The sequence below is a fragment of the Halorubrum ezzemoulense DSM 17463 genome, assembly GCF_002114285.1.
In the GTDB taxonomy this organism is placed as follows: Archaea; Halobacteriota; Halobacteria; order Halobacteriales; family Haloferacaceae; genus Halorubrum; species Halorubrum ezzemoulense.
In genome coordinates, this window is sequence record NZ_NEDJ01000001.1 from 108,622 (window position 1) to 153,528 (window position 44,907).

50 protein-coding genes (1 of these 50 only partly in view) are annotated in these 44,907 nt (G+C 71.5%); 21 read left to right on the plus strand and 29 right to left on the minus strand.

What is annotated here, in order from left to right; all coding sequences use genetic code 11:
• A protein-coding gene (locus B9H04_RS00570) for a BMP family lipoprotein (RefSeq protein ID WP_049930486.1) crosses the window boundary here: on the minus strand, positions 1–1,144 show its 5' portion. 17 nt of this gene lie to the left of the window's left edge; the window shows 1,144 of its 1,161 coding nt (coding positions 1–1,144); the start codon lies at positions 1,142–1,144; its stop codon lies off the left edge, out of view.
• A gap of 157 nt (positions 1,145–1,301) precedes the next feature.
• Between B9H04_RS00570 and B9H04_RS00575 the strand changes: the two genes are divergently transcribed.
• The gene (locus B9H04_RS00575) at positions 1,302–1,526 is read left to right on the plus strand and encodes a hypothetical protein (protein WP_049930485.1); all 225 of its coding nucleotides are present in this window, start codon (positions 1,302–1,304) and stop codon (positions 1,524–1,526) included.
• 58 nt (positions 1,527–1,584) lie between these two features.
• Entirely contained in the window at positions 1,585–1,758 is a 174-nt protein-coding gene (locus B9H04_RS18510) for a hypothetical protein (RefSeq protein ID WP_167373077.1), read from the plus strand.
• A 32-nt stretch (positions 1,759–1,790) separates the two neighbouring features.
• On the opposite strand, the gene B9H04_RS00580 is transcribed toward B9H04_RS18510, so the two are convergent.
• The 4 genes from B9H04_RS00580 to B9H04_RS00595 form a co-directional block, all read right to left on the minus strand.
• Positions 1,791–2,606: an ABC transporter ATP-binding protein gene (locus B9H04_RS00580; RefSeq protein ID WP_085682347.1), complete on the minus strand. Its 816-nt coding sequence runs from the start codon at positions 2,604–2,606 to the stop codon at positions 1,791–1,793.
• Positions 2,594–3,397 (minus strand): ABC transporter permease, encoded by an 804-nt coding sequence (locus B9H04_RS00585; protein WP_085682348.1) that lies wholly within the window; start codon positions 3,395–3,397, stop codon positions 2,594–2,596. The genes B9H04_RS00580 and B9H04_RS00585 overlap by 13 nt, the downstream gene beginning before the upstream one ends.
• On the minus strand, positions 3,397–4,422 hold the full coding sequence (locus tag B9H04_RS00590; RefSeq protein ID WP_049930480.1) for an ABC transporter substrate-binding protein: 1,026 nt from the start codon (positions 4,420–4,422) through the stop codon (positions 3,397–3,399). The genes B9H04_RS00585 and B9H04_RS00590 overlap by 1 nt, the downstream gene beginning before the upstream one ends.
• Before the next feature lie 212 nt (positions 4,423–4,634).
• The gene (locus tag B9H04_RS00595; RefSeq protein WP_049930479.1) at positions 4,635–4,856 is read right to left on the minus strand and encodes a hypothetical protein; all 222 of its coding nucleotides are present in this window, start codon (positions 4,854–4,856) and stop codon (positions 4,635–4,637) included.
• A gap of 116 nt (positions 4,857–4,972) precedes the next feature.
• On the opposite strand from B9H04_RS00595, the gene B9H04_RS00600 reads away from it, so the two are divergent.
• Positions 4,973–5,776 (plus strand): SDR family NAD(P)-dependent oxidoreductase, encoded by an 804-nt coding sequence (locus B9H04_RS00600; RefSeq protein WP_049930477.1) that lies wholly within the window; start codon positions 4,973–4,975, stop codon positions 5,774–5,776.
• A gap of 36 nt (positions 5,777–5,812) precedes the next feature.
• Here B9H04_RS00600 and B9H04_RS00605 read toward each other — a convergent pair whose 3' ends face one another.
• Positions 5,813–6,418, minus strand: coding sequence for a PadR family transcriptional regulator (locus tag B9H04_RS00605; protein ID WP_049930475.1), 606 nt, complete (start codon positions 6,416–6,418; stop codon positions 5,813–5,815).
• Positions 6,419–6,982: 564 nt separating this feature from the next.
• Between B9H04_RS00605 and B9H04_RS00610 the strand changes: the two genes are divergently transcribed.
• From B9H04_RS00610 to B9H04_RS00625, 4 genes are all read left to right on the plus strand, one after another.
• Complete coding sequence (locus B9H04_RS00610; protein WP_085682349.1) at positions 6,983–8,551, plus strand: heme-binding protein; 1,569 nt, start codon at positions 6,983–6,985, stop codon at positions 8,549–8,551.
• A 120-nt stretch (positions 8,552–8,671) separates the two neighbouring features.
• Positions 8,672–9,136: a universal stress protein gene (locus B9H04_RS00615; RefSeq protein ID WP_049930471.1), complete on the plus strand. Its 465-nt coding sequence runs from the start codon at positions 8,672–8,674 to the stop codon at positions 9,134–9,136.
• A 75-nt stretch (positions 9,137–9,211) separates the two neighbouring features.
• Positions 9,212–10,453: a DHH family phosphoesterase gene (locus tag B9H04_RS00620; RefSeq protein WP_049930470.1), complete on the plus strand. Its 1,242-nt coding sequence runs from the start codon at positions 9,212–9,214 to the stop codon at positions 10,451–10,453.
• 4 nt (positions 10,454–10,457) lie between these two features.
• Positions 10,458–11,480 carry a carbohydrate kinase family protein gene (locus tag B9H04_RS00625; RefSeq protein ID WP_085682350.1) on the plus strand — a complete coding sequence of 341 codons (1,023 nt, stop codon included), beginning with the start codon at positions 10,458–10,460 and terminating at the stop codon, positions 11,478–11,480.
• Between the two features lie 60 nt (positions 11,481–11,540).
• Here B9H04_RS00625 and B9H04_RS00630 read toward each other — a convergent pair whose 3' ends face one another.
• From B9H04_RS00630 to B9H04_RS00645, 4 genes are all read right to left on the minus strand, one after another.
• A complete protein-coding gene (locus B9H04_RS00630; RefSeq protein WP_049930467.1) occupies positions 11,541–12,443 on the minus strand; it encodes a DUF106 domain-containing protein in 903 nt (300 codons plus the stop codon).
• Between the two features lie 120 nt (positions 12,444–12,563).
• On the minus strand, positions 12,564–13,187 hold the full coding sequence (locus B9H04_RS00635; RefSeq protein ID WP_049930465.1) for an adenylate kinase: 624 nt from the start codon (positions 13,185–13,187) through the stop codon (positions 12,564–12,566).
• A gap of 50 nt (positions 13,188–13,237) precedes the next feature.
• Positions 13,238–13,834, minus strand: coding sequence for a GNAT family N-acetyltransferase (locus B9H04_RS00640; protein WP_049930463.1), 597 nt, complete (start codon positions 13,832–13,834; stop codon positions 13,238–13,240).
• Positions 13,831–14,199, minus strand: coding sequence for a universal stress protein (locus B9H04_RS00645; RefSeq protein ID WP_049930461.1), 369 nt, complete (start codon positions 14,197–14,199; stop codon positions 13,831–13,833). The genes B9H04_RS00640 and B9H04_RS00645 overlap by 4 nt, the downstream gene beginning before the upstream one ends.
• Before the next feature lie 90 nt (positions 14,200–14,289).
• Between B9H04_RS00645 and B9H04_RS00650 the strand changes: the two genes are divergently transcribed.
• Both B9H04_RS00650 and B9H04_RS00655 read left to right on the plus strand, forming a co-directional pair.
• On the plus strand, positions 14,290–15,000 hold the full coding sequence (locus B9H04_RS00650; protein ID WP_049930460.1) for a DUF5806 family protein: 711 nt from the start codon (positions 14,290–14,292) through the stop codon (positions 14,998–15,000).
• Complete coding sequence (locus B9H04_RS00655; RefSeq protein ID WP_049930458.1) at positions 14,997–16,712, plus strand: PAS domain-containing sensor histidine kinase; 1,716 nt, start codon at positions 14,997–14,999, stop codon at positions 16,710–16,712. The genes B9H04_RS00650 and B9H04_RS00655 overlap by 4 nt, the downstream gene beginning before the upstream one ends.
• 30 nt (positions 16,713–16,742) lie before the next feature.
• Here B9H04_RS00655 and B9H04_RS00660 read toward each other — a convergent pair whose 3' ends face one another.
• From B9H04_RS00660 to B9H04_RS00675, 4 genes are all read right to left on the minus strand, one after another.
• Positions 16,743–18,464 carry an aldehyde ferredoxin oxidoreductase family protein gene (locus tag B9H04_RS00660; protein ID WP_049930456.1) on the minus strand — a complete coding sequence of 574 codons (1,722 nt, stop codon included), beginning with the start codon at positions 18,462–18,464 and terminating at the stop codon, positions 16,743–16,745.
• A 68-nt stretch (positions 18,465–18,532) separates the two neighbouring features.
• Positions 18,533–19,063 (minus strand): YfcE family phosphodiesterase, encoded by a 531-nt coding sequence (locus tag B9H04_RS00665; protein ID WP_049930454.1) that lies wholly within the window; start codon positions 19,061–19,063, stop codon positions 18,533–18,535.
• Positions 19,064–19,099: 36 nt separating this feature from the next.
• Positions 19,100–20,101: an ornithine cyclodeaminase family protein gene (locus tag B9H04_RS00670; RefSeq protein WP_085682351.1), complete on the minus strand. Its 1,002-nt coding sequence runs from the start codon at positions 20,099–20,101 to the stop codon at positions 19,100–19,102.
• Between the two features lie 89 nt (positions 20,102–20,190).
• Positions 20,191–20,445, minus strand: a complete 255-nt coding sequence (locus B9H04_RS00675; RefSeq protein ID WP_049930451.1) for a hypothetical protein — start codon at positions 20,443–20,445, stop codon at positions 20,191–20,193.
• A 152-nt stretch (positions 20,446–20,597) separates the two neighbouring features.
• Between B9H04_RS00675 and B9H04_RS19375 the strand changes: the two genes are divergently transcribed.
• Complete coding sequence (locus B9H04_RS19375) at positions 20,598–20,723, plus strand: hypothetical protein (protein ID WP_276325168.1); 126 nt, start codon at positions 20,598–20,600, stop codon at positions 20,721–20,723.
• Here B9H04_RS19375 and B9H04_RS00680 read toward each other — a convergent pair whose 3' ends face one another.
• Both B9H04_RS00680 and glyA read right to left on the minus strand, forming a co-directional pair.
• Positions 20,724–21,134, minus strand: coding sequence for a DUF3054 domain-containing protein (locus B9H04_RS00680; RefSeq protein WP_049930450.1), 411 nt, complete (start codon positions 21,132–21,134; stop codon positions 20,724–20,726). It lies immediately after the preceding gene.
• Between the two features lie 93 nt (positions 21,135–21,227).
• Positions 21,228–22,475 (minus strand): serine hydroxymethyltransferase, encoded by a 1,248-nt coding sequence (gene glyA, locus B9H04_RS00685; protein WP_049930449.1) that lies wholly within the window; start codon positions 22,473–22,475, stop codon positions 21,228–21,230.
• 242 nt (positions 22,476–22,717) lie between these two features.
• Between glyA and tbsP the strand changes: the two genes are divergently transcribed.
• The 5 genes from tbsP (at position 22,718) to B9H04_RS00710 (ending at position 28,111) form a co-directional block, all read left to right on the plus strand.
• Positions 22,718–23,539 (plus strand): transcriptional regulator TbsP, encoded by an 822-nt coding sequence (tbsP, locus tag B9H04_RS00690; RefSeq protein ID WP_085682352.1) that lies wholly within the window; start codon positions 22,718–22,720, stop codon positions 23,537–23,539.
• A gap of 103 nt (positions 23,540–23,642) precedes the next feature.
• Positions 23,643–25,334: a YcaO-like family protein gene (locus B9H04_RS00695; protein ID WP_049930446.1), complete on the plus strand. Its 1,692-nt coding sequence runs from the start codon at positions 23,643–23,645 to the stop codon at positions 25,332–25,334.
• A 99-nt stretch (positions 25,335–25,433) separates the two neighbouring features.
• Positions 25,434–25,772 carry a cupin domain-containing protein gene (locus B9H04_RS00700; RefSeq protein ID WP_049930444.1) on the plus strand — a complete coding sequence of 113 codons (339 nt, stop codon included), beginning with the start codon at positions 25,434–25,436 and terminating at the stop codon, positions 25,770–25,772.
• Between the two features lie 185 nt (positions 25,773–25,957).
• On the plus strand, positions 25,958–27,235 hold the full coding sequence (locus tag B9H04_RS00705; RefSeq protein WP_085682353.1) for an aminotransferase class V-fold PLP-dependent enzyme: 1,278 nt from the start codon (positions 25,958–25,960) through the stop codon (positions 27,233–27,235).
• 297 nt (positions 27,236–27,532) lie between these two features.
• Complete coding sequence (locus tag B9H04_RS00710; RefSeq protein WP_085682354.1) at positions 27,533–28,111, plus strand: response regulator; 579 nt, start codon at positions 27,533–27,535, stop codon at positions 28,109–28,111.
• Between the two features lie 57 nt (positions 28,112–28,168).
• Here B9H04_RS00710 and B9H04_RS18515 read toward each other — a convergent pair whose 3' ends face one another.
• Positions 28,169–28,330: a DUF7331 family protein gene (locus B9H04_RS18515; protein ID WP_167373079.1), complete on the minus strand. Its 162-nt coding sequence runs from the start codon at positions 28,328–28,330 to the stop codon at positions 28,169–28,171.
• Positions 28,331–28,443: 113 nt separating this feature from the next.
• Between B9H04_RS18515 and B9H04_RS00715 the strand changes: the two genes are divergently transcribed.
• The 3 genes from B9H04_RS00715 (at position 28,444) to B9H04_RS00725 (ending at position 31,783) form a co-directional block, all read left to right on the plus strand.
• Entirely contained in the window at positions 28,444–29,544 is a 1,101-nt protein-coding gene (locus B9H04_RS00715; RefSeq protein ID WP_049930439.1) for an NADH:flavin oxidoreductase/NADH oxidase, read from the plus strand.
• A gap of 92 nt (positions 29,545–29,636) precedes the next feature.
• Positions 29,637–30,890 carry a GNAT family N-acetyltransferase gene (locus tag B9H04_RS00720; RefSeq protein WP_049930438.1) on the plus strand — a complete coding sequence of 418 codons (1,254 nt, stop codon included), beginning with the start codon at positions 29,637–29,639 and terminating at the stop codon, positions 30,888–30,890.
• Positions 30,891–30,967: 77 nt separating this feature from the next.
• Complete coding sequence (locus B9H04_RS00725; RefSeq protein ID WP_049930437.1) at positions 30,968–31,783, plus strand: DUF7547 family protein; 816 nt, start codon at positions 30,968–30,970, stop codon at positions 31,781–31,783.
• Positions 31,784–31,792: 9 nt separating this feature from the next.
• On the opposite strand, the gene B9H04_RS00730 is transcribed toward B9H04_RS00725, so the two are convergent.
• The 7 genes from B9H04_RS00730 to B9H04_RS00760 all read right to left on the minus strand — a co-directional run bounded on the left by B9H04_RS00730 (position 31,793) and on the right by B9H04_RS00760 (position 38,213).
• The gene (locus tag B9H04_RS00730; RefSeq protein WP_085682355.1) at positions 31,793–32,542 is read right to left on the minus strand and encodes a sugar phosphate isomerase/epimerase family protein; all 750 of its coding nucleotides are present in this window, start codon (positions 32,540–32,542) and stop codon (positions 31,793–31,795) included.
• 45 nt (positions 32,543–32,587) lie between these two features.
• Entirely contained in the window at positions 32,588–33,661 is a 1,074-nt protein-coding gene (locus B9H04_RS00735; protein WP_049930433.1) for a methionine synthase, read from the minus strand.
• A complete protein-coding gene (locus B9H04_RS00740; protein WP_049930431.1) occupies positions 33,661–34,677 on the minus strand; it encodes a 5-methyltetrahydropteroyltriglutamate--homocysteine methyltransferase in 1,017 nt (338 codons plus the stop codon). The genes B9H04_RS00735 and B9H04_RS00740 overlap by 1 nt, the downstream gene beginning before the upstream one ends.
• 81 nt (positions 34,678–34,758) lie before the next feature.
• A complete protein-coding gene (locus B9H04_RS00745; protein ID WP_049930429.1) occupies positions 34,759–35,352 on the minus strand; it encodes a HemK2/MTQ2 family protein methyltransferase in 594 nt (197 codons plus the stop codon).
• Entirely contained in the window at positions 35,349–36,545 is a 1,197-nt protein-coding gene (locus tag B9H04_RS00750) for a mechanosensitive ion channel family protein (RefSeq protein ID WP_049930427.1), read from the minus strand. Before B9H04_RS00750 ends, B9H04_RS00745 begins: the two co-directional genes overlap by 4 nt.
• A gap of 1 nt (position 36,546) precedes the next feature.
• Positions 36,547–37,446, minus strand: a complete 900-nt coding sequence (locus B9H04_RS00755; RefSeq protein ID WP_049930426.1) for a 16S ribosomal RNA methyltransferase A — start codon at positions 37,444–37,446, stop codon at positions 36,547–36,549.
• A gap of 116 nt (positions 37,447–37,562) precedes the next feature.
• Positions 37,563–38,213, minus strand: coding sequence for a DUF655 domain-containing protein (locus B9H04_RS00760; protein ID WP_085682356.1), 651 nt, complete (start codon positions 38,211–38,213; stop codon positions 37,563–37,565).
• 102 nt (positions 38,214–38,315) lie between these two features.
• Between B9H04_RS00760 and B9H04_RS00765 the strand changes: the two genes are divergently transcribed.
• Together B9H04_RS00765 and B9H04_RS00770 are read left to right on the plus strand one after the other, a co-directional pair.
• On the plus strand, positions 38,316–39,119 hold the full coding sequence (locus B9H04_RS00765) for a hypothetical protein (protein ID WP_085682357.1): 804 nt from the start codon (positions 38,316–38,318) through the stop codon (positions 39,117–39,119).
• Positions 39,077–39,817, plus strand: coding sequence for a class I SAM-dependent methyltransferase (locus B9H04_RS00770; protein ID WP_049930684.1), 741 nt, complete (start codon positions 39,077–39,079; stop codon positions 39,815–39,817). Before B9H04_RS00765 ends, B9H04_RS00770 begins: the two co-directional genes overlap by 43 nt.
• Positions 39,818–39,860: 43 nt before the next feature.
• On the opposite strand, the gene B9H04_RS00775 is transcribed toward B9H04_RS00770, so the two are convergent.
• From B9H04_RS00775 to B9H04_RS00785, 3 genes are all read right to left on the minus strand, one after another.
• Positions 39,861–40,295, minus strand: coding sequence for a universal stress protein (locus tag B9H04_RS00775; RefSeq protein WP_085682358.1), 435 nt, complete (start codon positions 40,293–40,295; stop codon positions 39,861–39,863).
• Between the two features lie 74 nt (positions 40,296–40,369).
• Positions 40,370–40,726, minus strand: a complete 357-nt coding sequence (locus B9H04_RS00780; RefSeq protein ID WP_049930421.1) for an RNA polymerase Rpb4 family protein — start codon at positions 40,724–40,726, stop codon at positions 40,370–40,372.
• Position 40,727: 1 nt separating this feature from the next.
• On the minus strand, positions 40,728–41,021 hold the full coding sequence (locus B9H04_RS00785; protein WP_049930420.1) for a 50S ribosomal protein L21e: 294 nt from the start codon (positions 41,019–41,021) through the stop codon (positions 40,728–40,730).
• Between the two features lie 194 nt (positions 41,022–41,215).
• Here B9H04_RS00785 and mptA point away from each other — a divergent pair, with 194 nt between their 5' ends.
• Positions 41,216–42,142, plus strand: coding sequence for a GTP cyclohydrolase MptA (gene mptA, locus B9H04_RS00790; RefSeq protein ID WP_049930419.1), 927 nt, complete (start codon positions 41,216–41,218; stop codon positions 42,140–42,142).
• 40 nt (positions 42,143–42,182) lie between these two features.
• Here the strand turns inward: mptA and B9H04_RS00795 are convergent, their stop codons facing one another.
• Together B9H04_RS00795 and B9H04_RS00800 are read right to left on the minus strand one after the other, a co-directional pair.
• Complete coding sequence (locus tag B9H04_RS00795) at positions 42,183–42,989, minus strand: TrmB family transcriptional regulator (protein WP_049930418.1); 807 nt, start codon at positions 42,987–42,989, stop codon at positions 42,183–42,185.
• Between the two features lie 122 nt (positions 42,990–43,111).
• Entirely contained in the window at positions 43,112–44,770 is a 1,659-nt protein-coding gene (locus B9H04_RS00800; protein ID WP_049930417.1) for a DUF255 domain-containing protein, read from the minus strand.
• Positions 44,771–44,907: the final 137 nt, after the last annotated feature.

The window sequence follows — 44,907 nt, forward strand, 5'->3', positions numbered from 1 at the left end:
GGTCCGTGGGGACCGACAGGTCGCCGGCGACGATCCGCTCGCCGGAGTCGACGATCGCGGCGCGCACGTCGTCGGGGATCACCGGCCCGAGCGTCGTACCGTAGACGAGCGCGACGCCGTCCTCGGCGAGCCCGAGCGCCGTCGTGGAGCCGGTGGCGAGGTCGTCGTCGATCGTCTCCTCGACGGCGTCGTACACCGCGGTGCCGACCCGCTTCACCATCGACGCGAGGATCACGTCGGCGTACCGCGGGTTGCTGCGCGACTGGTCGGAGTCGACGCCGATCGCGTACCGGCCGTACTCCTGGGCCGCCTGAAACACGCCGAGTCCGCTCCCGCCGGCCGCGTGGTACACCACGTCGGCCCCCTGTTCGAACATCTCCGCGGCGGCGGCGTACCCGCCCTCGGGGTCGTCGAACGCGCCGAGGTACGTTGACAGCACCGACACGTCCGCGGTCGCGTGGTCGACGCCGGCGCGGTAGCCGGCCTCGAACTTGCGGACGAGCGGCGAGTCGACGCCGCCGACGTAGCCGACGGTCCGCTCGTCGGGGACGGTCGACCCCGCGCCGACGGACACGTCGCGGTCCGTCACCAGCCCGGCGAGGTGGCCGGCCTGGAACGACCCCTCGTGTTCGCGGAACACGTAGCTCGCCACGTTGTCGCGGTCGACGACCGAGTCGACGATTGCGTACCGCTGGTCGGGGTGCTCGCCCGCGACCGTCGAGAGCGCGTCCGCCTGGAGGAAGCCGATACAGCAGATCAGGTCGTAGGCGGGGTCGGTCGACGACGAGAGGGCGTCCTGCGCGGTCTCGAACTCCGGGATCGAGGTCGGCTCCTCGTTCGCGAACGCCACGTCGTGATCGAGGCGCGCGCGCTGGATACCCCGGTTCGCGGCGTCGTTGAACGACCGGTCGTCTAGCCCGCCGAGCGCGTAGATCATCCCGACCGTCGCGCTGGCGTCCGCCGCGTTCCGGATCGCGTCTCCCCCGTCGGCCTCGTCGTCCGCCGGTTCGTCGTTGCCGGTGTCTATCGACACCGAACCGGGGGCCTCGTCGCCGAGGCACCCGGCCAGCGCGCCCGCCACAGCCCCCCCGAGACCGGCGGCGAGCCGCCGTCGAGAGAGCGTCGTGGGTCCCGTCTGCGTCATGTCGCACCGGTTTCGACCGAGGGCTAAAACGCCTCGGAGCAAATTATCAATGATAATAGTAAACCGCGCTCACAGCCCCGGCGGTCCGGTCACCACCGTTCCCCGAGGCTGAGAATCCAGTCGGACGGATTTATAACCTGAGCGCGTACGAAGGGGTATGAGCCACCAACCGGGATCGCGTGGATTCGACCTCGACGCGGCGTTTAAGGCGTTCGGCGCGGTCGGGATCGCCATCTCCGCCGCGCTCACCGTGGCCGTGCTGGCGCTGACCGACCCGTTCGGCGAGTACGTCACCGCGTCGCCCGCCCTGCTCGGAACGCTGTTGTACGGCGCGCTCGTCGTCGCGGTCGGCTACACGACGTACGCCCTCCGTCGGCGCTGACGGTCGCCGCGCGCTCCCCGCCGGGAGACATAAACCGCTCGCCGGCGGAGCGTGACCCATGACCGACGAGCCGACCGACGCGGCGGTAGAGCGATTTCTCGACCGGGCGACGGCCGCCTTCGACGACTACGACGAGGGGTACGCCGACGCGGACGCGACGCTCGCGATGCTCCGTACCCACGTGGACGAGCTGTCGGCGAGCGTCGAGGATCAGGCGGACGGCGAGGAGTAGGGTGTGAGACGCCGGGCGCGAAGGGGACGGGGCTACGGGTGGGCGCCGATCAGCTCTCGCACGCGGCCGACGTACTCCGCGAACGCGGCGTCGCCGCGGTCGCGCGGGCGCTCGACGTCGACATCGACGACCTCGCGGACGCGGCCGGGATCGGCGGCCATCACGACGACCCGGTCGGCGAGCGTCACCGCCTCCGCGACGTCGTGCGTGACGAAGAGGACGGTTTTCCCCGTCGACTCCCACACGTCGAGTAGCTCCCGCTGGAGCATCTCGCGGGTCTGAGCGTCCACCGCGCCGAACGGCTCGTCCATCAGCAGCAGGTCCGGGTCGACCGCGAGCGACCGGGCGATGGCGACGCGCTGTTTCATCCCGCCCGACAGCGACTTCGGGTAGGCGCCGCGGAACTCGGTCAGCCCGACGAGGTCGAGCATCTCGTCGACGCGCGCCTCGCGCTCGGCGGCCGATCGGTCGCTCCGTTCGAGCCCGAACCCGACGTTCTCCTCGACCGTGAGCCACGGGAACAGGTGGTACTCCTGGAAGACGACGCCCATGTCCGTCGTCGGCCCCGTGACCTCGGTGCCGTCGAGGAGGACGCGGCCGTCGGTCGCCTCGGTCAGCCCGGCCACGACCCGGAACAGCGTCGTCTTCCCGCAGCCGGACGGGCCGACGAGACAGACGAACTCCCCGTCGGCGACCGAGAAAGACACGTCGTCGAGCGCGCCCACCGAGCCGCCCTCGCCGTCGCCGGAGTACGTCTTCCCGACCCCGTCGAGCGCGACGCTGGCCGCCGCGGTGGGGGGGGTCTCTCCGTCGCGTCCGGCCGCGCCGTCTCCGTTCACGCCCGCCACGCTAACGCCCTCCGTTCGACCGCGCGGAACGCGACGTCGACGAGCAGGTACATCAGGCTCAACACGAGGATGTACGCGATCGCCCGGTCGACGCGCAGGTTGTTGCTGGCGCGGATGATCTCGCGGCCGACCCCGGGGACGCCGAATATCTCCGAGGCGACGACGGGCATCCAACACCGTCCCAGTCCGGTCCGGATCCCGGTCATGATTCCCGGCAGCGACGCCGGCAGGACGATCGACCGGACCGCGTCGAGGTCGCCGCGGACGCCGAGGGTCCGCCCCACGTCGAGGAGGTCCTCGCTCACGCCCTCCACGGCGCCGTACGCCGCGTAGAAGTTGATCCAGAACGCGCCGACCGCGATGATGAACGCCGCGCCCCAGTCGTTGATCCCGAACCAGGCGATAGCGAAGCCGATCAGCGCGAGCGGCGGGACGGGGCGCAGGGTGCGGACGAGCGGCGCCGTCAGGTCGTCCAGCAGGCCGCTCCAAGCGAACGCGACGCCGGCGGCCACGCCGAGACCCGTTCCGGCGACGGTGCCGGGGATCCAGTGGCGGACGCTCTGATACAGCGCCGTCGTCATGTCTCCCGACGCGAGCTCGCCGGCGAACGCCCCGGCGACCGCGACCGGCGAGGGGAGGACGAACGGATCCTGGGTGAGCGAGACGGCGTGCCAGACGAGGAGGAACCCGACGACCCCCGCGGCGCCCCGGAGGAGCCGCCGCCCGTCTCCGAGCCCGACGCCGGCGAACGCGCCGTCCTCGTCGACGCGCGATGCGGTTTCGGTCGCCATCAGAGCGAGTCGTACACCCCGAGGTCGAATATCTGGTCGTTCGACAGCTGTTCGTCGGTCTGGCCGTTATCGGCCGCGAACTCGGCGAACACCTGCGTCGCGTCCGTGATCTCGGCGGGGTCGGTGATGAAGTTCGACAGCGGCGAGTCGAGCGCCTTCCGCGCGCGGTCGACTGGCATCCCGATTCCCTCCTCGACGTGGCCCGCGGTCGCGTCGGGGTTCTCCTCGATGAAGTCGGTCGCGCGGACGTGCTGTTCGAGGAACTGCGCCGCGATCGGGGAGTCCCGGACCTCGTCGCTCATCAGGGTGACCGCGGCGGGCTGGCCGGGGAGGACCTCGGCGGCGGTCCGCAGCATCTCCACCGACGACCCCTCCGCCTGCGCGATGGTCGGCACCGGCTCCATGATCGAGGTGCCGTCGATCTCGTCGTTGGCAATCGCCTGCCAGACGGAGCTCGCCCCGCTGATCTCGATGATCTCCACGCTGTCGTTCGCTGCGAGGTCGACGCCGACATCGCGGAGCCAGAAGCGCAACAGCACGTCGGGGACGCTCCCCTGTGGGAACGTGCCGAAGGTGAACGGTTCGCCCTGCTCCTCCTCCCACGCCGCGAACGCGTCGGCGCCCTGCTGTTCGAACGTCTCGTGGAACGAGGACTCGGCCATGATCCCCATCGGCTCCCGGATGTTCGCGGCGGTCACCCGCGCGGCGATACCGCGGTCGATCGCGATCATCGCGGGTACGATCCCGAACATCGCGATGTCGATGTCGCTGCCGCCGAGCGCCTGAACGATGTCGGGGCCGTTGCCGAACTCCTGGCCGGTGACCTCGGCGTCGACCTCGGAGAAGTATCCCTCGCCCTCCATCACGTACCACTGGAGGTCGGGGTAGATCGGCATGTGCGCGACCGTGATCTCGTCGAGCCCGCCGCTCCCGCCGCCGAGGCAGTCGGCGAGGCCGACCGTCGCAGTTCCGCCCGCGGCCGCGAGGAACGACCGCCGCGACGCTGTCCGCGTTGAGTCGTACATACCTACGGAAGCGGCCCCGCGGGCAACACTCTCGCGTCACCAGCAACGGAAGCGCGTTCCGGTGACGGCGGAAGACGACAGAAGTGGCGTTTCGAGGTTTCAAAGCCCCGTATACCGGAGATACGCCGAAAACACTCGTCACCGAACGACGCAAATATTGCTGGCGCGTGCCGCCGAGCGCTCCGGTTCCCGGTGGTCGCTCGCGGCGGCGCTCACGCCCCCTCGGCCGGCTCCTCGTCGAACAGCCCCAAGTCCTCGGCGACGAGGTCGGCGAGCCGGTCTTTGATCGCCGGATCGACCTCCGCGACGGCCTCGCCGCCGTGTTTCTGGTCGTTGTGTTTATCGAGCGCGTCCGCGAGGTCGTCGAGGGGCACGCGGGTTTCCGTCTCGCACTCGTCGCACACGATCGGGACGGACGGCTCGTCGGTGGACATTACGCCGACAATCGCCCGTGGCGGATATATGCCTTCGGGCGGCGGGTCGAGACGGGCGCCCGGAGCCGGCGCCGCGAACCGCCACCGTCTACTGGGGGCGCCGCGCACTGCCCGTCATGGACGTTCTCGTGACGGGGGCCGCGGGCGGGATCGGCGGCGGCGTCGCGCGCTCGCTCGCCGCCGCCGGCCACGACGTGCTCGGCGTCGACCGCGACGCGGACGGGCTCGCCGACCTGCCCGAGGCGGTCGAGACCGCCGTCGTCGACCTCCGCGACGAGGCCGCCGTCCGCGACCTGCTCGCCGACCGTCCCCTGGACACCGTCGTCTCCTGCGTCGGCGGCTACGAGATCGCGGCAGTCGAGGACGCCTCGGCCGAGGCGTTCCGGCGACAGCTAGAGACGAACCTGACCGCGGTCCACGTGACCGTCTCCGCGGCGCTCCCGACGCTCCGCGAGCGCGGCGGACGGGTCGTGGTCGTCGGGTCGATGGTCGGGTCGGTCGCGCTGCCGTACCACGGCGCGTACAGCGCCGCGAAGGCGGGGCTCGACGGCTACGTCGACGCGCTCCGCCGGGAGGTCGCGCCCCGCGGGGTCGACGTGGCGCTCGTCGAGCCCGGTCCCGTCCGGACCGGCTTCAACGAGCGGGCGGCCGCCGCGGTCGAGGCCGCCGACGGCGACGGGCCGTACGCCGCCGCCTACCGCGCGTTCGAGGGGTACTCCCCGGCGGCCACGGACGTCGAGACCGTCGTCGAGCGCGTGGTGACGGCGACGACCGCCGACCGACCGCGAACGCGGTATCGGGTGAGCCGCCGAGCGCGGTGGCTACCGCGGCTCGGTCGCGTCCTCCCCGACCGGCTGTACGACCGGCTCGTCCGCGCCGGGCTCCCCGGCGGACTCCTGTGGCGGCTGCTTCACCGGTGAGTCGCGGGGCGTCGCCGCTCACCGCCGACTAGGGAATCAGTCGTCGGCCGCGCCGGACGCCCCCTCCGACTCCTCCGCGTCGTCCGCGGTCTCGGCCTCGCCGGGGGCACCCCCGGACTCCGACGGCGCGTCCGCATCGTCCGCCCGCGCGTAGAACTCGTCTGGGGAGGCGTCGATCCGCTCGAACTCGCCGAAGTCGCGCTCGTGGTGGCGGATCATCTGTTCGACGATCCACGCGCTGTACCGCTCCGAGAACGCCCAGTCGGCGTCCGCGTCGTCGACCTCGAACCGGCCGTCTGTGGCGAGCGCGGCGTACAGGTGGTAGAATCCGAGGACCACGTCGCCGAAGTCCCGCGCCTCGCCGCCGATCTCGCGGCGCTTCTCGGCGAGTTCCTCGCGGCCCGCGTCGGTGAGCGCGAAGTACTTGCGGTCGGGCTCGTCCGCGCGCTCGACGCGCTCGGCGACGCCCTCCTCCTCGAACTTGTAGAGGATCGGGTAGACGGAGCCGTAGGAGGGCTCCCAGTGGCCGCCGCTGATCTCGGTTATCTCGCCGAGCAGCTCGTACCCGTATCGCGGGCGTTCGTCGAGCAGCTCCAAGACGAGGTACGAGATCAGTCCTTTCGGCGGGCCGCTTTTCCGCATCGTCCCGACTTTTCGGGGTCGCGTCGAAAGGGTTTCGGTCACGGCGACGGCGAGCGGCGCGAGTCGCGACGACCGGAGCGGTTCGCGGGCGTCGGTGACCCGAGCGGACGGGGGCGGGTGTGATGCGCTAATAATATGAATCGCGGTGGCGGGTGCCTGCGAGCGGCCCTTGGCCGCGAGGAGCACGCGCGAGGGGGTCGGGCGCGACGAGGGCGACCGGCGGGAGCCCGAAGACGCGCCCGACGAGGCTGGGGAGGTGTGAGGTGCGGTGGCGGGCGGGACTCGAAGGGGCAGTCGGGAGGCGGCCGCAGGCGACGCGAGCACCGCAGGAACGAACGGAGTGAGTGACGAGGAGCGCGGCGAGCGTGCGGCCGCCTCCCGACTGGGGCTTCGGGATGTTCGTGCCGATCGACCGGTCATAAGAACTCACGTACTGCCGAGCGCCTGGGGCTTCGAAACCACTGGTGCCGGCTTCGACTCGGGCACGACCGGGGACGAGCCGACGGATTACAGCGCGTCGGGACGACCCGCAAACCCCTAAGTCGCGCGGCCCGAACCCGACGTATGGTCGAGGCTCCACAGACCGCCGAAGGGTGGTTCTCGCTGCACGACTTCCGATCGATCGACTGGGACGCCTGGCGCGAGGCACCCGAGTCTGAGCGGCAGCGAGCGATCGAGGAGGGCGAGGCCTTCCTGAAACACCGCGAGCTGGTCGCCGACGCCGAGGACGGCGAGTCGGCGCTGTTCTCGGTGCTGGGACACAAGGCGGACCTCCTCTTCCTCCACTTCCGGCCGTCGCTCGACGACCTCTCCGCGATCGAGCGCCGCTTCGAGGACACCGCGCTCGCGAAGTTCACCGAGCGCGAGACCTCCTACGTCTCCGTCACAGAGGTGTCTGGTTACGTCTCGGACGACTACTTCGAGGAGGGCGCCGACGCCGTCGACGAGGGGCTCAAGCGGTACATCGAGGGGAAGCTGAAGCCCGACATCCCCGACGAGGAGTACGTCAGCTTCTATCCGATGAGCAAGCGCCGCGGCGAGGAACACAACTGGTACGACCTCGACTTCGAGGAGCGCGCCGAGCTGATGGCGGGCCACGGCGAGGTCGGCAAGGAGTACGCGGGCAAGATCAAGCAGGTGATCGCCTCCTCGGTCGGCTTCGACGACCACGAGTGGGGCGTCACGCTGTTCGGCGCGGACCCGACCGACATCAAGGACATCGTCTACGAGATGCGGTTCGACCCGGCCTCCTCCCGCTACGGCGAGTTCGGCGACTTCTACGTCGGCCGGCGGTTCCCGCCGCGCGACCTCGACGCCTTCCTCGGCGGCGAGACGGTCCCGACCGGGCGCGTCCCCGAGCAGGACAGCGCCGGCCACCCGCACGGCGAGGGCGGTCACGGCGACGACGCGCACGGCCACGGTCAGGGCCACGACCATTCGGGTGCGGGCGGCGGCTCCGCGCACGGCGACCATCCCCACGGCGAGGGGGAGGCCGGCGGCGAGGGCGACCATCCCCACGGCGAGGACGAGGGCGACGGCGGGGCCTCGGACGAGGATATCCGCGGCGAGCTCGCCGACCTCGACATCTACGCCGGGAAGCCGCACGGCGAGGACGTGTACGCCACCGTGCTGTACAGCGAGGCCGACGTGGACGAGCTGTTCGACGAGGTCGAGGGGCTCCGCGGCAACTTCGACCACTACGGCACCCACGTCAAGACCGCGGTGTACGAGGGGCGCCACACCGACCGCGCCGCCGTCGTCCCGATCTGGGACACCGCGTCGGCGGCGGAGACCGCGGCGGGGTTCCTCTCGGAGCTGCCCGACATCGTCGCCCGCGCCGGCGAGGAGTCCGGCTTCGGCACGATGGGGATGTTCTACACCGTCAAGCCCGACTACCAGACGGAGTTCGTCGACACCTTCGACGACGTGGGCGACCTGCTCGCCGAGATGGACGGCCACGTCGAGACCGACCTGATGGTGAACACCGAAGACGAGAACGACATGTTCATCGCCAGCCAGTGGAACGCGAAGGAGGACGCGATGGGCTTCTTCCGCTCCGACGAGTTCTCCGAGACCGTCCAGTGGGGCCGCGACGTGCTCGCCGACCGCCCGCGCCACGTCTTCCTGGCGTAGCGGCGCCCGACTGGCGAGGATTTCATACATAGTCGGCGGCGAACCGTCGGCGTGTCCGCCGACCGCGTGCGCTTCCGCCGACCGCCGGGTTTTAGGTGTCGTTGCGGCGAACGGGTGGCCATGTTCGACACCATCGTGGTCGCGACCGACGGCTCCGACAGCGTTCAACGGGCCGTCTCGGTCGCGGTCGACGTGGCGGCGCGGTTCGACGCCGAGGTCCACGCGGTGTACGTCGTCGACGCCGGCGAGGTGGAGTCGTCGCCCGACACGGTCCGGGAGGACCTCCGCGACGCGCTCGACGATCAGGGGAGCGACGCGCTCGACCGCGTCGCGGACGCGGCCCACGACCGCGACGGCGACCTCGACGTGACCATCGAGGTCCGCGAGGGCCGTCCGGCCTCGGAGATCGACGCGTACGCTCGGTCTGCCGACGCGGACCTCGTCGCGATGGGCACCCGCGGCCGCCACGGCGAGAACCGCTTTCTCATCGGCTCCGTCGCCGAGCGCGTCGTCCGGACCTGCCCGGTCCCGGTGCTGACGGTCCGACAGCTGACCGACGAGGACCCTCGGCGGACGACGATCTGAGCGTCGCGAAGGCGACGCGATCGCCGCTCGCCGCGAGAGCGGCGGAGTTTTCCGGCTGCCGCCCGCCTCGACGGTATGGACGACGACCTCATCGAGACGGGGGATGCCCCCCGGTCGCGGTACACGAAGCTGCCGGGGAAGGGCTTCTTTTACCCGGACTCGCTGGACGACGAACGCGCGGAGCGGCGGGCGAGGGAGGCGATCGAGGGCAGCGAGGCGGTCGTGATCGCCGACGGCGACGCCGACGGTCTCGCCTGCGCCGCGATGATCCGCGAGGCGTACGACGCCGCCCTCGACGTCGGACCCTTCGAGGACGCCGTCGCGGCCCGGCTCGAAGGCGAGAGCGGGAGCGACGAGCCGGACGACGAGGGGGAGGGCGACGACGACCCCCTCGGCGACGCCCACGCCGAGTCCCCGGTCGGGCTGGTCTCGGCGGGGCCGTACTCGATCGACACCGCGCTCGAACGCGTCGAAAAGTACGCCGACGACGGGATCGACCTGTTCGTCTGTGACCTCTGCCCCGACGACTACGAGTGGATCGCGGAGCCGTTAACGGAGCTGGCTGACTCGACCGACGCGATCCGGTGGTTCGACCACCACCAGTGGGACGACGAGACCGCCGACGCGGTCCGCGAGGCCGGCGTCGACCTCGTCGTCGGCGAGTCGGACGAGGAGTGTACCGCCGACGTGACGCTCCGGTCGCTCGACTACGCCTTCGACGACCGCTGGGCCGAGCTCGCCGAGGTCACGCGCGACCACGACCTCTGGCTCAAGGAGGACCCTCGCTCCGACGACCTCGCCGACTACTCCTACTGGGCCGGCGCCGAGGAGTACGCGGCCGTCGTCGGCGCGTACGGCGTCGACCTCCCGGAGACGGTGCGGTCGTTCGTCGCGGAGCGCCGGGTCGAGAAGGAGGCGCGCATCGACCTCGCGGTCGACCGCGCGGTCACGCATGAGGTCGGCGACTGGCGCGTCGCGGTCACCTACGGCCGCTGCTCGCAGAACGAGGTCGCGGAGCGCCTCCGCGAGGCGGGGGCCGACGCCGCCGTGATCGTCAAGCCCGCCGGCTCCGCCTCGATCCGGGGGTCGGACGACTTCCGGCACGCCCACGAGGTCGCCGGCCGAGTGAACGGCGGCGGGCACCCGCAGGCGGCGGGCTGTAAGCCCGACATCTACGACGACATGCTGGACTACGCCCACCACTGGAGCACCGAGGGACAGGCGTGTAAGCGCGTCATCCTCGCGGCGTTCGAGGCCGTCGCCGAGGAAGTCGAGGCCGAGGCGAGCGGCGCCGACGAGGCCGCGGCGGCCGAGTAGGACAATGGCCGGCATCTTCGTCGCCGGAGAGACGCTCGTCGACTTCGTGCCCGACTCCGGGGAGACGCTGCGGGAGGTCGACAGCTACGCCCACCGGCCCGGCGGCGCGCCCGCCAACGTCGCGGTCGGGCTCGCGCGGCTCGGCTCGCCGCCGGCGTTCTGGACGCGCCTCGGCGACGACGCGTTCGGCGACTTCCTCGCCGAGACGCTCGCCGCGGCGGAGATTCCGGAGACGCACGTCGAGCGCGTCGAGGGGAAGACGACGCTCGCCGTGGTGTCGCCGCCCGGCGAAGGCGGGCCGCGGTTCTCCTTCTACGGCGACCGCGACGCGACGTTCGGGTTCGACCCGGACGCAGTCCCGACCGAGGCGCTGACGGGCGACGACGGCGCGGCGTCGCCGGGGGGCGCGAGCGCGCCGCCGTGGGTCCACCTCGGCGGCGTGGCGCTGACGCACTTGCGGGGGCGGGCGGCCACCCGCGAGCTCCGCTCGGCGGCGACCGCCGCCGGGTGTCCCGTCTCGTTCGACGTGAACTACCGCTCCGACCTGGTGCCGCCGGAGACGGCGGAGGCGGCGTCGACCGCGGTCCGCGAGACGGTCGCCGAGAGCGGCGTCGTGCTGTGTAGCGACGAGGACGCCGCCGCGGCCGGGCTGTCGACGAGCGAGGGCGGGGAACTGGCCCGCGACCTGCTCGCGCTCGGCCCCCACACCGTCGTCGTCACGCTCGGCCGCGACGGCGCGCTCGCGGTCAGTACCGACGACGCGCCATGGGGGGCCACGACGGTCCGGCACGACGGGTTCCCGGCGGAGGCGGTCGACGCGACCGGCGCCGGCGACGCGTTCACCGCGGGCCTGCTCTCGCGGCTCGCGGGGAGTGCCGAGTCTGAGTCCGGAGCCGACGCGGAGGCGCTCCGCGGGGCGGTCGCGTTCGGCAACGCGACCGCCGCGCTCTCGGTCCGGTCGGTCGGCGGGATGGGGTCGATCCCGTCGCGCGAGGAGGTGGAAGCGCTCCTCGCGGAACGGGAGTGAGAGGGAGAACGGCGGCGTCGAAGGGAAACGGAGGGGGAGCGCCGGAGAGCGCGGCGCTGCCTACGAGGCGGACGGCGACATCTCGATGTTGAGGCTCTTCTGGACGAGCTGGGTGAACGCCATCGAGCAGAGGAAGTACCAGAGGATCCACATTTGGATCGGGCCGACGATCCCCGTGTCCCAGGTGACGGTGCCCGCGAGCGGGACGACGAGCTCCTGGGCGGCGACGGCCGGGTACGCGGCCTCAGACCCGCGGTAGCCGATCACCCAGAACATCCAGAGGAACGCCGGAATGGTGAGGAACATGATCCACACCATCGGGCGGAACTGCTCTTTGAACATGCCGAGCTGGTCGCCCATCGCCTCCATCTGTTCTTCTTGGATCTCGTCGAGCGCCTCGTCGTCGTCGCGCTTCTCGGCCTCCTTCCGGCGCTCCTGGATGTCCTTCATCCGCTCCTGATACGCGCCCATCTTCTCCATGTCCATGAGCCCGGCGCGCAGCAGCGTCGAGTACATCCCCGTGCCGAGCGCGATGACCATGATGACGACGTAGAAGGGGACGACGTTCAGAAGGGGGCCGAGGACGACGTCGATGCCGCCGGCGATCGCGTTCCGGACCGGCGAGACCGCGTAGCCGACGAACGCGCCGAGCGTCGCCAGCCCGGCCAGCTTATCCCACTTCGACCAGGAGGTCGTCTCCGGCGTCTCAACGTCGCCGCCGCCCGAGTCGTCCTCCATCCCGGCCTCGATGTCGTCGCGGTCGGCAAGCGCGAAGCCCTCCTCGCCGTCGACGAGGATCTCCTTCTCGATGAGCCGGCCCCACTGTCCGCTGGTGATCTGGTCGCGGACGTCGACCCAACGCACCTCGCCGCCGCTAGCGTTGTCGAGGACGGTTTCGATGGCGTCCCGCATCTCGCCGTCCTCGCGGACCAGCGAGCGGACTCGCCGTTCGACTTTGCTCATTAGCGGCCGGTTAGCGGTCGACGGTTAAGAACCTTGTAGGATCGTCGCTCGGTCGGCCCCCGGCGCCGGTCGGACTGGCACCCGGCCACGCGGCGGATTGGCTCCCGGCCACGCGGCGGATTAGCTCTCGACGACATCGCGGATCCGAGCGAAGACCTCGTCCGGGGTCGCCTCGCCGTCGACCTCGACGAGGACGCCCTCGTCGCGGAAGTGGTCGATCACGGGCTCGGTGTTGTCGTAGAACACGTCGAGCCGCTCGCGGGCGGTCTCTTCGGTGTCGTCCTCGCGCTGGATCAGCTCGCCGCCGCACTCGTCGCAGACGCCCGGCTCCTCGGGCGGCTGGAAGTCGACGTGGTAGTTCGCGCCGCAGTCGTCGCAGACGCGGCGCCCGGTGAGCCGGTCGACGAGCACTTCCTCGTCGACGTCGAGGAGGATGACGGCGTCGAGGTCGGTGATCTCCGAGAGGTACTCCGCCTGATCGAGGTTGCGCGGGTAGCCGTCGAGGACGAACCCGTCGGCGTCGCCGATCGCGGCCTCGACGATCTCGTTGACGACCGGGTCCGGCACCAGCTCGCCCGCCTCCATGAACGAGCGCGGCGTGCCGTACTCCGTCTCCATGTCCTTGTTCGCGCGGAGCGCGTCACCGGTCGTGACGTGCTCGACGCCGTACGCGTCGGCCAGCTTCGCGCTCTGTGTCCCTTTCCCGGCACCCGGCGCCCCCAGCAGCAGAATTCGGTGACTCATATCGGAGCGGTCGCGGGCCGCCCCTAAAGGCTTGAAGATTCCGGCCAACCCTACTCGTCGGCGTCGGACTCGTCGGGGGTCGCGGACGCGTCTCCCTCCGCGGCCGTCTCCCCGTCGGCGCGCAGCCGCAGCCCCATCTCCAGCTCGAAGCTCTCGGCGTCGGAGGTCTCGAAGCCGATCTTCTTGTACAAGGAGACGGCGGCGCGGTTCCACCGCTCCACCGTGAGCCACACCTTCTCGACGCCGTTCGCCTGCCCGTGGCCGAGCAGTCCGCGGATGAGGTGGGTGCCGATCCCGGCACGCTGGTACTCCTGATGGACGAAGATCGCCAGCTCGTAGGCGTCGCCGTCGGGGACGAGCGTCGCGTGGCCGGCGGCCGCGTCGTCGCACCAGGCGATCACGTTGTAGCAGTCGTCGGCGAGGATAGCGTCGAGCCACTCGCGGATGCGCTCCTCGCCGCCGGGCGGGATCCCCTGCGCGCGGTCCGCCGGGTCGAAGGCGTCGTACATCTCGACGAGCGACTCCCTGGCCGCCGGGTCGCCCTCGTACGGCCGGACCTCGATCCGGCGGTCCTCGCGGTCGGTGAACGCGGTCGGCGGCGGCGGGAACTCGTCCGCCACCGCGTCCGGGTAGCCTCGGTCGCTCATCTGACCAGCGTGACCGATGTCTTGGCGTTCAACAGGACGAACTCCGCGATCGACCCGATCGTGATCTTCCCCATCGGACTCGTGTGTCCGCCGCCCAAGACGATCTCCTCGAACCCCTCCGTCTCGGCGATGTCCACCAGCCGACTCCCGGGGTCGCCCTCGACGCGCCGCACCTCCGCGTCGATCGCCGCCTCCTCGACCGCCGCCTCGGCGCGCTCGACGACCTCGTCGGGGGACACTGAGGAGTCCTCGTTGTCCACCACCGCGATCGTCAGGTCGTCGCTCGCGACCGCCGCGCGCTCGACCGTCCGGTCGAGCGCGCGGAACGAGTCGTCGCTGCCGCCGATCCCGCAGAGCACCTTCATGCCCAACCCCTCCACGCGACGGTACAAAAGTGGATCTCCGAGCGGACCGCCACCGACAAGGCTTTTGTTCGCCCGCGGAGTGTCGCACGTATGAGCGATCCCTCCGGCTCGACGGCCGACTCGGCCGACGGGACCGGCGACGCCGCCACGGACCGGTCACCCTCCGACGACGACGGCGACCCCGATCCGCACGCCGGCGACGAACCGGACGCGGAGACGACCGCCGGGGCGTCGGGGGCGTCCGGAGACGAGGCGGACGCGACCGACGACGTGCCGCGGGATGTCCGCAAGTACGAGCGGTTCAAGAAGATGGACGGCGCGCGCTACGAGCGCGTCAACGAGTTCCTCCGCGACCGGACGTACATCACCGCCCGCGAGTGGGCGATCGCCCGGCTCTGCGCCGACTTCCGGACGGAGACCGGCGTCGAGATGACGAAGATCGGCGAGAACCTCCCGGAGCTCATCCCCTTCATGACCGACACGTACACGCCGCAGGCGGTGAACCAGGCGCGCTACTCTTTCGAGGAGAAGGTGACGAAGGCGGGGGCGACGTTTCTCTACGGCGCGATGTCCGGGTTCTTCACCGCCGAGGACTTAGACGAGATGATGTACGAGGTGACCGAGGTCGCGAAGTTCCTCCTGGAGGTCGAGGGCGTTGACCTCGCCGTCGCCGACGAGTTGGAGGCCGAAGACAGGATCAGCGAGGTGATGCGCGAGGTGCGAGCCTCCTCGGCCGACCTCCGGGGCGAGGAGGTGCGCTGCCCCGAGTGCGGCCACGTCCACGAGCCGGCAGAAGAGTGACCATGGACCACTTTCCGGAAGCGATCAACGCGACGCCCGACCCGACCCTCGTCGTCGACGGCGACGGGGTCGTCCACGCCGGGACGCCGAGCGTTGAGACAGTGTTCGGGCTCGATCCGGACGACCTCTCCGGCCGAGCGATCGGCGACGTCTTCGAGGATCCGACCGAACTGGACTGGGGACGCGTCGCGTCGCCGCCCTCCGTCGCCGACCGAGACGGCGGCGAAGCGGGCGCAGCCGGAGACGCGGAGGGGGTTGCGCCGGGGGGTGCCGAGGGGAGCGCACCCGGAGACGGCGAGGAGAGTGCCCCCCTTGGCGGCGAGGAGGCGAGAGCCGAACGAGACGGGTCTCGACACGACGTGACGGCGCTGATCGAGACGACGCGCGCCGGTGAGGCGCGGTCGATGGCGGACGGGTTCGAACTGGCCGTGCGCCGCGGGGACGGCGTCCTCGTCCCGGTTCGGGTCAGCGTCGGCCCGATCGAGCTCGGTGGCGACCCGTACGCGGTCGTCACGGCGATCGACGTCACGAACGAGCGAACGCGGCGGCTGGCGCTCCAGCGCCGCACGAAGACGCTCGAATCCCTCCACGAGGCGACCAGAGAGCTGCTGAAGACGACCGACAGGGAGACGGCCGCCGAGGCGGCGGTGTCGTACGTCGACGACGTGCTGGGCCACCCGATCGCCGCGATATGGCTGTACGACGAGCGGGAAAACGCGCTCGAACCGATCGTCTGGACGGACACCGCGGACGACGTCGTCGGCGAGCATCCGACGTTCGCGGCCGACGAGCCGAGCATCACCTGGGAGGTCTTCGAGAGCGGCGAGCCGACGTACGTCGCGGACGTCCACGACGACCCCGACCGCCACAGCGACGACGCCACGATCCGGAGCGAGCTCGTCGTCCCGCTCGGGCGGTACGGCGTGTTGAACGTCGGCGCGACGGCCCCGGAGGCCTTCGACGACTCCGACCTCGCGGTGGCGCGCATCTGGGCGGCGACGGTGACGATGGTGCTGGTCCGCATCGAGCGCGAGCGGCAGCTCCGGCGGCGCGAGGCGGAGATCGCGCGCGAGCGCGACCGGTTAGAGGAGTTCGCCAGCCTCGTGTCGCACGACCTCCGAAGTCCGCTCAACGTCGCCACTGGAAACCTCGAGATCGTCACGGAGCGGCTCGCGGAGGAGTCGGTCGACGTGGAGGAGCTGGGCGCGGTCGAGCGCTCGCTCGACCGGATGGACGTGCTCATCGAGGACCTGCTCGCGCTGGCGCGGCAGGGCGCCAGCATCGACGAGACCGAGCCCGTCGCGCTGCCCGACCTCGTCGCGGAGTGCTGGGAGACCGTCGACACCGAGTCGGCGACGATCGCGGTCGAGACGGACGCCGTCGTCGCCGCGGACCGCAGCCGCCTGCGACAGGCCCTCGAGAACCTCATCGCCAACGCGGTCGCCCACGCCGGACCCGACGTGGCGGTCACGGTCGGGGCGCTCGACGACGGCTTCTACCTCGAAGACGACGGCCCCGGCGTCGACCCCGGAGACCGCGGAGAGGTGTTCGAGGCGGGCGTGACGACGGACCACGACGGGACCGGGTTCGGACTGAAGATCGTCGCCGAGGTCGCGGAGGCGCACGGCTGGGCGGTCGAGCTCGCCGAGAGCGAGGCCGGCGGGGCCCGGTTCGAGTTCCGCGGCGTCGACCTCGACCCGGGCGACGGGTAGGCGGGCGGAGGCGCGGGCCGAGCGCGCCCGTCAGTCGTCGGCGGGCGCCGCGCCGGCCGGGTCGAGCCCGTCGCCGTGACCCGGGACGGTGCCGTCGTCGTTCCAGCCGCGGAGCGCGTAGTACTCGGAGAGCGCCGCGTCGAACCCGTCGATGGCGTCGGCGTACGGGAGCGTGTCGTCGCTCCGGTCGAAGCCGCGGGCGTTGTTGAACGCGCGCTCTAACTCGACGACCCGGGCGCCGAGCGACTGGAGGTCGTCGTAGTCGGCGTCGAGCAGCGCCGCGAGCCGGTCGTCGGTCACGGTTCCCCGCGAGAACTTACAGACCACCGCCGAGTCGAGGACCGCGTTGCGGTTCTCCTTCGCGACGAGCTTCGGCGGCTTCCCGTCGAGGCCCTGCGGGTCGAACGCCTCGTCGGGGTCGACGAGCGGGTACTCGTACGGGTAAAACTCCCCGTACATGTGGTCCGCGCCGCGGTTCGCGGTCGCGAACGCGAGTCCCTGCCCGTTGAGCGCGCGGCCGTCGTGGCCGGAGAAGGCCATCCCCTTGACCGTCCAGTCGTCCGCGCCGAACTCCTCGTGTGCGCGGTGGACGCCCTCCGCGAGCTTGTCGCCGACGCCCTCGCGATAGGCGATCTGCTCGACGAGCGAGCAGACGAGGTCCGCGTTGCCGAACTCGTCTTCGCTCTCTAAGAACATGGAGACGACGTCGCCACAGGAGATGGTGTCCATCCCGAGCTCGTCGCACAGCTCGTTGGCGCGCATCACGTCGACCACGTCGTCGACGCCCGCGTTCGAGCCGAACGCCATCACCGTCTCGAACTCCGGCCCCTCCGTCTCGACGCCGGTCGCCTCGTCGCGGGTGGGGAGCTTACAGGCGAACGCGCACTGCGAACAGGTCCCCTTCTCGTACTTCTTCTCCTCGACGCGGTCGCCGGAGATGCCCTCGACGCCCTCGAAGGAGGTCTCCGCGAAGTAGTACGACGGGAGGGCGTCGACCTCGTTCGCCAGCTCCGTCACGCTCGTCGTCCCCTGCCGTTTCATGATCGAGTCGGAGGTGGCCGCCTCGCGGTGGACCTCGGCCGCCTTGTCGGGCCAGTCGACCTCGATTTCGGCGTCCGCGTCGCCGGCGAACGTGAGCGCCTTCACGCCCTTCGCACCGAGGACGGCGCCCAGCCCGCCGCGGCCGAACGCCCGGGTGTCGGAGGTCATGACCGACGCGAAGCGGACCTCGTTCTCGCCCGCGGGCCCGACGCAGGCGACGTGTTCGGGACCGAGGTCGTGCGTCTCGGCGAACCGATCGGAGACCGCCGACACCTCGGCCTGCTCCAGGTCGTCGACCGCCTCGAAGGTCACGTCCGGCTCGCCGTCCGGCCCGACCTCACGGACGTGGACCGCGAGCAGGTCGTCGCTCACGCCCGTGATCTCGACGGCCGCGTACCCCGCGCCGGTGAAGTTTCGCGAGAGGAATCCCCCAGCGTTCGACGAGCAGAGGCCGTTCGTGAGCGGCGAGACGGCCGTGGCGGCCATCCGGCCGGTGTAGGAGGTCGTCGAGTACTGCATCGGACCCGTCGAGAGGAAGAGGCGGTTCTCCGGGCCGAGCGGGTCGGCGTCGAACGGGATCCGGTCGTACGCGAGCGACGTGTTGAGCCCGCGGCCGCCGACGAACGACGCCAGCCGGTCGTCGATCCGGGTCGTCGACGCGGTCCGCTCCGTCAGGTCGATCGTGAGGAGCGGGCCCTGTGCGTGTCTCATGGACGTACGGAGCGAGCGAGCGGCGATAAAACTCGGGGTGCGAGCGGCGCGTCCGTTACCACGGGGCGTCAGCGGTCGAGGACGTGGTGGGTCACGGCGTCGACGCCGGAGGCCGCCGTGTCGAGCGTCGCCACGCGGAACGCGTCGTCCGCGCCGTCGACCGGGATCGGGAGCCCGCCGGGGTTCACCCGGACGGTCCCGCCGCGCGCCTCGGCGCCGTGCGCGTGGGTGTGCCCGTGGAGCACGTAGTCGTAGTCGCCGCAGTCGACGAGCGCGTCGACGACGAGGTCGCTCGTGCCGTGGGTGACCGCGACGTCGACGGCGTCACCCGCTCCGTCTCCGCCGCCGAACGAGAGCGCGGCAGCCTCGCCGTGGTAGGTGCCGAACTCCTCGACGGTCGACTCGACCGCCCACTCGCCGTCGTTGTTCCCGCGGACCGCGTGGAACGCGAAGTCGGCGTCGAACGGGGTCACTGAGAAGGGCGCGACGAAGTCGCCGCAGTGGACGACCGCGTCGACCCCCTCGCGCTCGAACAGCGAGACGGCCGCCTCGACCGCGGCCGAGTCGTCGTGCGTGTCTGAGACGATGCCGATCAGCATACCGGCCGGTCGGCGGCGCGCCACTTCAACCCCCGCCTACTCGCCAGTCAGCGCCTCGCTCGCGGGCGCGAAGTCGATGGTCTGCCCCCGACCCTTCTCGCTCGCGCGCTCGTACAGCATGTGCGCGGCCGCGACCGTCTCGACGCCGGTGCCGCCGGAGTCGAAGACTGTCACCGCGTCGTCGCTCGCCCGGCCGGGGTGGTCGCCCGCGACGACCGCGCCGAGGTCGGCGGCGATCCCCTCGCCCGCCTCGATCAGGCCGGCCTCGACCGCGGCGAGGTACGAGCCGGCGTCCTGCGTCGCGCGCGCCCTCAGGGCGGGGACGTACGTCGCCCGAGCGACGAGCTCGGGCGGGAGCTCGTTCTTCTCCGGGTGGTCCTGGCCCATCGCCGTGACGTGAGTCCCCGGCTCCACGTCGGCGTCGGCGATCACGGGGTCGCTGGCGGTCGTCGCGGTGATGACCACGTCGGCCCCCGCCAGCGCGGCGCTCGCGCTCTCGACCGCGGTCACGTCGGCGGCGAGCCGGTCGCCGAAGTCGGCGGCGAACGCCTGGCGGTTCTCGCGGGTCGGCGAGAAGACGCGGACCGCCTCGAACTCGCGGACCGTGGCGGTCGTCGCGACCTGTCCGCGCGCCTGCGCGCCGCTGCCGATCACGGCGAGCTCGGTCGCGTCGTCGCGGGCGAGCGCGTCGACCGCGACCGCGCCCGCGGCGCCGGTCTTGAACGGGTTCATCGACGCGCCGTCGAGCAGCGCGAGCGGTTCGCCCGACTCGGCGTCGAACAGCGGCGTCATGAACCACGCGTCGCCCGCGCCGAACCCCGCCGAGTAGGTGTACCCGCCCATCGCGCCCGTCTCCGGGAGGAGGGCGGCGTAGGTGGTGAGCATGCCCGGCGGCTCGCGGTTGAGGAGCTTCGTCCGCGGCTCGGCGGGCGCTCCCTCGCCCACCTGTCGGTACGCGTCGCGCACGGCGGCGACGTAGTCGGCCGGGTCCGCCAGGTCGTCGACCTCGGAGCTAGTGAGGAACAGGGTCTCCGTCATAGTCGGCCACTCGTGGCGCGGGGACTAAACGGTACAGGACGCGGCGACCGGGAACGCGACGCCGCGGCGACCGGGAATCACTCCGCGCCTCAGTCGGCGGTGCCCGCCGAGGAACCGCCGCCCGCGGAGCGCTCGCCGGCGTCGCCGTCGAACGGCCGCCGTTCGGGGGCGCCGTCCGCGACTGGATTTCGGACGAACATCGCGTGAGCCATCACCGTGGCCGCGGCGACGGCACCGACCGGGAGCGCCGACGTCAACGACAGTCCGACCAGCGTGAGCGAGGCGGTCACACCGATCAACGCCACCGGGATGAGCCCAAGCACGTAGTCGTAGTATCCAGTCATGCTTCCATTAGCTAGTAGTCGAAAATCTATATTAAATTTTTCCCGCGGTTCGGGAGCAGTTCGTTCGTGAACACGCAGATGTTACTCATAACTTATGGCTTGGTCCGAGGCTCCGTCGACTCGGGATGGGTAGTCGGCGAGAGGAGGGACCAGTGGGAAAAGAGGTCGGGGAGGAGAACGGCCAGCAAGGAGAGCAACACCACAGTCGGCCGGTCGACCGCGTCAGCGAGAAGCGAGGCACCGCGGTCGGGCGCTCGGCGCGCAGAGAGCGCGGGTGACTATCGGAACCGGAAGTAGAGGGCCCGCCAGCCGCCGAGGGCGACGGATCCCAACACGAGCATGACGGCGGCGAACGTGACTTCGGCCCCGCCGCGGAAGACGAACGCGCGCAGCGCGAGTCCGACGACCGCGGCCGGGATCCACGACCGGATCACGAGCGGGACCGAGGACTTCGCGGTCTCGACCGCGCCGGCGGAGTAGGCGCCCACGAGCGGCGCGACCACGACCCAGCCGATCAGGAAGGGAGCGAACACGCCCGCTAAGTACAGCGGGTTCGCGGTGAGGAACTCGACGGTCTGGTGGTTGAGCGTCCCGACGGTCAGTAACAGGATCAACGCGATCACGTCCCCGACGGCGAACGGCGCGGCGCCGCGGTCGAGGCGGGCGGCGAGAAACGGCGGAGCGTCCATACCGACCCCTGCGAGCCGGCCCCACTTTTACGCACGGATTCGTCCGCGCCGGTGCGGTCTCGCGACAGGGCGATCCCGCATCGGAGCGGTCGGTTACTCGTACAGCGGGTGCGCCTCGCAGAGCTCGACGACGCGCTCACCGACCTCGTAGATGACGTCGTCGCTGTCGACGTCGTCGACGACGCGGTAGATCAGGTCGCCGACCTCCTCGATCGCGTCGGCGTCGAAGCCGCGGGTGGTGAGCCCGGCGGTGCCCGCGCGGATCCCCGAGGGGTCGAACGCCGACCGCGTCTCGCCGGGGACCGTGTTCCCGTTGAGGACGATGTTCGCGGCCGCGAGCGCGTCCTCCGCGTCCCCGCCGGAGAGGTCGGGGTGGGAGTCGCGCAGGTCGGCCAACACGAGGTGGTTGTCGGTCCCGCCGGAGACTAAAGAGAGCCCGTGCTCCTGAAGCGTCTCGGCGAGCACCTCCGCGTTGTCGACGACCTGCTGGGCGTACTCCTCGAACTCGGGCTCTAAGGCCTCCTTGAACCCGACCGCCTTGCCGGCGACGTTGTGCATCAGCGGGCCGCCCTGCCCGCCGGGGAAGACGGCCGAGTCGATGTCGTCCGCGAACTCCGCGTCGCACATCACGATCCCGCCGCGGCCGGCGCGGATCGTCTTGTGGGTCGAGCCCGTGACGAAGTCGGCGACGCCGACCGGCGAGGGGTGGACGCCCGCCGCGACGAGCCCGGTGATGTGGGCGATGTCCGCGAGGTGGTAGGCGTCGACCGCGTCGGCCGCCGCCTGGATTTTCTCCCACTCGACGGCGCGCGGGTACGCGGAGTAGCCCGAGACGACGATGTCGGGGTCGAACTCCTCGGCGACCTCCCGGAGCCCCTCGTAGTCGATATACCCCGTCTCGGGGTCGACCTCGTACTGCTCGACCTCGTACAGCTGCCCCGTGAAGTTCGCGGGGTGGCCGTGCGAGAGGTGGCCGCCGTCATTGAGCTTCAGCGACAGGATCTTGTCTCCCGGTTCGAGGACGGAGTAGTACACCGCCTGGTTCGCCTGCGTGCCGGAGTGCGGCTGGACGTTGACGTGGTCGGCGCCCCAAAGCTCCTTCGCGCGCTCGATGGCCAGCTCCTCGACCTCGTCGGCGTACTCGCAGCCGGCGTAGTAGCGCGACCCGGGGTAGCCCTCGGCGTACTTGTTGGTGAGGACGCTCCCCTGCGCCTCCAGCACCGCCTCGCTCACGTGGTTCTCGCTCGCGATCATCGCGAGCGTCTGCTCCTGTCTGTCGCGCTCGCCCGCCAGCGCGTCGGCGACCGCCGGATCGACCTCCCGGACGTGCTCGTGGTCCATGTGCGAACCCGGGCGCGACCGCGCATTAATCCTTCCGTCGCCGGCGCACGTGCGACCCCGCTCGCGTCCGCTGCCCCGAGCGCGCGACCCGCGGCGACCGGACGCGAGGCCGCCTCGCGTCGACTGCGCTTGGGTAACCCCGATCTGCCGAATTTACCCGCCTCAAGCACGCTTATCGGGTTATTCGTTCCATGAACCCCGTTAATATTAAATACGCAACCGGCTTTCATACCGAGAGACAAATGGTGTCGAATTTACTGGCGGCCGACGTCGAGGCCGCGCTCGAAGCGGCCTTCGACGGGGACGACGACGAGCTGCTCGTCGTGGACCCCGCCGCAGAGACGATCGTATCGCTGGTCGAGACGGCCGTCGGGTGGGACGACCTCCCGAAGCTGTCGATGCTCCCCGACGAACGCACCCTGAAGGACGTGCTCGACGACTTCGTCGTCGCGTCCCGGGCCGCGGACCTCGTCGCCGACGGCGACCTGGACATCCGAGTGCTGGACGGGGAGGTCGACAACGCCCTGTTCGTCTCGCCCTCTCGGGTCGTCGCCCTGGTCACCGCGGGGGAGGGCGTCGCCGCGCTCTCGACCGACGACGCGGAGTTCGTCGAGGAGGTGTACGAGACCCAGCGCGCCGCCTTCGACGACGCAGAGGCGTACGCGCTCCGCACGCCGGCGATCGCCCGGGTCCGCGAGACGCTGGAGTCCGAGATCGGTGAGGAGGCCCGGTCGGACTTCGACGCCGTCCTCGACGCGACCGAGCGCGACGACGGGGTGGACCTCGACGAGGTGACCGTCTCGCTGCTCGTCGCGGCGAAGAACGACGTGCTCCTCTACGACATCTCGAAGTGGGGCGAGGACGTCGGTATCGCCTCGAAGGCGACGTTCTCCCGGACGAAGACGCGCCTCGAAGATCAGGGGATCATCGACACGGAGAAGGTCCCGATCGACGTCGGCCGACCGCGGCTCCGCCTGAAGCTCGGCGACGACCGGCTCCGGGACATCGACGCCGCGGAGCTGGCCGCCGAGGCCGCCGAGATGCTGGCGGCGACGCCCGCCTGAGCGCGCCCGCGAGCGCTCTCGGACTCCCTCCGCGGACGCGCCGAACGAGCCGCCGCGCGCCGCGGACCCGCGGCTTTTTTTCGCCGCCTCGCGTCGACCGGGTATGGACATCGGACTTGTCGGCGACGGCCCCGCGGTCGAGGCCGCTGAAGCCGCGCTCGGCGACGTCGACGTGAACGCGATGCCGGTCGAGGCCGACCTCCTCGACGGATTCGACGCCGCGGTCGTCGTCGACACCGCCGGGTCGGCGACGTTCGGGGCCGCGGACGACATGCTCGATCGGTGGGTCGCGGTCGAGGTGGGTGGGCTTGGCGCCGTTCCCCTCGCCGACCTCGACGCCGCCGTGACCGTCTTCGACGACGCCTGCTACGACTGCCTGCGCGCCCGGGTCGAGAGCGGCGGGGCGGAGCCCGCCGACGCGCCGACCGGCCGCCGGTCCGCCGTGCGCTACGCCGGCGCGGTGGCCGGACGCCGGACGATCCGGCTCCTCGCGGGCGACCCGGTGGCGGACACCGTCGTCGAGGTGCCGGGCGGCGAGCGGACCCTCCTCCCGGTACCGGGGTGCGGCTGCGGCGACGGCCCCGGGGACGCGCTCCCGCGCGACCACGCCGACCGCGGCCTCGACGAGGCGATCGACCGGGCGGAGCGCGCCGTCGACCGCCGGATCGGCGCGCTGGCGGAGGTCGGCGAGCAGGAGTCGTTCCCCGTGCCGTACTACGTCGCGCGGGTCGCGGACACCACCCCGTTCTCCGACGCCGACGCGGCGGACTTCGGCGGTGGCGCGGCCGCCGACTGGGACGCCGCGTTCATGAAGGCGCTCGGCGAGGGGCTAGAGCGGTACGCGGCGGGCGTCTACCGCGAGGCGTCGTTCACGCGCGCGCCGGCCGCGAACGTTCCGAACCCGGTCACCCCGGACGCGTTCGTCCGCCCCGACGGCGCCGAGGCGTACGACCGCGACGACCGGCTCCCGTGGGTCCGCGGCGAACGACTCGGGACGGGCGAACCGGCGAGCCTCCCGGCGGAGTTCGTTCACTTCCCGCCGCCGGAGCGGCGGTACCGGCCGCCGATCACGACCGGGCTCGGCCTCGGTAGCTCGGGTCCGGACGCCGCGCTCTCTGGGCTGTACGAGGCGATCGAGCGCGACGCGACGATGACGAGCTGGTACTCCACGACGGAGCCGCTCGGGCTCGACGTCGACGACCCGGGCTTCGCCGAACTGGAGAAGCGAGCGCGGGCGGAGTCGCTGTCGGTGACGCCGCTGCTCGTCACGACCGACGTGGACGTGCCCGTCGTCGCGGTCGGGGTCAGCCGCGAGGGCGACTGGCCGCGGTTCGCCGCGGGATCGGGCGCCGACCTCGACCCGGCCGCGGCGGCGCGGAGCGCGCTCGCCGAGGCGCTCCAGAACTGGACCGAGCTCCGCTCGATGGGGCGGGAGGCGGCCGACGAGCAGGGGGCGGCGATCGGCCACCACGCCGACCTGCCCGGGGAGACGGCCGCGTTCTTCGACCCGGACGCGTCCGTCTCGGCCGAGGGGCTCGGGGAGCCGGAGCTGACGGGCGAGGCCGAGCTGTCGGCCGTCGTCGACCGCGTCGAGGCCGTCGGGCTCGACCTGTACGTCGCCCGGGTGACGACCCGCGACCTCGCTGCGGTGGGCTTCGAGGCCGCGCGGGTGCTCGTGCCGGGCGCACAGCCGCTGTTCACCGGCGACCCGTTCTTCGGCGACCGCGCCCGCGAGGTGCCGCGGTCGATGGGGTTCGAGCCCGCGCTCGACCGGCCGTACCACCCGTTCCCGTGACTGCGGCTGGGTCGGAGACGCCGACGGTGCGGTCCGACCCTCCCGGCGCCGACTGCCCGTGCCCGCGGATTTAGGTGGCTCGGGGTCGCGGGGGACCGTATGGACGTCGCACCCGACGCGGACGCGGAGGCGGTCGAGGCGGTCGACGGCGTGTTCCTCACGCAGGGGGCCGTCGGCGACGACGTGAGCATCCAGCGGTTCGAGATCGAACCGGGCGAGACGGTGCCCGAACACGACCACCCGCACGAGCAGGTCGGCGTGATCACGGCCGGGCGGCTGACGTTCGTCGCGGACGGCGAGGAGCGCGTCGTCGGCCCCGACGACACCTACGTGATCCCCGGCGGCGAGCCGCACGCGGCCGAGAACCGGACGGACGAGCCGGTCGTCGGCTTCGACATCTTCTCGCCGCCGCGGGCGGATCCGGACTGGGGGGAGTAGGCGGCCGCGGGAGTCGTCGGAGCGGGGGCGGATCCGAGGAGGTGCCGGGCGGTCCGAGGCGCAAGTCGCCGCGGGGCGGATCGGGAGGGTACCCCGCCGCGGACCGGCCGATATCGCGCGTCTGCGATACCCGCAAGACGTACCGGACCGAAGGTGTGTTAGTGCTCGGGGCCTGATAACAGGTAATGGGAGTCCACGAACAGTACCCGTTCGATGTGGAGGCGCTCCGCGCCGATTTCCCGATCCTCGATCGGCAGGTCGGCGGCGACCCGGAGACGGCCGGCGAGGGCGCGGGCGACGACACCCCGCTGGTCTACCTCGACAACGCAGCGACCTCGCACACGCCCGACCCGGTCGTCGACGCCATCTCCGACTACTACCGGAGCTACAACGCGAACGTCCACCGGGGGATCCACCAGCTGAGCCAGGAGGCCTCCGTCGCGTACGAGGAGGCCCACGACGCGGTCGCCGACTTCATCGGCGCGGCGGGCCGCGAGGAGATCGTCTTCACCAAGAACACGACCGAGGCGATGAACCTCGTCGCGTACGCCTGGGGGTTGGAGGAGCTCGGCCCCGGCGACAACGTCGTCCTCTCCGAGATGGAACACCACGCCTCGCTCGTCACCTGGCAGCAGATCGGCAAGCGGACGGGCGCCGACGTGCGCTTCATCGACGTCACCGACGAGGGGCGGCTCGACATGGACCACGCGGCGGAGCTCGTCGACGACGACACCGAGATGGTGTCGGTCGTCCACGTCTCGAACACGCTCGGCACCGTGAACCCGATCGGGGAGCTGGCCGACCTGGCCCACGATCACGGCGCGTACGTCTTCGCCGACGCCGCGCAGTCGGTGCCGACGCGCCCGGTCGACGTCGACGAGCTCGATGTCGACTTCCTCGCCTTCTCCGGCCACAAGATGTGCGGCCCGACCGGGATCGGCGTCCTCTACGGTCGCGAGGAGATCCTCGACGAGATGAGCCCGTACCTCTACGGCGGGGACATGATCCGGCGGGTCTCCTTCGAGGACTCCACGTGGGAGGACCTGCCGTGGAAGTTCGAGGCCGGAACCCCATCCATCGCTCAGGGGATCGGCCTCGCGGCCGCGATCGAGTACGTCGAAGCGATCGGTATGGACCGGATCGAGGCCCACGAGGACCTGCTGGCCGAGTACGCCTACGACGAACTCGACGAACTCGGCGGCGTCGAGATATACGGCCCGCCCGGGGACGACCGCGGCGGCCTCGTCGCGTTCAACGTCGACGGCGTCCACGCCCACGACCTCTCCAGCATCCTCAACGCCTACGGCGTCGCGATCCGAGCCGGGGACCACTGTACGCAGCCGCTCCACGACGAGATGGGCGTCGCCGCCTCCGCGCGCGCCTCCTTCTACTTCTACAACACCGTCGAGGAGGTCGACGCCCTGGTCGACGCGGTCCGGGAGGCGCGCGACCTGTTCGCCTGAGGCCTCTCGGCCGGCGGCGTTCGACGCGTAACGGGCCCTTCGGCGACGCTCGATCCCGTCAGCGGGCACTCCGGTGTGAGCCGCGCGCCCACGGCGTCGCGCCGCGTGCGGCCCAGAGAGAGAAATCCTCCGTACGTCCGGGAATTTTCACCTAATACTACCGGATAATCGCGTTTGAGGGGCGTGACAACGGTGATCGCGGAATTATTATACCGTTCCCGCGGCTACTGTTGGTAGAAGGATTACAACCGTCGTAGTAAGTTATTCTTCGACGAGTCGTCGCCAGCGCCACAACCCATGACCGACCAGACACCGCCGTCCGAAACACACGCGGACACGACCGCAGCCACCGACCGAGTCGAAACGACCGTCAGCGAGGAGAACCGCGAAGCGCCGATCGCCGTCCTCCAGATCGAGCCCGACGCCCGCTCCGCGGAGCTCTTCGAGACGTTCGCCGAGCGGATCACGGACCGCGTCCACGTCCGGTCCGTGAAGCGCCTCGCCGACGGGGTCGACGCCGTCGAGACCGGCATCGAGGTCGGCGGCGAGCGGGTCGCGGTCGACTGCGTCGTGACCGAACAGCGGCTCCCGGACGGGCACGGCATCGACCTCACCGAACGGTTGCGCGAGGTCGACCCGGCGCTCCCGGTCGTGTTCCACAGCACGTGTCCGGGCGAGGAGTGCGAGGCGGCGGCGTTCGGCGCCGGCGCGGACGCCTACTTCGAGAAGGGATCCGACCGCGGGGGATACGACGCGATCCTCGACCGGATCCGCGCGCTCGCCGACGCGCAGCGCAGGGAAGAAGGGGGCACGGGAACGGCTGCGACGCCGCGGACCGCCGGTTCGACCGGAGAGACGCTCCGCTCGGAAGAGTGAACACGACGGGCTGGGCGGGAGGAGACGCCGCGCCGGTCGAGCGCCGTTGAGGACGCGTTACCGTTCGAGATCGACGGTGAGGTCGGTCGCGATCCACGCGTCGGTGTTGCCCTGTTCGGCGAAGACGGTCCGCTCCTCCGAGCAGCGGGTCGCGGCGACCGTCGGTCGCTCCTCGGTCGCCGGCTCGGCGTCCGGCTCGATCCGGTCTCCCGTTGTCATTACACCCCGCTCAGGGAGCGGCGGGCATATAGATTTCGGTCGGCCTAAACCAGCGGCGGCGATCCGGGCGGGGGATCGGAGGGCCTTACGTCGCGGCGGTCGTGCGCCGATCCGTGACCGACACGCTGTTCACGCCGCTTTCGCTTCGCGACACCGAGTTCCGGAACCGCATCATGCTGTCGCCGATGTGTCAGTACTCCGCCGACGACGGCCTGGCCACCGACTGGCACCGGGTCCACCTCGGCGCCCGCGCCGCCGGGGGCGCCGGAGTCGTGATGACGGAGGCGACCGCGGTCGAGGCCCGCGGACGGATCACGCCGGACTGCCTCGGGATCTGGTCCGACGAGCACGCCGAGGCGATCGAACCGATCGTCGAGTTCGTCCGGTCGCAGGGTGCGGCGCCGGGGATCCAACTGGCACACGCCGGTCGGAAGGCCTCACACCGGCCGCCGGCCGAGGGGGGCGACCCCATTCCGGGGGACGAGGCGGACGGGTGGGAGACCGTCTCCGCGACCGGCGAGCCCTACCCCCACGCGGAGGTCGGCGAGGACGGACTCGCCGACACCCGCCGGCTGGACGAGGCGGGGATCGACGAGGTGATCGACGCGTTCGCGGCCGCCGCGGAACGCTCGCGCGACGCCGGGTTCGAGGTCGCGGAGGTCCACGCGGCCCACGGCTACCTCCTCCACCAGTTCCTCTCGCCCGTCACCAACGACCGCGACGACGAGTACGGTGGAAGCTTCGAGGACCGCACGCGACTCCTGCGCGAGGTCGTCGCGGCCGTCCGCGACGTCTGGCCGGACGGGAAACCCGTCTTCGTCCGCATCTCCGCGACCGACTGGCTCCCCGACCGCGAGTCGTGGGACGTGGACGACTCGGTGCGGCTGGCCCCCCTCCTCGCCGACGCCGGCGCCGACCTGATAGACGTCTCCGGCGGCGGCATCCACCCGGACCAGGAGCTCCCGAGCGCGGGGCCGGGATACCAGGTGCCGTACGCCGAGGCGATCCGCGAGGGGACCGACGTGCCCGTCGCCGCGGTCGGCGGGATCACGGAGCCGACCCACGCCGACGCCCTCGTGCGGAACGAGCGGGCCGACCTCGTGGCGTTGGGCCGCGAGCTGCTCCGCCATCCGCACTGGCCGTTAGAGGCCGCCCACGAACTCGGCGCGGACGTCGAGTGGCCGGTCCAGTACCGCCGCGGCCGGTTCGACTAAGCCGGCCGCGCGACCGGCCGCGGGCGGCGGTGGCGTGAGAACCACACGCAGGCGCCGGGAACACTTATCAGGCTCCCGGGTGCCGACGGCGTATGGGCGACCTCGACTACCGGCCCTTCCCGGAGAAGCGCGACGACGAGTTCAGCGCGTTCATGCGGTACGCCTTCTCTCCCGAGCAGGGGCCGTACGACCCCGAGGCCGACGACGACGACCGCGAGCACCTCGCCGAGTACCGGGGGCTGTTCGACGGCGAGGAGGCGGTCGCGGTGTGCGGCCACCACGACTTCACGCTCCGGATCCGCGGGCGCGACCGCGACGCCGCCGGCCTCTCCGCGGTCGCCTCCCCGCCGGAACACCGGCGCCAGGGCCACATCGAGCGGCTCCTCCGCGAGTCGCTGACGGAGTACCGGGAAGACGAGATTCGGTACTCCGTGCTGTGGCCGTTCGAACACCCCTTCTACCGCCGGTACGGGTGGGGGACGGTGAGTCGATATCGGTGGGTGAAGACGCCGCCGGAACAGTTGGCGTTCGCGGCCGACGCGACTGACGGAGGTGACGAAACGGGGAAATTCCGGCGGCTCGACGAGGGCGACTACGAGGCGGCGGCAGACCTCCTCGCCGCGACCGCGGACCGGTACGACTTCACGATGGCGCGGACGGCGGCGTGGTGGCGCGAGAACACCCTCCGCGGGTGGCAGACCGATCCCTTCGTCTACGGCCTCGGACGGGACGACGACCTCCGCGCGCTGCTGTCGTACACGTTCACCGAGCGCGACGACGGCGACGGGAAGGCGATGGTCGTCTCCGACGCCGCCGTCGCCGACCCGTCCGCGTGGGACGAGGTGTTCCGCTTCTGTCGGGACCACGACTCGCAGGTCGAGCGCGTCCGGCTCCGCCTCCCCGCGGACGTGAGCCTCCTCGACCGCGTCGACGACCCGCGGGCGGTGACCGAGGAGGTTCGCGCCGGACCGATGTTCCGGCTCGTCGATGTCCCTGCGGCGCTGCGAGAGCTGGCCCCCGACCCGGATCTCGACGCCGAGTTCACGCTCGCGGTCGACGACCCGCTCGTCGGCTGGCACGACCGACCGATCCGGGTGACAGTCGCCGGCGGCGAGGTCGACGCCGAGCGGGTCGACGCCGGCGGAGACCCCGGAAGCCCGGACGACGCCGACGTAGCGGCGGGAATCGGCCCGCTCTCGCAGCTGTACGCCGGGTACCGCGGCGTCGACGACCTCCGGGCGCACGCCGCGCTGGACGTCGGCGACGACGCTTTCGGCGAGGGGCTCGCCGCCGACCTCGGCGCACTCTTCCCGCCGCGGCCGACGTTCCTGCGCGAGGCCTTCTGACCGGCGGCGGTGCGGCCGGTCTGGGCCGGGCGCGACCGCTGCCGGGCTTTTTATCCGCGCGCGCCGTAGCAGGTGGCATGAGTTCCCGCGACCGACGCGACGACGACCTCGAGGAGCGGCTCGACGAGCTCGAGGACGTGCTGGGCGAGCTCCGGGCCGACCTCCGGGAGAGCGAGCGCGACCGCCGGGGTCCCCCGCGGCCGCCGCGGCTCTCGGAGCTAGTGCGGTTCACCGAGCAGTACACCATCCCGACGGTCATCGCGCTGCTGGAGACGACGATCAAGTCGCTCGAACTGCTCCGGGGGACGCTCCGGCTCGCGGACCCGGGGCGGAGCGTCGCCGAGGGCGCAGAGGGGGCGGGCGACCGCCTCGCGGACGTGCGCGACGGCGCGACTGCCGGGCTCTCGCGCTCCCTCTCGGAGCTCCGGACCGCGCTCTCGGAGGCCGACCTCCCCGAGGACGCCGCCTCGCGCTCGATCATCGCCGACGCGCGCGACCTCACCGCGGAGATCGAGTCCCGCATCGACGAGGGGCGCCGCGAGGCGGACGCGGCGCGCGACCGGCGGCTGGGCGGCGACCCCGACGGCGACCGCAACGCGCGGAGCCGAGGGGACGCCGAGGAGCGGTCCGACCGAGGCGGCGGCGCGAACCCCGTCCGGATCGACGTGACCGAACCCGGCGAGAGCGACGACGCGAGCGACGAGGCGCCCGGTGAGGGCGATGCGAGCGGTGACGCCGCCGACGAGCCGCCGGAGGTCGACGTGGAGTCCGAGCTGGAGTCGATCAAACAGCAGGTCGACGGCGACGCGGCCGAGACGAGCGGCGATGCGGCCGACGCGAGCGACGACGCGCCCGGAGCGGACGACGAGGACGCGGCCGGCGGAGCGAACTGAGCCGCGGAGTCAAAAGGACGCGCCGAGGCGGTCGGCGACGCGCTCGGCCGAGTCGAGGAGCAGCGCCGCATCGTCGGTGAACACCTCCAGCGCGACCGTCCCGCTGAAGCCGTCGAGCTCGGACGCGACGAGGTCGTAGTCGACCTCGCCGGCCCCGACCGGGAGGTGGGTGTCGCCGCGGCGGCGCACGTCGTGACAGTGGAGGTGCGAGATCCGGTCGCCGTGGCTGCGGAGGAACCGCCTGATCGCCTTGTTGCCGCCCTCCATGTACGCGTGGCCCACGTCGAAGCAGATCGGCGTGTCGGTCTCGCGGGCGAGGTCGCCGAGGACCGAGAGCTGGAGCCCCGCGTGCTGGTGGCCGACGTTCTCGACGACGACCTCGACGCCCGCCTCGCGCCCGACGTCGGCGACGCGCCGGAGCTGGTCGGCCGCGGTCTCGCGGAACGCCACGTCGTCGCGGTCGGCGGAGGTGGCGTGGAGGACCGCCTTCTCCGCGCCGAGGGCGCCGGCCGCGGTCAGGAGCCGGCGCGGGTAGTCGACGATGGCGTCGTTCACCTCGGGGACGTAGCTGGCCGGTCGCTGGCTGTACGGCAGGTGGACGAGCAGGTCGCGGCCGCCGAGCGCGTCCGTCAGGCGGCCGGGGTCGACCTCGTCCGGCACGAGCGTCGGCTCGCCGACGCCGAGTTCGCAGAAGTCGAACCGCGCCGGCGACGCCGCGAGGCGGTCGAGGTCGTCGCCGACCGTCACCCCGATGTCCATGCCGGACGGTGGGTGCGGCGACTTCTTATAAATAGCGTCGGCGGATCAGTCGTCCGCGAGCGGGTTGTCGAGGTCGATGTCGCCGGCGTCGATCTCCGCTTCGACCTCGCGGACCGCGGTCACCATGTTCTCCGTCTTGCCGTACGCGATGTCGCGCGGGAGGAGCTTCAGCCCGCAGTCGGGCGAGATCGTGAGATTCTCCGGCGGGACGACGCGGAGGCCCTGCCGGATGTTCGCTTTGATCTCCTCGACCGGCTCGACCTCGGCGGTGTGGGCGTCGACGACGCCGAGCGCGAGGTCGGGCTCGAACTCGGGGTCGGTGAACGTCGGGATCTGCTCGAAGTCGCCGTTACACAGCTCCACGTCGAACTCGTCGATCGGGTAGTCGTTGATCTCGGGGTAGATCCGCGAGTAGTCGCCGTAGCAGACGTGGAGGCCGATCCGGACGTCCTCGTCGATGCCCGAGACGATGCGTTCGAGCGCCTCGCCGACGATGGCGTGGTCCTCCGGCGTCGTCGCCAGCGCGGGCTCGTCGATCTGGATGTAGCGCGCGCCCGCCTCGACCAGCTTCTCAACCTCCTCGTTGACGAGGTCCGCGAGGTCGTACACGAGTTCCTCGGTGGAGGGGTACGCCTCGTTGAACGCCCAGAAGCCGAGCGTGTACGGCCCCGTGATCGGGACCTTCACCGGGCGCTCTGCGACGTTCGAGGTGAACTCGAACTCGTCGACGAGCCACGGCTCGTCGTACGCGACCTCCTCGACCACGCTCGGCTTGTCGAAGTAGTTGTGGCCCCACACCTTCACCGGCCCGTTGAACTCGTAGCCGTCGATGCGGTCGGCGAAGAACTCCACCATCTCGTTGCGGCGCATCTCGCCGTCGACGACCGTGTCGAGCCCGGCGCGCTCGTGTTCGTGCGTGATGAGCCGACAGGCGTCGTCGTGCGCCTCTTCGAGGTCGGACTCGTCGAACTTCGAGTCGGGGTCGTCGACGAGCTCGTCGGCGCGGTTGAGCCACTTCGGCTTCGGGTACGAGCCGACGACGGTCGTGAGCAGGAACGCGTCGTTCGGGTGGTCGTCCGGACGGAACTGGTCGCGGTTGGCGGACGGGTTTCGGACCATTAATCGAGCACCTCCGCGGCGTCGGCGAGGGCGTTCAGCTTCGCGCGGCACTTGTTCGTCGGCAGGTAGAACAGCTCGGTGTTCGGCGTGAGGTACGTCCGGTCGAACCCCTCCAGCGGGATCTGCGACTCGAACCACTCGACGCGCTCCGCGATCGTCTCCGGCTCCTCGACCAGCGTGTTCTGCCCGTCGACGAGCCCGAGCGACAGCGAGTCGGTCGAGCCGAACTCCTGGACGTTGTAGACGGTGTCGTCCCGGTCGCCGGCGACGAGGTCAAGCCCGAGCGCGTCCGCGCCCGCCTCGTCGACGAGGTGCGCGTACAGCTTCTCGCCGAGCGCGCCGTAGAACGTCTGGACGACCACGTCGGCGTCGGTCGCGTCGGCGACCGTCGAGATGGCGTCCGTCGCGCCCGCCTCCTCGCCCTCGGCGGGCGGGTTCGTGATGAGCGACGGTTCGAGGAGGAACAGCGTCTCGTGGTCGGGGAACGCCTCGACCTCGCCCGCGAGGAACTCGGCGATGGCGGCCTGGAAATCGGCCTCGTCGCCGCGGTGTTCGTCGGTCGCGAGGTCGGCGAGCGAGTACGGCCCGGGAAGCGTCGCCGCGAGCGACGCGTCGTCGACCCCGTCGGCGTCGGCGAGCAGGTCGGTCGCCTTCTCCAGTTCGCCCGCCACGTCGCCCGAGAAGTCGAGGTCGTCGACGACCCGCGGGTCCCGGTAGAAGTTGTTGTTGTCGTAGTACCGGACGATGCCGCCGGTCTCGACGGCGTCGCTGACGGTCAGCGGGTGCGCGATCATGTCGTCCCAGCGGCCCTGCCCCTCGGAGATCAGGTCGAGGCCGGCGTCCAGCTGGTCGTCGACGTACTCGGCGCGCACCTCGTCGTACGCCGCCACGATCGCCTCGCTCTCGTCGCCGCTCAGGAGGTCCCCCTTCTGGTGGCCCTTCAGGTCCGAGAGCGTCTCTTTCGCCCGGTCCGGGAGCGGATACAGCCCCGGCGTCGCCGCGACACGTTCGGTCATCACCGATCGTTGGATATACCGTCGTATAATATTTGCTAATGCGCGTTATGTTTTGTAGTAATCAGTTGCCGAGCGACCCCGCTACGCCCGACGCAACGCCAGTACCGTGAGCGTCTCGAAGGGGAACGACTCCTCGACGACGACCTCGTGGTCGAACCCGGCCTCCTCGATGAGTGCGAGTACCTCCTCGTACCCGGTGAGCGAGGAGACGAGCAGGAGGACGACCCCGCCCGGCGCGAGGACGCGCCCCACGTCGGCGAGGAACGGTTCGATGAGTTCCCGGCCGGACTCGCCGCCCGAGAGCGCGTGTTCCATCCAGTCGCTCCACTCGTTTTCGGGGTCGGTCGGGAGGTACGGCGGGTTGAAACACACCGTGTCGAACGCGTCCGCGCGGAACGGCGAGAGCAGGTCGGCGACGACGGCCCCGACGCCGCGGTCGCGCGCCTGTCGCGCGGCGTGCGGATTGAGGTCGCTGCCGACCACGTCGAGGTCGCGCTCGCTCGCCACCCGCGCGGCGACCCAGCCCGACCCCGTTCCGACCTCCAGCACGCGGCCGCGCGCCTCCGCGACCGCCGCCTCCGCGAGCAGGCCGGAGTCCTCGGCCGGCTGGTAGACGACGGCGTCGTCGAGACCCCGGCGCGCCGCGAGGTCGCCCTCGCTCGCGTCGTCGGTCATCGGTCGGCCTCCCCGGCGTCGCCGTCGGTCGCTTCGCCGGCGTCGTCGGCGTCGACATCGGCGCCGTTCGGGTCGGCGGAGCCGGGCCGCGTCGCCGCCCGGCCCTCGACCGCCGCGTCCAACTGCGGCCCGGAGGCGCCCTCGGCGCGAGCGGAGAGCGTCTGCTGCGGGAACGGGATGACGATCCCCTCGTCCTCGAGCGCGCCCTTCATCGCGTTCATCGCGGCGGTCCGGGTCCGCCAGCGCTTCCGCATGCTCGGGTTGCGGATCCAGTAGCGCAGGCCGAGGACGACCGCGGAGTCGTCGAAGCGCTTCGTCACGGCGTTCGGCTCGGGCATCTCGGCGACGTCCTCGACGCCCGCGACCGCCTCCTCGACGACCGCGACCGCGCGCTCGACGTCGGTGTCGTAGTCGACGCCGACCTCGACCTCCACCCGGAGCCGGTTCCGCCGCGATCGGTCGACGATCGACCCCGACCGGACCTCGTCGTTCGGCATCGTGATCACCTCGCCGTCGAACGACCGGAGCCGTGTGCTCATGATCGATATCTCGGTGACGGTCCCCTCGTGGTCGCCGATCTCGACCCAGTCGCCGACCTCGAACGGCCGGGAGAACATCAGCACGAACCCGGCCAGTATCGCCCCGAGCGTCTGGCGGGCCGCCATGCCGACCACGATGCCGAGGAACCCCGCGCCGACGAGGAGGCTGCCGACGTTGTCGGTGAACAGCCCCACCACCGCGAGGACCGCCGACGTGTAGACGGTCAGCTGCGTGATTCGCAGGATCACCTCCTGCTGGTGTTGCGAGATCGACGCGCTCTCCGCACCGATCTCGCGGATGACGCCCCCGAGGAAGTCGGTGAGCGCGTACGCGATAGCCAAGAGGATCACGCTGAGGACGACGTTCGACACCTGATCGGCGCTGAGCGCCGACTGCGCCGTCTCGAAGAGCGCGCCGCTCCGGTCCCACACCGCGATCAGCGTGATCGCCCCTGCGGCGGTGGCGACGCCGACCCCCGCCGACAGCAGGAGCCGCTGGGTGGAGGAGAGGTCTCGGTCGCCGTGGCGCAGCCGTCGCGTGAGGTACCGGACGATCAGCACGGCGGCGACGATACCCGCGGAGGCGGCGAACCGCTCCGCGTTGCCCGTGAGCGCGCGCTGAACCGCCGCCACGAGGCCGATCCACCCGGTCATGTCACGCCCCCGTGGGCGAGCCGCGCTCGCGGGCCAGCTCCGCCAGCGCGGCGAACGCCGCCGGGTCCAGCTTCCCCGGGCGACTGCGCAACAGCTCCTCGTCGGCCGCGTCGACGACGGCCTCGGGCTCGTCGAGCCCGGAGATGTGCGCCGTGTTCCGCACCGCGTTCCGCACCGTCTTGCGCCGCTGGGTGAACAGCGCCTTCACGAACCGGAGGAAGAACGCCTCGTCGCCGACGACGTAGTCGGGGTCCCGCGGCGCACAGCGCACGACGGCGCTCTCGACGGCCGGCTGCGGGTCGAACGCCTCCTTCGGGACGCGCTCGACGATCTCTACGTCGGCGTAGTGCTGCGCCGACACCGAGAGGCGGCCGTACTCGGACTCGCCCGCCGACGCCACCATCCGGTCGGCGAACTCCGCCTGGAACATCAACACGAGCGGCTTCTTCTCGGGGAGCAGGCGGAAGGCGATCTCCGAGGAGACGCCGTACGGGAGGTTGGCGACGCAGGCCGAGAACGGCGGGAGGTCGACGTCGAGCGCGTCGCCCTCGACCACGTCGAGGAGGCCGTCGCCGACGGCGGCGGCGAACTCCTCGCGGAGGAAGTCGGCGAACGCCCCGTCGCACTCGATCACGGTGACGCGGCCGGAGTCCGCGGTCCCGTCGGCCGTCGCCGCCGCCAGCAGGCGGTCCGTGAGCGCGCCCGCGCCGCCGCCGATCTCGAGGAGGTGACTCCCGTCGGCGTCGGCCGGGAGGTAGCCGGGGATCCGGTCGAGGACCCGGTCGTCGACGAGGAAGTGCTGGTCGCGGTCGGGGTCCGCCCGCGCGCCGGCCCGCCGCGCGAGCGCGTCGGGATCGCGGCTCCCGTAGCCGGCGGCTTCACCCGTCGGTGAGTCGGTCATGGCCGGGATACACGCGGTGTTCGGGTAAAAGTCTCGTTTCGGGGGCGTCGCGGCGGCGGATCGCGGCGACTCCCGGTCGTGCCCACGGTCGCGGGGGGGCACGGGCCGCCCGTCGCTCACTCCTCGCGGCCGACGAACGTCCGGTACTTCAGGTCGTCCTCGCGGATCTCCTCGACGATCCGTTCGAGGATCACCTCTCGGGGACGGTGGAGCCCGGAGATGCGCTCCTCGACGTCGGCGAAGCTCTCGAACGGCCCGCGCTTCCGCTCGTCGAGCAGGTCGTTCCGCAGCTTCTTGCCGATCCCCGGCAGCAGATTCAGCTGGTGGAGCCGGAGGGTGATCGGGCCCGCCTCGTTGTAGAAGTCGACGAACCGCTCCTCGTCGGCCTCGACGATCGCCCCGGCCGCGTACTCGATCTCCGCGGCCGCGTTCCGGGTGAGGCCGTCGAAGGCGACCTCTCGGTAGCGGCCGACGTTGGGCCCGTCCAGCCCGAGCCGGTCGCCGACGGAGACGTCCGCGTCGGCGGCGAGCATCAGCTCGTACAGCGCGAACGAGTCGTCGCCGAGCCCGTACGCCACCGGCGACTTGCGGGACTGCGGGCGGTCGTCGTCGGGACGCCCGTTCGGCAGCACGTCGAGGAGGACGGCGGTCGGTCCGTCCCGGCCGTCGCCGGCGGCGTCTTCGTCCGGCGTCTCCCCGGCGTCCGCGGCGGCGTCGCCGCCCGTTCGGTCGTCCTCCGGCGTCCCGTCGCCGTCGGCGTTGTCCATGTATCGTTTAACGCTCCGAGCGGTGAAAAAACCGCTGCCGGGGCCGCGGCGACGGCGGCCGCCGCCGGGCGGATTCAATAGCGTCGAGTGATACGTGATACCATGGCAGAACCGGAGCCGGCGGCGGTGATGCGACTCGTCGAGGCGTTCCCGGGGGGGACCGCCGGGGCGGGCGGAACGGATCGCGGCGGAGCGAGCGGAGCGGAGGACGCGGCACGGGTCGACGAGCTCCTCGACGGCGCGTACGGCGCGCTGACGCGGGACTGGTACCCCGAGCTCCGCCGCCGAGCCGCGGCGCACGCGGACGGCGACTGCCTCCGCGAGCGCGTGCTCGAACACGTCGAGGCGGTGCCGTCGTTCCGCCTCTCCGACGGGCCGACGCCCCTGACGGAGCGGCGAGAGGCGCTCGCGGAGGCGGCGGCGCTGCGCGACGAGGTCCGCGAGATAGCGGAGTGGTACGGCACGCTCCGGACGCGGCTGGAAGGGGACCGAGCGTCGCTGACGCGCGGCGAGCGGCTGCTCCACGACTTCGGATACGCGCTCGCGCACGTCCTGTTCCTCGGCGCGTCGTCGCCGAGCGCGGTCGTCCGGCGACTCCGGCTGGCGTACCGCTCCGTCGGCGGGCGGATCGACGAGACCGCGTCCGAGGCGGGCATCGAGGAGACGACGTTCACCTGCCCGTACCGGAGCGTCGCCGCCGGGACGTGCGGCGACCGGTGGGTCTGTCACGAGAAGCTGGACCGCGTCGACGACGGGTACGTGTCGTACCTGGCCGAGCGGGGGATCGCCTACCAGCGGCCGCGGGGCTGTACGGACTCGGAGCGGTGTCGCTCGACGGTCGCGCGCGACGGGCCGGCGCGGTGGTGGCCGAAGACCCCGCCGGCGGCCGTCGGCGTCGACTCGTGACCCGGGACCGTGACGGCGACTCCGTGGTGGCCGGCGATCCGGAAACGGATCCGCGTCGACTGCGTCGGATCCGCCGCGGCTACGACGCGTGGGCGCGGGTCTACGACTGGTTCGCGCGAGCTACGGCGTCCGTCGGCGGCGTCCGGGCCGCCTGCGTCCGCGCGCTCGACCTCGCCCCCGGCGACACGGTCGTCGAGTTCGGCTGCGGGCCGGGAGTGAACCTCCCCGCGCTCCGCGACGCGGTGGGGCCGAGCGGGCGCGTCGTCGGCGTCGACGTCTCGCCGCGGATGCTCGACCGCGCGGCCGGGCTCGTCGAGCGGCACGACTGGGGGAACGTCTCGCTCGTCGAGGGCGACGCCGAGCGCCCGCCCGTCGCGGCCGCCGACGGCGTCCTCGCGACGTTCGTCACGTCGCTGTTCGCCGACCCGTACCGGGTCGTGAGCCGCTGGTGCGACCTCGCGGACGCCGTCGTCGTCGCGGCGTTTGTCCCGGAGGGGAACGGAGCGGCGAACGCCGCGCTCCGGGCGTTCGTGGCGGTGAACGGTCGCCTCTTCGACGCGCGGGGCGACGACCCGCTCGGCAGGCTCGCGGAGCGCACCGCCGCCGCGCGTCGCGCGCTCGACGACGGCGCCGCGGTCCGGGAGCGCGATCAGCGGCTCTTCGGGACGATCGCCGTTGAGACCGGCCGGAACCGGTGACGCACGGGGGCCGACGACGCGGGGCGGGGGCGGCCGCGCGTGCTCACTCGGAGACCGGGACGGAGACGACCGTCGCGTCGGCGTTCCGGATGACGCGCTCGGTCGTGCTCCCGAGCAGGTCGCCGGCCGCCGCGTCGAGGCCGCGTTTGCCCATCACGACGGCGTCCGCGTCGACGGCGTCGGCGTACGCCGCGATCTCGTGGGCCGGGACGCCGGACTCGACCGCGGTCTCGCTGTCGATGCCGGCGTCCGCGACGGCCGTCGCGACCCGGTCGACCGCCGCTTCCAGCTCGTCGCGGCGCTCGGGGTCGTCGTCGTCGAACTTCTCCGGCTTGCCGGACCGGTCGTACATCGGGATCTCCGCGACGACGCCGAGGACGTGTACCGTCCCGTCGGCCGCCGTGACGTCGATCGCGTCGTCGACCGCGTCGAGGGCGGCGACGCCCGCGCCGGTCGGAACGAGGGTGGTCTGGTACATGCGGCTCGACATACGGGCGGAAATCTGAAAAAACGTGGCGACGGACCCCCCACCGGGCCGGAAGAATCTCGCGGTCAGGCGTACTTCGCGACGACGTCGAGGATCTCGTCGAGCTCCTCGCCGTCGAGCGAGTAGCGCTCTTGGGCGAACACCGAGCGGAGCTCCGTGCGGTCCTCCGGGAGTAGGTCGGTGATTTTCACGGCGGTCGGCACGTCGACCTGGTCGAGGTCGGTCAGCTCTTCGACGAGCTCGCGGGACTCGTCGGCGTCGAGGTCCGCGAAGCGGTTGACGTGTTCGATCGCGCGGGCAAGCTCGTAGCGGAGATCGCGGTCCTCGTCGGCCGCGCGCTCGTCTTCGATCTCCACGAGGATCTCCTTCGCCTCGGAGGTGGTGACGTACTCCTCGTCGAGCTTCTCTTTGAAGATCGTCATCTCAGTTCTGCTGCGCCCGCATGTGAGCGGCGGTGACGATGAGCGTCTTCGTCTTGCCGCCGTCCGGAATCTCGACTTTGAACGCCGACCCCTGCTTGCCGATGACGGTGCCCGTCCGGCCGTCGAAGCGCGGGTGGAAGCGCCCCTTGGGGACGCTCGGGTCGATCTTGAGGTGGACCTGCGACCCCTCCTCGAACTCCTGGATCGCTCGCTGCGGCGGGGAGGTGCCGCGGTTGCGGGGCTTGTTCGAGAGCTTGTCGCGAGTCGCCTTCTGCGGCCCATTGGAACTCGGCATGGTCTTGGAATACCTTCCGCTGCCGCCGTTATAAATCGTGCGTTACGGCCCGCGGGGCGTGGAGGTCTCACACGCGCGGATCGGCGGTGCCCCTCACTTTCGCGTCGTGCGCGGCCGGGACGCACGCGCGCGACTACCCGACGTACCTCCCCCTTCCGAAAGGGCTAATCCCGAGAGTCACTATCATGTTCGTAATGAGTCATCAGCTGCCGGACGTACAGGCCTCGGCCCCCGACGTCACCGTCGGGCTGTCGCAGGTCGGGGTCACCGGCGTGGAGAAGCTCGTGAAGCTGGCGCGCGGCGACAAGCGACCCATCGTCCTCATGGCGGAGTTCGAGGTGTTCGTCGACCTCCCGAGCGGTCGCAAGGGGATCGACATGTCGCGGAACCTCGCGACGGTCGACGAGATCCTCGAAGACATCACCCGCGAGGAGGCGTACCGCGTCGAGGACGTCTGCGGCGACGCCGCCGAGCGACTCCTCGAGAAACACGACTACACCACCACCGCCGAGGTGTCGATGACGGCGGAGCTCGTCACCCGCGAGAACACGCCCGCCTCCGACATCGAGACGCAGAGTACGGCGACGATCGTCGCCAGCGCCGAGGCGACCGAGGACGGCACGCGCGAGGAGATCGGCGCCGAAGTGACGGGGATGACCGTCTGCCCCTGCTCGCAGGGGATGAGCGAGTCGCGGGCCCGCGACAAGCTCGCCGAACTCGGCATCGACGAGGAGACGACCGAGGAGTTCTTGGACGCCGTCCCGCAACCGGGCCACTCCCAGCGCGGCCACGCGACCCTGACGATCACGACCGACGGCCACCCCGACGTCGACCTCCGCGACGTGATCGACGTCGCCCGGGACTCGATGAGCGCGCGCATCTACAACATGGCGAAGCGGCCCGACGAGGACCACATGACCTACGAGGCCCACGCCGACGCGAAGTTCGTCGAGGACTGCGTCCGCGCGCTCGCCGAGGGCACTGTCGAGGAGTTCCCGCACCTCTCGGACGACGCCGTGATCCGCATGAAACAGTCGAACGACGAGTCGATCCACCAGCACAACGCCCACGCCGAACGCGAGGTCAGACTAGGCGACCTGCGCGGCGAACTCGGCCGCTAAGCGTCTCGCACCGCGCGCCGCGTCCCGTCTCGGTGTCAGCTCACCCGAACGTCAGCGGCTCCGCCTCCGCCCACCGCGGCTCGAACTGCTCTTTCACGCTCGTCGCGAAGTCGATGTCCTTGACGTCGATCATCGCGAACGGCTCGTCCGCCGACAGGGGGTGTGGCACCTCGATGCACACCTCGATCTCGTCGAACACGTTGAACGTCCCGTCCACGTTCGGCGACGTCCGGACCTCGAACCCGTCCATGTCGGCGAGTTCGGAGGTGTACCGGCTGCCAACGCTCCGCGGGAGCTCGTCGACCGTCGCCGGCGACAGCAGCACCCGGATCTCCACGCCGCGTTCGAGCGCGGACTCCAGCTCGGCGGTGACGCGCTCACCGATCGTGCCGAGGTCGAAGCCAGTCGCCGGCGCGCCCGCGACCACGACCACCCTGCGCTCCGCGGCGGCGATCCGCTCCAAGAGGAGGTCCGTCGCCTCCTCGGCCCCGACCGCCGCGGTCCAGAACTGGCCGTCGACCGGCTCGCCGGCGTCGAGCTCGGCGGAGAGGTCGTCGACCACCGACTCGTACTGCTCGGCCTGCGTCCGCAGCTCCTGTTTCTTCTCGTCGAGCAGGCGGTCCAGCGCGGCGTCGGGCTCGACCGCGACGTACTTCTTCGGTCGGCTGGCGGCCTGACTGCGGACGAGGCTGTGCTGCTCTAAGCTGTTGAGCACGTCGTATATCCGCCCCATCGGGACCTCGCTGGCCCGAGAGAGGTCCTTCGCCGTCGTCGGACCGGTCCGGAGGAGCGCGCGGTACGCCCGGGCCTCGTACTCTGAGAGCCCTAGGTCGCGGAGAGATGCCATACCCGGGGATGCCGCGGCACCCGTATAAACGCGTCGCCCGTTTACGATCCGGACCGACTGATCGGGCGTCCTCGCCGCCACCGGCGCGACGCGGCGATTTTTGCCCGGCGTATCGGCGCGGCTTACGCTAGGACGTCGCCGACGCGACGCATCAACTCGTCGGGCGTTTCCGCCGGCTCGGAGGTCTCGTCGCCCGCGAGGACGACCGCGGTTCCTTCCGGCACCGTCCGCGGCGCGGGCGCGTCGGCCTCGTGTGCGTTCGGTGCGATCACCTTCTCGTGGTCGGCGACCCGCCACGCGGCGCGGTGGAGGTCGCTCCCGGGTTCGGTCCCGACCGCGATGACGGTCGTGCCGCGCCGGAGCCGGGCGGCGAGGCTCCCGTACGCGGCGACCTGAACGCTCAGGCGCTCGGTCGCGCCGGCGAACGCCTCGGCCGTCTCGCGGGCGACCTCGCGGTAGCGGTCCTCGCCGGTGAGCGCCGCGAGGTCGAGGAGCGCCGTCGCCATCTCGACGTTGGCGTCGAGCGGGCGGAACGACCGGTCGAGCAGTCCCGCCCCCGAGCGCGGCCCGTCGACGAACGACCCCTCGACGTGGAGTCGGTCGATCGCTCGGTCCGCGACCGCGCAGGCCACGTCGGCCCCCTCGCCGCGGACGCCGGCAGCGCGGACGTACGCCCCGACCACGCGGGCGGCGTCCTCCAACAGGTCGGACTCGCCGGCCTCGTCGCTGCCGCGGTAGTGGGTGACCGCGCCGCTGTCGGCGTCGATCAGGTCGCGTTCGAGGCCGTCGAGGATCCGGTCGGCGTACTCGCGGGCCCCCTCGTCGTCGGTGTAGGCGGCCACCGCGAACAGCGCGTCCGCGGCGAGCGCGTTGCCGCCGGCGAACACGGTCAGGTCGCGGCGGGGGTCGTCGAGGTCCGCGCGGTCCTCGGCGGGGGCGGCGTAGTAGGCGCGGCCGAGCCCGGGACCGAGGCTGCCGCCGACGCCGTAGCCGGTCCAGAGGTCGTCGGTGAGGAAGTCCACGGCGTCGAGCGCTGGGTCGAGGTACGCCTCGTCGCCGGTGTAGAGGAAGGCGTTCGCGAACGCGCGGGTCACGGCGGCGTTCGTGTCGAGCGGCTTCTCGTAGGCGACGTCCCCCCAGTCGGACGTCCCCGCGTAGCGGAAGAATCCGCCGTCGACGTCGTCGGTGAGGTGGTCGCGGACCGCGTCGAGCGTCCGGAGCGCGCGGTTCCGGTCCCGCTTCAGCGCGAACTCGACGGTCCGCGGGAGCGGGAACTTCGCGTCTGTCCCCCAGCCGGCGTTCTCGGCGTCGTACTTCGCCTCTAGCTGCCCGGCGAGGTGGCTCTCTATCCCGTCGGTCACGTCGCCGCGGGGCGGCAGGTCGGCGTCGAGCGCCCGGGGGACGCGCCCCGCGTCGCGGCCCTTGTCGGTCCACATCTGTCGGACCGATTCGAGGACCTGCCGCATCCCGTCGACGTCGAGGTAGCCCGCGCCGGTCAGCAGTCTCCCCTCGGGCGTGAGGAAGGCGGTCGTCGGGAACCCGCCCATGTTGTAGCGCTCGCGCACCCGCGGGTGGCGGTCGACGTCGACGCGGAGGGGGACGAACCCCTCGTTGACGTTGGCAGCGATCCGCGGCTCCGCGTAGGTGATCGCGTCCATCTCGTGACAGCCCTCGCACCAGGTGGCCGACAGCGAGAGCAGCACCGGGCGGTCGCGCTCGTCGGCCTCGGCGAACGCCTCGGGGCCCCAGTCGCGCCACTCGACGCGGGTCTCGTCGCTCATACCCGCAGTCGGCCCGGGACGGGGGTAAGCGCTTCGAGAGCGGAACGGCGCGGCCTGAAAGCGCGCGGGGGCGGCCGGGAGGAGGGCCCGGAGATAGGAGAACGGCCCTGGCGCTTACACACATCTCCGGGCCCACG

Bases quoted from the DNA above. Each gene is read 5' to 3' on its own strand.
- B9H04_RS00575 (WP_049930485.1), top strand. From the start codon at position 1,302: ATGAGCCACCAACCGGGATCGCGTGGATTCGACCTCGACGCGGCGTTT.
- B9H04_RS18510 (WP_167373077.1), top strand. From the start codon at position 1,585: ATGACCGACGAGCCGACCGACGCGGCGGTAGAGCGATTTCTCGACCGG.
- B9H04_RS00585 (WP_085682348.1), bottom strand. From the start codon at position 3,397: ATGGCGACCGAAACCGCATCGCGCGTCGACGAGGACGGCGCGTTCGCC.
- B9H04_RS00590 (WP_049930480.1), bottom strand. From the start codon at position 4,422: ATGTACGACTCAACGCGGACAGCGTCGCGGCGGTCGTTCCTCGCGGCC.
- B9H04_RS00595 (WP_049930479.1), bottom strand. From the start codon at position 4,856: ATGTCCACCGACGAGCCGTCCGTCCCGATCGTGTGCGACGAGTGCGAG.
- B9H04_RS00600 (WP_049930477.1), top strand. From the start codon at position 4,973: ATGGACGTTCTCGTGACGGGGGCCGCGGGCGGGATCGGCGGCGGCGTC.
- B9H04_RS00605 (WP_049930475.1), bottom strand. From the start codon at position 6,418: ATGCGGAAAAGCGGCCCGCCGAAAGGACTGATCTCGTACCTCGTCTTG.
- B9H04_RS00610 (WP_085682349.1), top strand. From the start codon at position 6,983: ATGGTCGAGGCTCCACAGACCGCCGAAGGGTGGTTCTCGCTGCACGAC.
- B9H04_RS00615 (WP_049930471.1), top strand. From the start codon at position 8,672: ATGTTCGACACCATCGTGGTCGCGACCGACGGCTCCGACAGCGTTCAA.
- B9H04_RS00620 (WP_049930470.1), top strand. From the start codon at position 9,212: ATGGACGACGACCTCATCGAGACGGGGGATGCCCCCCGGTCGCGGTAC.
- B9H04_RS00625 (WP_085682350.1), top strand. From the start codon at position 10,458: ATGGCCGGCATCTTCGTCGCCGGAGAGACGCTCGTCGACTTCGTGCCC.
- B9H04_RS00630 (WP_049930467.1), bottom strand. From the start codon at position 12,443: ATGAGCAAAGTCGAACGGCGAGTCCGCTCGCTGGTCCGCGAGGACGGC.
- B9H04_RS00635 (WP_049930465.1), bottom strand. From the start codon at position 13,187: ATGAGTCACCGAATTCTGCTGCTGGGGGCGCCGGGTGCCGGGAAAGGG.
- B9H04_RS00640 (WP_049930463.1), bottom strand. From the start codon at position 13,834: ATGAGCGACCGAGGCTACCCGGACGCGGTGGCGGACGAGTTCCCGCCG.
- B9H04_RS00645 (WP_049930461.1), bottom strand. From the start codon at position 14,199: ATGAAGGTGCTCTGCGGGATCGGCGGCAGCGACGACTCGTTCCGCGCG.
- B9H04_RS00650 (WP_049930460.1), top strand. From the start codon at position 14,290: ATGAGCGATCCCTCCGGCTCGACGGCCGACTCGGCCGACGGGACCGGC.
- B9H04_RS00660 (WP_049930456.1), bottom strand. From the start codon at position 18,464: ATGAGACACGCACAGGGCCCGCTCCTCACGATCGACCTGACGGAGCGG.
- B9H04_RS00665 (WP_049930454.1), bottom strand. From the start codon at position 19,063: ATGCTGATCGGCATCGTCTCAGACACGCACGACGACTCGGCCGCGGTC.
- B9H04_RS00670 (WP_085682351.1), bottom strand. From the start codon at position 20,101: ATGACGGAGACCCTGTTCCTCACTAGCTCCGAGGTCGACGACCTGGCG.
- B9H04_RS00675 (WP_049930451.1), bottom strand. From the start codon at position 20,445: ATGACTGGATACTACGACTACGTGCTTGGGCTCATCCCGGTGGCGTTG.
- B9H04_RS00680 (WP_049930450.1), bottom strand. From the start codon at position 21,134: ATGGACGCTCCGCCGTTTCTCGCCGCCCGCCTCGACCGCGGCGCCGCG.
- glyA (WP_049930449.1), bottom strand. From the start codon at position 22,475: ATGGACCACGAGCACGTCCGGGAGGTCGATCCGGCGGTCGCCGACGCG.
- tbsP (WP_085682352.1), top strand. From the start codon at position 22,718: ATGGTGTCGAATTTACTGGCGGCCGACGTCGAGGCCGCGCTCGAAGCG.
- B9H04_RS00695 (WP_049930446.1), top strand. From the start codon at position 23,643: ATGGACATCGGACTTGTCGGCGACGGCCCCGCGGTCGAGGCCGCTGAA.
- B9H04_RS00700 (WP_049930444.1), top strand. From the start codon at position 25,434: ATGGACGTCGCACCCGACGCGGACGCGGAGGCGGTCGAGGCGGTCGAC.
- B9H04_RS00705 (WP_085682353.1), top strand. From the start codon at position 25,958: ATGGGAGTCCACGAACAGTACCCGTTCGATGTGGAGGCGCTCCGCGCC.
- B9H04_RS00710 (WP_085682354.1), top strand. From the start codon at position 27,533: ATGACCGACCAGACACCGCCGTCCGAAACACACGCGGACACGACCGCA.
- B9H04_RS18515 (WP_167373079.1), bottom strand. From the start codon at position 28,330: ATGACAACGGGAGACCGGATCGAGCCGGACGCCGAGCCGGCGACCGAG.
- B9H04_RS00720 (WP_049930438.1), top strand. From the start codon at position 29,637: ATGGGCGACCTCGACTACCGGCCCTTCCCGGAGAAGCGCGACGACGAG.
- B9H04_RS00725 (WP_049930437.1), top strand. From the start codon at position 30,968: ATGAGTTCCCGCGACCGACGCGACGACGACCTCGAGGAGCGGCTCGAC.
- B9H04_RS00730 (WP_085682355.1), bottom strand. From the start codon at position 32,542: ATGGACATCGGGGTGACGGTCGGCGACGACCTCGACCGCCTCGCGGCG.
- B9H04_RS00735 (WP_049930433.1), bottom strand. From the start codon at position 33,661: ATGGTCCGAAACCCGTCCGCCAACCGCGACCAGTTCCGTCCGGACGAC.
- B9H04_RS00740 (WP_049930431.1), bottom strand. From the start codon at position 34,677: ATGACCGAACGTGTCGCGGCGACGCCGGGGCTGTATCCGCTCCCGGAC.
- B9H04_RS00745 (WP_049930429.1), bottom strand. From the start codon at position 35,352: ATGACCGACGACGCGAGCGAGGGCGACCTCGCGGCGCGCCGGGGTCTC.
- B9H04_RS00750 (WP_049930427.1), bottom strand. From the start codon at position 36,545: ATGACCGGGTGGATCGGCCTCGTGGCGGCGGTTCAGCGCGCGCTCACG.
- B9H04_RS00755 (WP_049930426.1), bottom strand. From the start codon at position 37,446: ATGACCGACTCACCGACGGGTGAAGCCGCCGGCTACGGGAGCCGCGAT.
- B9H04_RS00760 (WP_085682356.1), bottom strand. From the start codon at position 38,213: ATGGACAACGCCGACGGCGACGGGACGCCGGAGGACGACCGAACGGGC.
- B9H04_RS00765 (WP_085682357.1), top strand. From the start codon at position 38,316: ATGGCAGAACCGGAGCCGGCGGCGGTGATGCGACTCGTCGAGGCGTTC.
- B9H04_RS00775 (WP_085682358.1), bottom strand. From the start codon at position 40,295: ATGTACCAGACCACCCTCGTTCCGACCGGCGCGGGCGTCGCCGCCCTC.
- B9H04_RS00780 (WP_049930421.1), bottom strand. From the start codon at position 40,726: ATGACGATCTTCAAAGAGAAGCTCGACGAGGAGTACGTCACCACCTCC.
- B9H04_RS00785 (WP_049930420.1), bottom strand. From the start codon at position 41,021: ATGCCGAGTTCCAATGGGCCGCAGAAGGCGACTCGCGACAAGCTCTCG.
- mptA (WP_049930419.1), top strand. From the start codon at position 41,216: ATGAGTCATCAGCTGCCGGACGTACAGGCCTCGGCCCCCGACGTCACC.
- B9H04_RS00795 (WP_049930418.1), bottom strand. From the start codon at position 42,989: ATGGCATCTCTCCGCGACCTAGGGCTCTCAGAGTACGAGGCCCGGGCG.
- B9H04_RS00800 (WP_049930417.1), bottom strand. From the start codon at position 44,770: ATGAGCGACGAGACCCGCGTCGAGTGGCGCGACTGGGGCCCCGAGGCG.